Below are 57,671 nucleotides of genomic sequence, written 5' to 3' on the forward strand. Positions count from 1 at the left end.
GGCCGCGGCACCGGCCGCTCGACCGTCACCAGCACCTCGGGCCCGCCCGCTCCCGCGGGATCGATCGCACGCATCGTTTCAGGCACCCCGCCCGCCGCGGTCGTCGTCGCCATCGCACCCCCTCCGCCCGCGCTGGGCAGCCATGAGCGTTATTGACACGGGCCGGCCACGGGTCAACGTTGCCGGCCATGGACATGGACGATCATCCGCCGGTCCGGCCGGACGTCGCGAGCCAACTCGCGCGGGAGGACCTTGATCCCCTGTCGGTCGAGGAGCTCGACGCGCGGATCGCGGTGCTGGAGGCGGAGATCGCGCGCACCCGCCGTCGTGCCGAACAGGCCGTTAACCACAGGGCAAGCGCCGACGCGCTATTCCGGCCATGAAGGCCTGGGCGTCCGCGCCGCCGGTCCGCCGGCAGTCGGTTCGCCCGATCCCTTCGGCGGTGCTTGATGCGGGGCTTGCCCCTTCCGACATAGTGAGAAACGGGTCGCATCGCGCCGGCCCGGATGGAGAAATCTGACATGCCATCCTTCGCTTCCGCGCTCGAGACCACGCTGCACCGCGCGCTCGAGGCCGCGTCGTCCAGGCGCCATGAATATGCGACGCTCGAGCATCTGCTGCTCGCGCTGGTCGACGACGAGCACGCGTCCAAGGTCATGGCCTCATGCGGGGTGGACCTGGGCGAGCTCAAGACCACCGTCGGCCATTATCTCGATACCGAGCTCGATGCGCTCAAGGTCGCGTCCGCCACCGATCCCTCGCCCACCAGCGGTTTCCAGCGTGTGGTCCAGCGCGCGATCCTCCACGTCCAGTCGTCGGGCCGCGAGGAGGTGACGGGCGCCAACGTGCTCGTCGCGTTGTTCTCCGAGCGCGAAAGCTACGCCGTGTACTTCCTCCAGCAGCAGGACATGAGCCGCCTGGATGCGGTCAGCTTCATCAGCCACGGCGTCGGCAAGGGCAGCTCGGGACCCGAAGCATCCAGCCCCAAGGGCGCGGACGAGGAGAAGCCTGTGAAGCCCGACGTCAAGGGCAAGGGCGAGAGCGCGCTCAAGCAGTTCTGCGTCGACCTCAACGAGAAGGCGCGGAACGGCAAGGTCGATCCGCTGATCGGCCGCTCCGCGGAGGTCGACCGCACGGTGCAGATCCTCTGCCGCCGGTCCAAGAACAACCCGCTCTATGTCGGTGATCCGGGCGTCGGCAAGACGGCGATCGCCGAGGGCCTCGCGCGCAAGATCATTGAGGGCAACGTGCCCGAGGTGCTGCTGCCCGCCGTCATCTACTCGCTCGACATGGGCGCGCTCCTCGCCGGCACGCGCTACCGTGGCGATTTCGAGGAGCGGCTGAAGGCGGTCGTCAACGAGCTCGAGAAGCTGCCGCACGCGGTGCTGTTCATCGACGAGATCCACACGGTGATCGGCGCGGGCGCCACGAGCGGCGGCGCGATGGATGCGTCCAACCTCCTCAAGCCCGCGCTGTCGGGCGGCACGATCCGCTGCATCGGCTCGACCACCTACAAGGAGTTCCGCAACCATTTCGAGAAGGATCGCGCGCTGCTGCGCCGGTTCCAGAAGATCGACGTCAACGAGCCGACGATCGAGGACACGATCAAGATCCTCGCCGGCCTGCGTTCCGCGTTCGAGGACCATCACAACGTCAAGTACACGCCCGAGGCGATCAAGTCGGCGGTCGAGCTGTCCGCGCGCTACATCAACGACCGCAAGCTGCCCGACAAGGCGATCGACGTGATCGACGAGGTGGGCGCGATGCAGATGCTGGTGGTGCCGTCCAAGCGGAAGAAGACGATCACCGCCAAGGAGATCGAGCAGGTGATCGCCACCATGGCGCGCATCCCGCCAAAATCCGTCTCGACCGACGACAAGCTCGCGCTCGCGACGCTGGAGACGGACCTGAAGCGCGTCGTGTTCGGCCAGAACGCGGCGATCGAGAAGCTGGCGTCGGCGATCAAGCTGTCGCGGGCGGGGCTTCGCGATCCCGAGAAGCCGATCGGCAACTATCTGTTCACCGGCCCCACCGGCGTCGGCAAGACGGAGGTCGCCAAGCAGCTCTCGTCGATCCTGGGCATTCCGCTCCAGCGGTTCGACATGTCGGAATATATGGAGCGCCATTCGGTCTCGCGGCTGATCGGCGCGCCGCCGGGCTATGTCGGCTTCGACCAGGGCGGACTGCTGACCGATGCGGTCGACCAGAACCCGCATTGCGTCCTGCTGCTCGACGAGATCGAGAAGGCGCATCCCGACCTGTTCAACATCCTGTTGCAGGTGATGGACAACGGCCGGCTGACCGACCAGCACGGCAAGAGCGTCGACTTCCGCAACGTCATCCTCATCATGACGACCAATGCGGGCGCCGCCGACATGGCGCGCGAGACAGTCGGCTTCGGCAACCTCACCCGCGAGGGCGAGGACGAGCAGGCGGTGCAGAAGATGTTCACGCCCGAGTTCCGCAACCGGTTGGATGCGGTGGTGCCGTTCGGTTACTTGCCCCCGGAGGTCGTGGCGCGGGTGGTGGAGAAGTTCATCCTCCAGCTCGAACTGCAGCTCGCGGATCGTCAGGTCCATATCGGCATCGACGATGCGGCCAAGAGCTGGCTGACCGAGAAAGGCTATGACAAGGCCTATGGTGCTCGCCCGATGGGCCGGCTGATCCAGGAGAAGATCAAGCAGCCGCTCGCCGAGGAGTTGCTGTTCGGCAAGCTCGTCCACGGCGGCGAGGTGACGGTGAAGATGAAGGACGGCGCGCTGTCGTTCGAGATTGCCGCCGCCGCGCCCAAGAAGCCCAAGCGCAAGGGCAAGGCGGAGCCGGTCAAGGCGGAGTGACCGCCGCGCGGTAACGGATTGAAAGGGCGTGGCGAGCGATCGTCGCGCCCTTCTCTCGTCACCCCGGCCTTGAGCCGGGGCCCCGCTTCTTCTTGCGATTGGGAGAAAGCGGGATCCCGGATCAAGTCCGGGGTTACGGATGATGGCACCCCTCCCACCCCTCGCCATCGCCTCCTATATTCAACCTATGACCAGCCATCCCGACCGCCGCCGCTTCCTCGCGCTTTCCGCCACCGGCATTGCCGGCCTGGCGCTATGGGGCTGCACCGGCGAGCCCGCCCGCGCTGCTGAGCATTTCCCCGTCACGCTGACCGACGCGCAGTGGCGCAAGAAGCTGTCGCCCGCCGCCTACGACATCCTGCGCAAGGAAGGGACGGAGACGCCATTCTCCAGCCCGCTCAACGACGAGCATCGCGCGGGCGTGTTCGCCTGCGGTGGCTGCGCACAACCGGCTTATACCTCGCATACCAAGTTCGACAGCGGCACCGGCTGGCCGAGCTTCTGGGCGCCGTTGCCGCACGCGGTGGTGACCCGCGAGGACTCGACGCTGGGGATGAGCCGGACGGAGGTGCATTGCACCCGCTGCGGCGGGCATCTGGGCCATGTGTTCGACGACGGGCCCAAGCCCACGGGCAAGCGCTATTGCATGAACGGCGCGGGGATGACGTTCACTGCGCGGAAAATCTGATCTCAACTGTTCTCGTCATCCCAGCGAACGCTGGGATCTCTCGGCGAAGGTCCATCAGTCGCGGCGATCCCAGCGTTCGCTGGGATGACGGACCGGTTCAGTAGCCAGGCGTAGCGCTGGTCGCGATCACCGCGTTGGTGTCGCTCGCGAAGGTCGGCATCGGGCCTGACGTGTCGTTGGTGGCCGTTTCGGCATGGGCAAGCTGCATCCGCGGCGCACCGTCGCCATAGATGAAGCCGTGCGCGGGGTAAGCAGTGGTGCCGAGCCCGCCCTGCGGTGCGTACCATACCTTGACCATGCTCCAGTCGCCGGCCTCCGAGACGTCCACCGCGCGCACGTCCGTCTCGATCTGGCCGGGACGCGACCAGTTGGCGTGGGTGAGCAGCACTTCGCGGTCGCTGACGACCTTCGACACGGTGGCGACATGGCCGACGCGCATGCGATGGGTCGCCTCGAACGCCAGCACCGCGCCGATCTTGGGGGCATGGCCGCGATCGTAATGGCCGGCGGCCTGACCCCACCAGGTGTCGGCGTTGCCGCGGATCTGGATGCCGGAAACCTCGCGGGCATAGGGAGCGCATTGCCAGAATTGCGCGGTCGCCGGAGCGGCAAGCGAGAAGACGCACGTCAACACCAGCGCGAAACGCGCTGCCAAGCCCTTGAACTTCATGGAACCCCCAAAGGCTCTGATCGCCGTATGAGCATCGGCTACGGGAGAGGGTTAAAGAAAAACACCCCTTCGCCCGGTCGCGGGGAACCAATCGGGACGAAGCGTGTGTGGCTGCCGACGACCTGATCTCGCCGCGATAAAGTGCGACACTGTAACTGACGCGTCTGCGCGTGGTCTTAGTTCTATGCGTCCGGTGCGCTGATCCGTTGGGGTCCCGAGTGCAACTGCTCCGTTCGCCCTAAGTCCTTGTCGCCGCGCAGAAGAAGGCCAGTGCTTCGACAAGCTCGGCATGGGCGGTTTGTATCGTGCCCGCGTGGTACCGATTTGCCATTTCGAACCTTCGGTCCGGTCGCTCTTGCCGCTCTGCGCCCTACGCGGTAGCGCACCGCGACCCTTCAATTGGAACCGGCAGCATGGCGCTCGACCCCGAAACCTTCGATGCCTTGATCGACACCGTCCGGCGCTTCGTCGCCGAGCGGTTGCGCCCGCTCGAGGCGCAGGTCGAGGCGGATGACGCGATCCCGCCCGCCGTCGTCGCCGAGATGAAGGACATGGGGCTGTTCGGCCTGTCGATCGCGGAGGAATATGGCGGCCTGGCGCTCGACATGGTCGAGGAATGCCGCGTCGCCATCGAGATGGGGCGCACCACGCCCGCGTTCCGCTCGACGTTCGGCACCAATGTTGGGATCGGCAGTCAGGGCCTCGTCATGGCCGGCACGCCCGAACAGAAGGCCGAGTGGCTGCCCCGGATCGCGTCGGGCGAGATCGTCACCAGCTTCGCGCTGACCGAGCCCGACGTCGGGTCCGACAGCGGATCGGTGAAGACGCGCGCGGTCAAAGATGGCGACATGTACCGCCTGTCCGGCACCAAGCGGTACATCACCAATGCCGACAAGGCGCAGCTGTTCACCGTCATGGCGCGGACCGGCGAGGAAGCGGGCGCGCGCGGCGTCGCGGCGTTCCTGGTGCCCAGGGACCTGCCCGGCATCACGCTCGGCGAGCCCGAGAAGAAGATGGGGCAGAAGGGCGCGAAAGTGTCCGACGTCCATTTCGACGACGTCCGCGTGCCCGCCGCCAACCGGCTGGGCGCGGAGGGTGAAGGCTTCAAGATTGCGATGCGCGTGCTCGACAAGGGCCGACTGCATATCAGCGCGGTGTGCGTCGGCGTCGCCGAGCGGCTGATCGCCGACTGCGTCGCCTATGCCAGCGAGCGCAAGCAGTTCGGCCACCCGATCGCGCAGCATCAGCTGATCCAGGGCATGCTCGCCGACATGAAGACCGAGGCGCTCGCCGCGCGCGCGCTGACGCTGGAGACTGCGGCGGCCAAGGATGCGAACAAGGACGTCGTGCTCGAAAGCGCGGCGGCGAAATATTACGCGAGCGAGATGGTGGGCCGCGTCGCCGACAAGGCGGTGCAGATCTATGGCGGCGCGGGCTATATCGCCGATTACGGGATCGAGCGGCTGTACCGCGACGTGCGCCTGTTCCGCATCTATGAAGGCACGAGCCAGATCCAGCAGATCATCATCGCCCGAGAGACGCTGAAGCGCGGCGGGTAGCACTGTCGAACACGGCCCATCCCTTCTCGTCACCCCAGCGAAGGCTGGGGTCGCTCGGTTGAGCGGGCACCCGCAAACCACGCGATCCCAGCTTTCGCTGGGATGACCGATGGAAAGGATAGATCATGGACACGACCACCCTGTTCCGGCTCGACGGCCGGGTTGCGCTCGTCACCGGCGGCTCGCGCGGGATCGGGCGGATGATCGCTGCGGGCTTCGTCGCGCAAGGCGCCAAGGTGTACGTCTCGTCGCGCAAGGCGGCGGCATGCGCGGAGACGGCGGAGGCGCTGGGCCCCGAGTGCATCGCGCTGCCGCAGGACATCTCGACCGTCGCCGGGTGCAAGGCGCTGGCGGCGCAGCTTGCCGAGCGGGAACCGGCGCTCGACATCCTCGTCAACAACGCGGGTGCCGCCTGGGGCGTGCCGTTCGAGGAGTTCCCCGAGGCGGGCTGGGACAAGGTGATGGACCTGAACGTCAAGTCGCCGTTCTTCCTGACGCAGGCGATCTACCCGGCGCTGAAGGCGGCGGGCTCGGCGACACGGCCGGCGAAGGTCATCAACATCACCTCGATCGACGGCCAACGGCTCAACCCGTGGGAGACGTACAGCTATCACGCATCCAAGTCGGCGCTGATCTATCTGACGAAGCGGATGGCGGCACGGTTGGTGCGCGACCATGTCAACGTCACGTCGATCGCGCCCGGCGCCTTCCCGAGCGACATGAACAAAGCCGCCCGGGACCATGGGGCCATCGTCGCTGGCCGCATTCCGTCGGGCCGGATCGGTGTGGACGAGGACATGGCGGGCGCCGCGATCTATCTCGCCAGCCGCGCGGGCGACTATGTGGTCGGCGAGACGATCACGGTTGACGGCGGCCTGGTCCATGCGTCGCTGGGGAGCTCGATCGACGGCTGATCGGCTCCCCAGCGTGCTCCGTGTCTAGCGACGACCGCGATAGCCGTACCCGCCCCGGCCACCATAGCCCCCGCGGCCGCCATAGTAGCGCGCGCTGTAGTAGAAGCCGTGATACGGATAGGGGTGGTAGTTCCAGCGGCCGCCGATGAAGATCCACGGCTGGTACCAACCCGGCGCGGCGTAGTAATATGGGCCATAGCCGTCGAACACGAAGGCGGGGGCGCCGCCGCGAACGACGAAGCCCGGAGGACAGCCGGGGCTGGTCTGGTTGGCGGACGTGCTGCCGACGACCGCACCACCGGACGCGCCCGCGATCCCGCCCACCAGCGCGCCCGCGCCACGATCGCGCCGCCCGGAGACGCTGGAGCCGAGCAATGCGCCGAACAGGCCGCCGATCACCGCACCCGTCCCCGCATTGCTGTGCGCGCGGGTGCAATACCGCTGCGACCAATCCTCGGCATAGGCCTCATAGCGGCGATCCTGCTCGACCGTCGCGGTGTAGGACGGGTCGGCACGATAGCCCGGCGGCGGCGGCGGACGCGAAGGATCATAGTCGCCGGGCGCGGCACGATCATAATCGTCCAAGCCGGCATACTCCTGCGGATTGCCGTTCTGCTGCGGATACCCCTGCTGCGGATAGCCCTGCTGTTGCGGATCGCCGTTCTGCTGGGGGTAGCCCTGCTGCTGAGGGTAGCCGTTCTGCTGGGGATAGGCGGGTGCCTGTTGATACTGGCCGCCGTAGCCGCCGGACTGCTGCGGATAATCCTGCGACCCGCCGGACGGATAGGCCTGCGCCCCGGCCGCAGTGGCGGCGAGCGAAGCGGGGATGATGGACAGGCCGGCGGCCATGACGGCGACGCGGCTAACGGTGGAAAAACGCATGGCGTCGAACTCCTGACGGGAACACGCGCCGCTTGTGCCGCGCTCGTCAATAACCGGCGATGAACGCGAAAGTTCGCTTCCGTTCAGGCGATCGGTCATGCTCGTCGGCTCTAGACTTGCATCGTTCCGCCGCGCCGCTAGCGTTCCAGCAAGGAGGGTTGGTCATGGTTCGATTGAGCGTCATGCTCGCCGCATCGGCCTTGGTCGCGGCGGCGCCCGCGGCGGACCGGATGACCCCCGATGAAGCCGCCGCCGTGCAGCGCGCCCTCGATCGCGGCGCGCTTCTGTACGCCTACGATCAGGCCGCATGGCACGGTACGGACGATTTCCTCGCCAAGGCTCCCGACACGATCCGGCGCTCGGGCGGCTGGATCGTGGACGGCCCCGCCGACGCGCCGACACTCGTCTTCTTCGACAAGGACGATCCGCCCAAGACGATCTACGTCGCCCGGTTCTCGGGCGGGAAGCTGGTGCAGGCCCACCTGCCGTCGGCGACCGAGGATCGCACCCTGTCGCCGCTGCGGCTGCGGATGGTGGCGGCGCTCCGGTCCGCACGCGCGGCATTCGGCCATGCGCCGGGCGTGTTCGCCTGCGCCAACAAGCCGTTCAACACCGTCGTCCTGCCGCCCGAACGCCCGGACGGACCGATCCTCGTCTACTTCCTGACGCCGCAGACACGGGCGGGCGAGTATCCGCTCGGTGGCCATTATCTGATCGAGGTCGACGCGTCGGGCGCCGTCGGCGTGCCGCGCGCCTTCACCAAGTCGTGCCTGCCGATCGCGCCGGACGCGACCAAGGGCCGGCCCAGCGCAATGCTGGTCAGCCACCTGCTCGATCCGACGCCGACCGAGATCCACGTCTTTTCGTCGCTCGTCGCGCGGCTGCCGGTCTATGTCGCCACGCAGGGCGGCAAGCGCCTCTGGTCGGTAGCGGGCAGCACGATCCGGCTTGTCGATGCGAAACCCAAGGCGGCAACCCCGCCGGCCAGCTAGGCCGCCTACCGCGCGATGCCGCCCGCCGCCAACACCGCGAGCGTCACGAGCTCGCTTGCGGTCGAGGTCATCGGCGCGATCTGCACCGGCTTCTCCATGCCGACCAGCACCGGCCCGGTCACCACCTCGCCCGCCAGCTCGCGCAGCAGCTTGGCGGAGATGTGCGCCGACTGGAGCCCGGGCATGATGAGCACGTTGGCGGGGCCGGACAGGCGCGCGAACGGATAGTTGGCGAGCTGCTTGGGGTTGAGCGCGACGTCGGGCGGCATCTCACCCTCATATTCGAACCCGACCTGTCGTCCGTCGAGCACCTGGATCGCCTCGCGCACGTTGCCGAGGAACACGCCCTTGGGATTTCCGAACGTCGAATAGCTCAGGAACGCGACGCGCGGCTCGTGCCCCATGCGGCGCGCGACCTGCGCGGTGCGCTCGGCGATGTCGGCCAGCTCCTCCGCGGTGGGCCGCTCGTTGACGGCGGTGTCGGCCATGAAGACGGTGTGACTGCGACCGACGAGGATGTGCATCCCGAACGGCGTGCCACCGGCGTCGGGGTCGATCACCCGCTTCACCTCGCGCATCGTCTGCGCCCAGGTGCGGGTGATGCCGGTGATCATCGCATCCGCCTCGCCGAGCTGGAGCATCAGGCTGCCGAAGATGTTGCGGTCCTGGTTCACCATCCGCTCGCACTCGCGGCGCAGATAGCCGCGCCGCTGCAGCCGGCCATAGAGGAAATCGACCATCCGCGGCACGAGTGGCGAGACGCGGCTGTTGTGGACCTCGTATGCTTGCGGATCGTCGACGCCCAGATCGCGCAAATTGTCGTACACCTCCTCGCGGCCGACGAGCACCGGCGTGCCATAACCGCCCTCCTTGAAGGCTATGGCGGCGCGCAGCACCACTTCCTCCTCGCCTTCCGCGAACAGCACCCGCTTGGGATGCGCGCGCGCGCCTTCGTAGGCGAGCGACAGGACCGAGGTGGTCGGGTTCATCCGCGCGCGCAGGCTGTGGCGATACGCGTCCATGTCGATGATCGGGCGGGTCGCGACCCCTGAGTCCATCGCCGCGCGCGCGACGGCGGCGGGGATGATCTCCATCAGCCGCGGGTCGAACGGCGCCGGGATGATATAGTCCGGCCCGAAATGGTGACGCACGCCATAGGCGACCGCGACCTCCTCGGGAACCTGCTGGCGCGCGAGCGCGGCGAGCGCCTGGGCCGCGGCGATCTTCATCTCCTCGTTGATCGCGCTCGCCCGCACGTCCAGCGCGCCGCGGAAGATGAAGGGGAAGCCCAGGACGTTGTTGACCTGGTTGGGATAGTCGGACCGGCCGGTGGCGACGATCGCATCGGGACGCGCCGCCTTCGCCTCGGGCGGGGTGATCTCGGGATCGGGATTGGCCATCGCGAAGATGATCGGCCGAGGCGCCATGCCGCGCACCATGTCCTGCGTCACCGCGCCCGCCGCCGACAGGCCCATGAACACGTCCGCACCCACCAGCGCCTCGGTCAGCGTGCGGCGGTCGGTCTCGACCGCGAAGGTCGACTGCCACTGGTTCACTCCCTCGCGCCCGCGATGAATGACGCCGGTGCGGTCGCACATCAACAGGTTCTCGGGCAGCATCCCCATCGACCGGATCAGCCCCGCGCACGCGATCGCCGCCGCGCCCGCGCCGTTCATCACCAGCTTGGTCGTTCTGATGTCGCGCCCGGTCAGGTACAGCGCGTTGATGAGGCCGGCGGCGGCGATGATCGCGGTGCCGTGCTGGTCGTCGTGGAAGACGGGGATCTTCATCCGTTCGCGCAGCGTCTGCTCGATGATGAAGCATTCGGGGGACTTGATGTCCTCGAGGTTGATGCCGCCGAAGCTCGGCTCCATCAGCTCGACCGCGTCGATGAACCGATCGACGTCCTCGGTCGCGAGTTCGATGTCGATCGAGTCGACGTCGGCGAAGCGCTTGAACAGCACCGCCTTGCCCTCCATCACCGGCTTGGACGCCAGCGCGCCGAGATTGCCCAGCCCCAGGATCGCGGTGCCGTTGGAAATCACCGCGACGAGGTTGCCCTTGGCGGTATAGTCGTAGGCGGTCGCCGGATCGGCCGCGATCGCGCGCACCGGCACCGCGACACCGGGCGAATAGGCGAGCGCCAAGTCGCGCTGCGTCGCCATCGGCTTGGAGGCGATGATCTCGATCTTGCCGGGCCGCCCCTCCGAATGGAACAGCAGCGCCTCGCGCTCGGAGAACTGGACGTTGGGTTCGTCGGACATGGGATCGCCTCGCGTACGCTCGCCCTCTCCCTAGCCAGCGAAGGCGGGCGGGGCTATACCGGTGACATGGAACGCGAACCGATCATCGGGCGAGAGCACGACGCCGGCATCGACTCGGATCGTGACACTTGGCCGCTGGGGAGCGCCATCCTTCCTATGACCGACGAGGAGATTGAAGCGGAAGCCGCAGAGGCGGAGGCTGATATCGCGGCAGGGCGTGTCTATCCTCACAGCCTCGTTTCAGCTTGGTTGGAGACGTGGGGCAGCCCCGACTACAAGCCGTTCGATGAATGGCTGAAGTCGTCTGGCTAAGGCGCGCGGTCACGAACCTTTCCGAGATCGCCGCCTATATCGCCCTCGACAACCAGTCCGCCGCGCTCGCCACGCGCAGACGCTTGCAGCAGCTCGGCGACAGCCTCGCCTCTTTACCGCACCGCGGCCGCCCGGCGGTAGGTGGCGCGCGGGAGCTGGTGGGCACGCAGCCTTACGTGATCCGCTATCGGGTGAGCGACGACGGGCAGACAGTCACGATCCTCGCTGTCCGTCACACGCGTCGCCGACCGCTCTGACTTTCATGCGCCCGCCTTCCTCCCCCGCCACCACCCCGATGATGGCGCAATATCTCGCGCTCAAGGCTGAGGCCCCCGACGCGCTGCTGTTCTATCGCATGGGTGATTTCTTCGAGCTGTTCTTCGACGACGCGCGGATCGCGGCCGCCTGCCTCGACATCGCGCTTACCGCGCGCGGGGAGCATGAGGGCGCGAAGATCCCGATGTGCGGCGTGCCCGTCCACTCGGCGGAGGCGTATCTCGCGCGGCTCATCAAGGCGGGGCACCGGGTGGCGGTCGCCGAGCAGACCGAGACACCGACGGCGGCCAGGGCGCGGGGCGGGTCCAAGGCGCTGGTCGGGCGCGGGATCGTTCGGCTGGTCACCGCCGGCACGCTGACCGAAGAGGCGCTGCTCGACACGCGCGCGGCCAATTGGTGCGTCGCGATCGGCGAGGCGGGTGGCGCGGTCGCGGTCGCGGCGGCGGACGTCTCCACCGGCCGGTTCGAGCTGGTCGAGACCACGCCCGACGCGCTCGGCGCCGAGCTTGCGCGGCTGGCGGCGGCGGAAGTGGTCGCCGCAGAGGGGAGCGCCCACGCGGGCGCGGCCACCACGCTCCGGCCGCGCGCGGACTTCGACAGCACGTCGGGCGAGGCGCGGTTGCGGCGCGTCTGGAACGTGGCGACGCTCGACGGGTTCGGCGAGATCGGCCGCGCGGGGCTGGCCGCCGCCGGCGGGCTGGTCGCCTATCTGGAACATGCCGCGCGCGGCGCGCTGCCCTTCCTCCAGCCGCCGCGCGTGCGACGCCCGGCCGAGGCGATGGCGATCGACGCGGCGACGCGCGAGAGCCTCGAGATCACGCGCACCGCCACCGGCGAGCGCAAGGGCAGCCTGCTAGACGCGGTCGATCGGACCATGACGGGGGCCGGCGCCCGCACGCTCGCGGCCGACCTGGGCGCGCCGCTCACCGACCGCGCGGCGATCGAGCGGCGGCTGGCGCTGGTCGGCCGGCTGGTCGACGACGGCGGCCTGCGCGAGGAGCTGCGCACCGCCTTGCGCGCGCTGCCCGATCTCGGCCGCGCGCTCGGCCGGCTGGCGGCGGGGCGCGGCGGCCCGCGCGACCTGGCGTGCCTGCGCGACGGACTCGACGGTGCGTGGAGCCTTGCCGAGCGGCTGGGCGCCCTGCCGGACCGGCCGGAGCTGCTCGACCGGCTGTTGCCCGATCTGGCCGGCCACGGCGCATTGATCGATCTGCTCAAGCGCGCGCTGGTCCCTTCACCGCCGGTCGACGCGGGCGACGGCGGCGTGATCGCGGCCGGCTACGACGCCGCGCTTGACGCGTTGCGGGACACGGGCGCCGGTGGCCGACGCGCGATCGCCGCGCTCGAGGGCCGCTATCGCGAGACGACCGGCGTCTCTCAGTTGCGCATCCGTCACAACGGCGTGCTCGGCTATCACGTCGAGGTCCCGGCCCGGCATGCCGACCCGCTGATGGCGGCGGACAGCGGCTTCACGCATCGCCAGACGATGGCCGGCACCGTCCGCTTCAACGCGCCCGAGCTCCATGAACTGGCGAGCCGCGTGACGCAGGCGGGCGGCCATGCGCTCGCGGCGGAGGCGGCGCATCTGGAGGAGCTGACGGCGGCGGCGCTGGACGGGCGCGTGGGCATCGCGCGCACCGCGGACGCGCTCGCCCGGCTCGACGTCGCCGCCGGTAACGCCGAGCGCGCGAGCGAGGGCGGGTGGAGCCGGCCGGCGTTGGTGGACGAGCCGTGTTTCGACGTCGAGGGCGGCCGGCACCCGGTCGTCGAGGCGGCCGTCGCGCGCGGCGGAGCGCGGTTCGTCGCCAACGACTGCTCGCTGGGAGAAGGGTCGCGGCTGTGGCTCGTCACCGGGCCCAACATGGGCGGCAAGTCGACCTTCCTGCGCCAGAACGCGCTGATCGCGGTGCTCGCGCAGGCCGGCAGCTACGTGCCCGCGACGCGCGCGCGGATCGGCATCGTCGACCGGTTGTTCAGCCGCGTCGGCGCGTCGGACAATCTCGCGCGCGGGCGCTCGACGTTCATGGTCGAGATGGTGGAGACCGCCGCGATCCTGGCGCAGGCGACGGCCAACAGCTTCGTGATCCTTGACGAGGTCGGCCGCGGCACCTCCACCTACGACGGGCTCGCGATCGCCTGGGCGGTGGCGGAGGCGATCCACGAGGACAATCGCTGCCGCTGCCTGTTCGCCGCCCATTATCACGAGCTGACCCGGCTCGCCGAACGCTGCGATGCATTGAGCCTCCACCACGTCCGCGCGCGCGAGTGGAAGGGCGATCTGGTGCTGCTGCACGAAGTGGCGGACGGGCCGGCGGACCGCAGCTATGGCCTCGCCGTCGCCCGGCTGGCCGGCATTCCGCCCGCGACGGTGGCACGCGCGAAGGCCGTGCTGGCGAAGCTGGAGGCCGGACGCGCCAGGACGGGCGGGATCGCCGCCGGCCTCGACGATCTGCCGCTGTTCGCCGCCGCGCAGCAGACGCAGGCGACGTCGGCGGAGAAATGCGACGCGATCCGCGCCGAAGTCGAGGCGCTGGACGTCGACCGCTTGAGCCCGCGTGAGGCATTGGAGACACTATACCGGCTGAAAACGCTCGCCCGAGAGGGTTAGACGGCGAAGCACCCACGCGGCGTCCGTCACCGCGGTTTCATTGAACTGTCACAGACGCTACCGTAGCACCCTTCCATTGTGCGACGGGCAGCCGCCGCGCCGCAGCAAGGTGCCGCCGTGTATATCGCCTCCGTTTCGGCCGCACAGCGTTCGGCACTTCAGTCAAGCGTCGATCGGCGGAACGCGTTTCCCCTCACCTGGATCTTCGTCGCCATGGCCGGCAGCGCGGCGGTGACGCTGGGGCTGCTCGTCGATGCCCGAATCGCCGTCCACCTCCTCACGCCCGCGGCGGCCCCGATCCTGGTGTGGCTCGCGGTCGCTTTCGGTGCGGCCTGGTTCGGGCGCAACGCCGTCGGCCGGGGACAGGCGATCGCGGAGGGCGCGCTGCACTGCGGCCTGATAACCGTCATGTCGCTGCTGGGCGCCGTCGCGACCTATCCGGTCGCCGGCCTGTCGCGCGGGTTCGTCGACGAGACGTTGCAGCGCATCGACGTCGAGCTGCATTTCGACTGGCTCGCCTGGTACGAGGCGGTGGCGGCGCATCCGACGCTGCAGATCGTCGGTCACCTCGCCTATCAGAGCATCTATCTCAGCCCTGCGGTCCTGTTCGCCTGGTACGCGTGGCACGGCCGCCGTGCGGATGCGCGCGCGTTCCTGGGCGCCTATTGGCTGGCCGCGTTCCTGACGATCGCGCTGTCCGGCGCGATGCCGGCGGAGGGGCCGTTCGCGCTCCTGTGGCACCGCGCGATCCCGTACATGCCCGACAGCGGCCTGTGGCAGCCCGAGCTGATCCCTGCACTGCGCCACCATGCGGTCCATGCGGTCGACCTCGGCGAGTTGCGGGGGCTCGTGTCGGCGCCGAGCTTCCACACCGCCGCGGCGGTGCTGTACATCGCCGCCGCCTGGCCGATCCGCCGGCTGCGCTGGCCGTTGCTCGCGCTGAACGTTGCCATGCTCCTCTCGACGCCTGTGGAGGGGACGCACTACTTTGTCGACATGCTGCTCGGCGCGCTCGTCGCGGCGGTGGCGCTGACCGCTACGGCGGCGCTGCGCGCCTTTCGTGAGGCGGCGGTGGCCCGTTCGATCGTGGGACGGCCGGCGCGGTTGGCCCGATAGCTGACGGGGACCGGCGGGCGCCCTACATGGGGTTGATGACCCGCCTCCGCTCGTCGCCTGCTCGATCGCAGGTCGTCCATCCGGCGCCCGCTGATCCGGCGGCACCCTCCGACCGGACGCACACCCGCTGCTTCGACGATCTCACGGACCGCGCGACGATCGTCGATCCCGTCGCGCTCGCGGCCCGGCTAGCGGCGCTGCCCGACGGCGATCCGGTCACGCTCCGCCGCGCCGCTACTGCCGTCCTCAAGGAGGCACTCGCGAGCGGCCGCGCGGAGGTGGAGCGTCGCCTGCTCGCCCATCCCTCGCGCGGGCTCGATGCCGCCGCGGCGCAGGCCTGGCTGATCGACCAGCTGCTGGACCAGCTCGCGACGCTCGTCACCACCCGCCTGTACCCCCGCCCCAACCCCACCGCGGGCGAGCGCATCGTGCTGATCGCGGTCGGCGGCTATGGTCGCGGCGAGATGGCGCCGTTCTCCGACGTCGACATCGGCTTCCTGACCCCCGGCAAGCCCACCGCGCAGACCGAGCAGATCATCGAGTCGATGCTGTACGCGCTCTGGGACCTAGGGCTGAAGGTCGGCCATTCCAGCCGCTCGCTGCCCGAGATGATCCGCGAGGCGAAGGGCGACGTGACGGTGCGCACCGCGTTGCTGGAGGCGCGCTACGTCTGGGGCGACCGCGCGCTCTACGCAGAGGCGGCGACGCGCTTCCGCGACGAGGTGCAGGCCGGCACCGCACGCCAGTTCATCGCCGACAAACTGGCCGAGCGCAACGCGCGCCACGTCAAGATGGGCGACACCCGCTACGTCGTCGAGCCCAACGTCAAGGAGGGCAAGGGCGGCCTGCGCGACCTGCACGCGCTGTTCTGGATCGGCAAATACGTCCACGACGTGACGCGCGCCTCGCAGCTCGTCGACGTCGGGCTGTTCACGCGCGCCGAATACCGCCGCTTCCACCGCGCCGACCAGTTCCTGTGGGCGGTCCGCTGCCACCTCCACGCCGTCGCGGGGCGGGCGGAGGACCGGCTGACCTTCGATCTCCAGCCCGAGATCGCGCGCCGGATGCGCTTCGCCGACCGACCGGGTAAGTCGAGCGTCGAACGGTTCATGCACCTCTATTTCCTGCAGGCGAAGACGGTCGGCGACCTGACCGGCGTTTTCCTCACCCATCTGGACGAGGAGAGCGAGAGCCGCAGCGCGCGGTGGCGGCTCGGCCTGCCGTTGCCCCGCCGGCAGCGCAGGATCGACGGCTTCGTGGTCGATCGTGGGCGCCTCGCCTTGCCGGACGACCGGTTCTTTCGCGACGATCCGGTGCGGCTGGTCGCGATCTTCGCGCTTGCCGACCGACACGGCCTGGGCATCCACCCGCTTGCGATGCGGGCCGCGGACCGCGACGCCAAGCTGATCGACGAGCATCGTGCCGATCCTGCCGCCAACGCGCTGTTCCTCGATCTGCTCGCCTCTCCCCGCGATCCCGCCGGAGGGTTGCGGCGGATGAACGAGGCGGGCGTGCTCGGCCGGTTCGTGCCCGATTTCGGCCGCGTCGTCGCGCAGATGCAGTTCGACATGTACCATCACTATACCGTCGACGAGCACACGATCCGCGCGATCGGGCTGTTGTCGCGGATCGAGAAGGGCGATCTCGCCGACGATCACCCGCTCGCGACCGAGGTGCTGCCCAAGGTCGTCTCGCGGCGCGCGCTGTATGTCGCGGTGCTGTTTCACGACATCGCCAAGGGCCGCAATGGCGACCATTCGGTGCTCGGCGAGGGGGTCGCATGGCGGCTGGGGCCGCGGTTCGGCCTGTCCGCCGCCGAGACGGAGACGGTCGCCTGGCTGGTGCGCCACCATTTGCTGATGAGCGACACCGCGTTCAAGCGCGACCTGTCGGACTTCAAGACGATCCTCGACTTCCGCGACGTGGTGCAGAGCATCGAGCGGTTGCGGCTGCTGCTGGTGCTGACCACCGTCGACATCCGCGCGGTCGGCCCGAGCACCTGGAACTCGTGGAAGGGGCAGTTATTGGGCGAGCTGTTCCGGCGCGCGGAGGAGGTGCTGCGCCTCGGGCACCAGCAGCGCGGGCGCGCCGAGCGGATCGCCGCCAAGCAGGAGGCGCTGCGCGCCGCGCTCGCGCCCGACGACGAGGCGTTCGTCGCTCTCGCGAGGCGCCTGCCCGACAGCTATTGGATCGCGGAAGCCCCCGACGTGCTGGCGCGCAACGCTCGATTGATCGCGGGCGCCGGCGACGCGCCATTGTCGATCGCCGCCGAGCCGTATCCCGGCCGCGGCGCGGCGCTGGTGACGATCTATGCCGCCGATCACCCGGGGCTGTTCTACCGCATAGCCGGCGCGATCCATCTGGCGGGCGGGTCGATCATCGATGCGCGCATCCACACCACGCGCGATGGCATGGCGCTCGACAATTTCCTGGTCCAGGACCCCTGGGGACGCCCGTTCGAGGAGGCGAGGCAGCTAGAGCGGGTGCGCGTCGCGATCGCCGACGCGCTCGCCAACCGCGGCCAGCTGGCGGACCGGCTGCTCGCCAAGCCGCTTCCCCGCCGCCGCGCCGCCGCGTTCCCGATCGCCGCCAACGTGCTGATCGACAATCGCGCATCGAACCGCTTCACGGTGCTGGAGGTCAACGCACGCGACCGGCCGGCGCTGCTCAACCAGCTCGCCCACGCGCTGTTCCAGGCGAAGGTGACGATCCATTCCGCACATATCGCGACCTATGGCGAGCGGGCGGTGGACACGTTCTACCTGACCGACCTGACGGGCGACAAGGTGGTGGCGCCGGCGCGGCTGGCGGCGCTGGAGGCCAGCATCCTGGCCACTGCGACGGGAGAGGGCTGAGCCTTCTTCCGTCACCCCGGGCTTGACCCGGGGTCCCGCTACCCCGCGCCGCCGAAGAAGCGGGACCCCGGCTCTAGGCCGGGGTGACGAGAAACAGAGCGTGGTGAACCAATTGCGGAGGCACCACGCCCACCCCTCATTTCGGCGACAGGACCATCAGCATCTGGCGACCTTCCATGCGCGGATAGGCCTCGACCTTCGCGACCTCCGCGCTGTCGTCCTGCACCCGCTTCAGCAGGTTCATGCCGAGCTGGCCATGCGAAAGCTCGCGACCGCGGAAGCGCAGCGTGATCTTGACCTTGTCGCCCTCCTCGATGAAGTCGTGGACCTTCTTCATCTTCGTGTCGTAATCATGGTCGTCGATGTTCGGACGCATCTTGATCTCCTTGATCTCCTGCGTCTTCTGCGACTTGCGGGCGAGGTTCGCCTTCTTCTGCGCCTCGTACTTGAACTTGCCGACGTCGAGGAACTTGGCGACCGGCGGATCGGCGTTGGGCGACACCTCGACCAGGTCGAGGCCGACCTCGCGCGCCTGCTCCATCGCCTCGCGCGTGTACATCACGCCGAGGTTCTCGCCGTCTCCATCGATCACGCGGACCTTGGGAGACACGATGAACTCGTTGAACCGGGGGCCGTTCATCGCCGGCGCCTGCAACGGTCGGCGCATCATGGGAGGTGGGATAGGTGGGACTCCTGGAGTGGTTTCCCCTCCGATATAGACGATCGCAGCGATTTATTGAAGCCGTTCAGTCCAGATCGTCGAGCCTTATCGCGATTTCCGGCAACAGGAGCGCCGTCACCGTCTGATCCGACGTGAACTCGCTGACCTCTCCGTAGCCGCGATCGCCCGGCTGGCGATGGACGCGCACGGTCTGGCGGACGGCGTCGACCACCCAATAGTCTCTGACGCCATGGCTTGCATAAAGCGGCGCCTTGACGCGAAGATCATAGCCGATCGACGAGTCGGCGACCTCGACGACCAGCAACAGGTCCGGCCCCCGCATCTGCCGCGGCATCCCGCCCTTGCGCCAGATCGCCAGGTCAGGCTCCAGCAGCAAGGTCGGCGAGAAGGTGACGGACGCCTCGACGAACAGCCGCGCATCGTCCGACAGGACGCGCGTGATGGCGCGGATGAGCCGCGACTTCATGATCTCGTGCCAATCCGCCTTTGCCGCCGCCATCGGCACGATCTCCCCGTCGATCAGCTCGAAGTTCGCGTTTTCCTCGAAGATGCCGGCCGCGGTCAGCTGATAGACCTGCTCGACGGTCAGCGTCGCCGGGATCGTTCCCGCCTGGATGTCCTGGAAGATCGTCATGTGCGCCGGGCCTCATCGAAGGTCGGGTGGAGTCGCCTCGCCCCGAAGCATAGCCGAAACGGCATCCAGCGTCAGCATCTCCTGCCCCTGGCTGCCGAGCCGGCGGAGCGCGACCGTCCCCTCCTCCGCCTCGCGCTTGCCGACCACCAGCAGGTTGGGGACCTTGGCCAGGCTGTGCTCGCGCACCTTGTAGTTGATCTTCTCGTTGCGAAGATCGGTCTCGACGCGAATGCCTGCCCGGCGCAACTCCGCGGCGACCTGGTGCGCGTATTCGTCGGCATCTGACACGATCGTCGCCACCACCGCCTGCACGGGCGCCAGCCACAGCGGGAAGCGGCCGGCGTGATGCTCGATCAGGATGCCGATGAACCGCTCGAACGTGCCGAGGATCGCGCGGTGGAGCATCACCGGGCGGTGCCGCTCGCCGTCGGCGCCGACATAGCTCGCGTCCAGCCGCTCAGGCAGGACGCGGTCCGACTGGATCGTGCCGACCTGCCACGTCCGCCCGATCGCGTCGGTCAGGTGGAACTCGAGCTTGGGCGCATAGAAGGCGCCTTCGCCCGGCAGCTCCTCGAACTTTCCCTTGATCGTGTCGCTCAACTTGGAGAGCATGACCGCCTCGCGCAGCTCGCCCTCCGCCTTGTCCCACATCGCGTCGTCGCCGAACCGCTTCTCGGGGCGCAGCGCGAGCTTCACCGCATAGTCGTCGAAGCCCAGATCGCGGTACACGCCGTCGAGCAGCTCGCAGAACGCCTGCACCTCCTCGATCAGCCGGTCCTCGTCCGTGAAGATGTGCGCGTCGTCCTGCGTGAACTGGCGCACGCGCATGATGCCATGGAGCGCGCCATGCGGCTCGTTGCGGTGGCAGCAGCCGAACTCGGCGAGCCGCAGCGGCAGGTCGCGGTACGACTTGATGCCCTGACGGAAGATCAGCACATGCGCCGGGCAGTTCATCGGCTTCAGCGCCATCAGATCGGCGGTGCCGGTGAAGATCTCGCCTTCGTCCTCGGCGTTCGGGATCTCGTCGGGAACGACGAACATGTTTTCGCGATACTTGCCCCAATGGCCCGACTGCTCCCACTGACGCGCGTCCATCAGCTGCGGGGTCTTGACCTCCTCATAGCCCGCCGCGTCGAGCCGGCGGCGCATGTACGCCTCCAGCGCGCGCCACAGGATGAAGCCCTTGGGGTGCCAGAACACCGACCCCTGCGCCTCGGGCTGGAGGTGGAACAGGTCCATGTCCTGGCCGATCCGGCGATGGTCGCGCTTGGCGGCCTCCTCCAGCATCGTCAGATGCGCGTCGAGCTGTTTCTTGTTGAGCCAGCCGGTGCCGTAGATGCGCGACAGCATCGCGTTGTTCTGGTCGCCGCGCCAGTATGCGCCCGAAACGCGCGTCAGCTTGAACGCCTGCGGGTCGAGCTTGCCCGTGGAGGCCATGTGCGGCCCGCGGCACATGTCGAGCCACTCGCCCTGGCGATAGATCGTCAGTTCCTCGCCCTCGGGAAGCGTCGCTGCCCATTCGGCCTTGAAGCGCTCGCCCTGGCTGTTCCACCGGTCGATCAGCTGCTGCCGGCTCCACACCTCGCGAACGAACGGCTCGTTGCGCGCGATGATGCGGCGCATCTCCGCCTCGATGCCGGGCAGGTCCTCCTCGGTGAATGGGCCATGAGCGGCAGGCGGGGCGAAGTCGTAATAGAAGCCGTCGGCGGTCGCGGGGCCGAAGGTGATCTCCGTGCGCGGGAACAGGTGCTGCACCGCCTCGGCCATGACGTGCGCGAGGTCGTGGCGCACGAGCTCCAGCGCGTCGGCCTCGTCCTTCGCCGTCACCAGGCTGAGGTGCGTGTCGCCGTCGAACGGCCGCGTGATGTCGCGCACCTGCCAACCATCGTCGGTGGCGATCCGCGCCGCCAGCGCCGCCTTCGCGAGCCCCGGCCCGATCGCTGCCGCCACGTCCGCCGGCGTGGTACCGGGCGCGACCTCGCGGACGGAACCGTCGGGCAGCGTGATGCGGAACATGGCGGACATGGAAATCACCGACAGGAAATGGTGTTACGCGCGTAGGATATCGCCTTGCCTATAGGCAAGCCGAAGGAGACCGCCATGCCCGCTTCGCCCGAACCGCACCGGCTCGTCACCATCCTGCCGTGCAACGACCTCGACGCGGCGGAGGCGTTCTTCGGCCGGCTCGGCTTCGTGCCGCCGCCGCACCCGGCGGGCGGATACGACGCGTATCGGATGCTGTCCGACGGCAAGGGCGGCGAGATCCACCTCCAGCCCGCCGTCGAGGGCTGGCTGGTGCCGGGCCGCAACCGTTCGGCGTGTATCTCTACACCGACGAGGTCGACCGCCTCGCCGCGGCATTCGCCGGCGAGATCATCGAGCGCGAGAAGCGGCCGACGCACAAGCCGTGGGGCATGTACGAGTTCGCGCTCAACGGCCCGGACGAGCTGCTGGTGCGCATCGGCTGGCCAAGCCGGCTGGTGACGTCGGATATGCCTTCTGCGTCACCCCGGCCTTGAGCCGGGGCCCCGCTTCTTCAACGGCGGCGAGAAGCAGCGGGCCTTCGGCTCAAGGCCGAGGTGACGAGGGACTTACCCAAGCCCGCCCTCCAGGAACCGTTCCGCCATCGCGCAATGGAGCGCGATGCCGCGCGCCATCACGCGCTCGTCGATCGTCATGCGGGTGTTGTGGAGCGGCGGGTTGGTCGCAGGATCGCTCCCCTCGGGCGCGACGCCGATGAACGACATGGCGCCCGGGGTCTGTTGGAGAACATAGGAGAAGTCTTCCGCCCCCATCATCGGCGGCATGATCCGCCACGCGTCCTCGCCGCCCAGCGCGACGGCGCAGCCCTGCACCAGATCGACGGCGCCCGGATCGTTGACCGTCACCGGATAGCCCGGCTCGATATCCGCCACCCCGGTCGCGCCATGCGCGGCGGCGATGCCCTCGACGATCCGCGTGAACGCGGCCCGCAAGCCGATGCGGGTAGCTTCCGACAGCGTCCGCATCGTGCCGAGCAGCTCGACCTGACCAGGGATGATGTTGTGCGCGCTGCCGGCGTTGAACTTGGTGATCGTCAGCACGGCGGGATCCGTGACGGGCACAACGCGCGCGACGTGCGTCTGCAGTGCGATCACGATCGCGCAGGCGACCGGGATGGGATCGATGCAGTCGTGCGGCATCGCGGCATGGCCGCCGCGGCCGATGATGGTCGCGCGCAGCGTGTCGGTGGAGGCCATCAGCGTTCCCGCCCGGCTGACCACCACGCCGGCCGGCTGGTTGGGCGTGATGTGGAGCGCGAAGGCGGCGTCGGGCGCGGGATCGGCGAGCAGGCCGTCGGCGATCATGTGACGCGCACCATGATAGCCTTCCTCGCCCGGCTGGAACATGAAGACGACGGTGCCGGGCAACGATTCAGCGCGTGCGCACAGCGCCTTGGCCGCGCCGACGAGCATCGCGGTATGCGAATCATGCCCGCACGCGTGCATCGCGCCGGGGATGCGGCTGGCGAACGGCAGTCCCGTCTCCTCCGTCATCGGCAGCGCGTCCATGTCGCCGCGCAACAAGACCGTGCGACCATTGCCCCCGCCGCGCAGGATCGCGACCGCACCGCTGGTCGAAGGTCCTTCGCGCCACTCGAGCGGCAGGCCGGCGAGCGCCGCCTTGATCTTGGCGGTCGTGCGGTGACAGGCGAGCCCGATCTCCGGATCGGCGTGGATCGCGCGGCGCAGATCGATCGCGTCGGCCAGCTGCGTCTCGCCGACCGCGTTCCAGTCGGCGGAACCGTCGCGGCCCGTGTCGAGATCGAGGGTCATGCGTCGCGCCTTTCGTTCCAGCATGCCAGCATAGGCACTGCCGGGCGGGACATAGCCCTGCGATCACATCCGGGACAGGCCCGAAATGAAAGAGGGCCGCCGCGATTCCTCGCGACAGCCCCCTTGCGCGCTCGACCGACCGCCGATCAGCTCTTGAGCTTCACCGGGACGTAATGGCCGGGGGTCCGCCCACGCGTGATGAACAGCAGCACCTGCGATCGCCCCGCTGCCTTGGCCGCCGCGACGCCGCGCGCGATGTCCGCAGGCGTGCGGACGGGCGCCGAGTTGATCGCGCTGATGACGTCACCGCGCTTCAGCTTCGCGCCCGCGTCGCTCGACTGCTCGACCGCCGAGACGACCACGCCCGCTGTCCCGTCGGCAACGCCGATCGAGCGCGCGATCGCCGGCGTCAGCGTCTGCACGGTCAGGCCGAGGGGAGCTGATGCGGACGGCTGCGCCTGGCCGCCGGTGTCGTCCGGAATGCCGTCGCCATCGTCGTCCCCACCCTGCTGCGCCAGAAGCGCCTCCTCGGACGGACGCGTGCCGACCGTGGCGGTGACGCTGGCCGGCTTGCCGTCGCGGATCACGTCCAGGCGCGCGGTGCCGCCCGGCATGACCGACGCGACGAGATACGACAGCGACGTGTCGGGCGTGACCGCCGTGCCGTTGACGCGCGTCACCACATCGCCCTGGCGCAGGCCGGCCTTGGCGGCGGGGCCGCTCGGCTCGACGCTCTCGATCAGTTCGCCCGAGTTCTTGGAGACACCCAGCGCACCGGCGGTGTCGTCGTCCACCGGCCCGATCTGGACGCCCAGGTAACCGCGGCTGATCGTGCCGCCCGCCCGCAGCTTCTCGACGATCGGCTTCGCCTCTTCCGCTGGAATCGCGAAGCCGATGCCGATGTTGCCGCCGCCCTGGCTGCCCAGGATCTGCGAGTTGATGCCGATCACGTCGCCGTTCATGTTGAACATCGGGCCACCCGAATTGCCCTGGTTGATCGCCGCGTCTGTCTGGATGAAGCGATCGTAGACGCCGAGCCCGGTCGACCGGTGCAGCGCCGAGACGATGCCCGCGGTGACGGTGCCGTCGAGCCCGAACGGGTTGCCGATCGCGATCACCCAGTCGCCGACGCGCGCGCGCGAGGAGTCGCCGAACTTGACGAACGGCAGCGGCGCGGGCGCGGTGATCTTCAGCACCGCCAGGTCGCTCGCCTGGTCACGCGCCACCAGCCGCGCGACATATTCCTTGCGGTCCGTCATCGTGACCTTAATCGATTCGACCGTCGCGCCCTTCATACCGGCGGCGATGACGTGGTTATTGGTGACGATGTAGCCGTCGGGCGAGATGACGAACCCCGATCCCAGCGACTGCGCTTCGCGCGTCACCGGGGTGCCGCCGCTGCCGCTGCCGCCGCCCGGCTCGCCGAACTGCTGCCCGAACAGCTCGCCCAGCGGCGTGCCCGCGAACGGGTTCTGCTGCTGCTGAACGGTGACCTTCTGCGTGGTCGAGATGTTGACGACCGCCGGCTGCAGCCGCGCGACCATGTCGGCGAAGCTCATCGGCGCGCCGGCGCGGGGCGCGCTCGCCTGGATCGCGCCCGGCTCGTTCTGCGCGGCCTGCGCGTCGGCGGGGTGCTGGATGGCAAGCGTCGCGGCGGTACCGCCGAGCAACAGGGCTCCGGTGAGGGCGTAGGCGTAACGCACGGTGGTCAATTCCTCTCGGGTCGCAAGGGACGCGACATCAGGCGATCGTTGGGCGATCCATGCCCGTCCCTGCCTGAACGCGGATTGAATATGAACGGGCCCGAAAGGCGGGCGCCGGCACGGATTTGGCCGGCCGCGTCACCGGCCGCCGTTCTCGAAGTTCCTGAGATAGCTGTTGTTCGGCGACAGCACCCAGCTCGTCGAGCCCTTGGGCCCGGTGCCCGCGCGGCCCGGGATGAACGTCTGCCGATACGACTGCATCGACCGGTAGAAGTCATAGAAGGACGCGTCCTTGTTGAACGCCTGGGCATAGATCTGCGCGGCCTGCGCGTCGGCGTTCGCCTGGATGATCTGCGCGTCCTTGTTGCCCTGCGCGCGGGTGAACGCCGCCTGCTGCTGGCGCGCGGTCCGCATCCGCTCCAGCGTACGGTCGAGCGGGCTGCCCGACGGCAGGTCGGCATGCTTGATCCGGACGTCGACGATCTGGACGCCATATTGCGACGCGGTGCGCTGCAACCGTGCGGTGATCGCCTCCATCACCTTGTCGCGATCGGGGCTGAGCAGCACCTGGAAGCGGATCTTGCCGATCTGGCTGCGGATCGCCGAAGCGAGCAGCGGCGTCAGTGCCTGACGCGCGCCTTCGACGCTGCGCGCGGTGTTGACCATCCGCATCGGATTGATGACGCGGAATCGGGCATAGGCGTCGACCTCCAATCGCTGCTGGTCGGACGAGAGCACCTGCTGGTTCTCCGCGTCGACGTCGAGCACGCGCTTGTCCACCCACACGAGCCGATCGACGAACGGGATGCGCGCGATCAGACCTGCGCCCGTGTCGCCGAACGTCTCGCTCGCGCGATACGGATTAACCACCGCGACCGGCCGTTCGAGCCGCAGGATCACCGCCTGCTCGGTTTCGGGCACGATCGCGAAAGTCGCCGCCGCGACGATCACGAGCAGCAGCGCCAGGATGCCGATCACCACCGGGTTGCGCAGCAGGACAGGGTTCACTGGCCACCCCCCGAAGCGGGCGCGGTCGCCGCGGCGTCGGGCGCCGCCGCGTCCGGCAGCTTGTGCGCACGGTCAAGCGGCAGGTACGGCATCACGCCGCCCGGCTCCACAATCGTCTTGTCGGTATCGGCCAGCACGGCCTCCATCGTCTCGTAATACATCCGCCGGCGCGTCACCTCTGGGGCGAGCTTGTACTGGGTGTAATAGACGTCGAACGACGCCGCCTCGGCCTGTGCTTTCGCGATCCGCTGCTGCGCGTAGGACGTCGCCTGGTTGTGCGCGCTCGCCGCGTCTGACTGCGCGGCGGTCACGTCCTTGAACGCGTCGTTGACGGTCGCGGGCGGATCGGCCTGCTTGATCGCGACGCCCTCCATCCGCACACCCGAGCGATAGCCGTCGAGGATGCGCTGCATCCGCTCCTGCACCAGCCCCTCGATCGCGGTACGGCCCGGCCCCAGCGCCTCGTCGAGCGTGACGTTGGCCACCTCCTCGCGCATCGCGCTCTCGGCGACGGCGCGCACCGTCTCGCGCGGGTCCTTGATCTGGAAGACGTAATCTTCGGGATTGTTGATGTTCCAGCGCACCGACCAGGCGAGATCGATCAGATTGCCGTCGCGCGTCAGCATCGGCCGCTCGCCGTTGCTGCCCTCGCCGTCCGCCGGCAGATCATCGGTGCGGATGTTCTGCACGTCGACCTTGGTCACATCCGCGATCGGTGCCGGCAGGGTGAAGCTGATCCCCGGCTCCAGCGTCTTCTCATAGGCGCCGAAATAGGTGACGACGCCGCGCTGCTGCGGCCCGATCGGATGGATCGAGGTGTAGAGGATCCACACCGCGACGATCAGCGCCGCGCCGATGCCCCATAGCGCACGCGCGTTGGCCGTGTGCGGCAACAGGGGCCCGCCGCCACCGCCGCCACCGCGCGCCCGGCGCAGGAAGTCGTCGAGCGCGGTCTGCTTGGCGGCCTTGGGCGGCACCGACCAGGGATTGCGCGGACCGCCCCGCGCGCCGGGAACGCCGCCGTCGCCGCCACTGCCAGCGCCGCCCGAACCGTTCTGGCCCGGACCCCATGGCCCCTTGGGCTGGTCTGCATGAAGCGTGGGCGCGCGCTGGAACCACCCCATCGAGATCGTCATGCCCTTCTTTATAGGTTGAGCAGACGGGAAAAACAGTGGCAAGCCGGGCGCGCGCTCCTAAGTCGACCGGCGATGACACAGGACACCCTCATTCACGCACTTTCCACCGTCGCGGGCGGTCGCGCGTCCGCGCGGCTGACGGGCGCGCGCGCCGACGTGATCCTCGACGTGACCGGCCTTCATGCGCCCGCGCGCGATGTGCTGGAGGCCGCGGTTCGCGCCGCGGCTGTCGGCGTGGCGGGTGTGGCGGAGGTCCGCGTCGCGCTCACGAGCGAACGCACTCACCGCCGGCTGATCGCGGTCGCCAGCGGCAAGGGCGGGGTCGGCAAGTCGACGCTGTCGGCGAACCTGGCGGTCGCGATGGCGCGCGCCGGGCGCCGCGTCGGGCTGGTCGACGCCGACATCTACGGCCCCTCCCAGCCCCGCCTCATGCAGGCGGAGGGCGAGCGGCCCGAGGCGCGGGACAAGGTGATGATCCCGGTCCGCACCCGCTGGGGTGTGCCGATGCTGTCGATGGGGCAATTGGTGGAGCCCGGCCGCGCGGTCGCCTGGCGCGGGCCGATGGCGGCGGGCGCGCTGGGCCAGATGGTCGACGCCGACTGGGGCGCGGTCGACACGCTGCTGCTCGACCTGCCGCCGGGCACGGGCGACATCCAGCTGACGATGATCCAGAAGTATCGCCCCACGGGTGCCGTCATCGTCTCGACGCCGCAGGACCTGGCGCTGATCGATGCGCGCCGCGCGATCGACCTGTTCCAGAAGGCGGGCGTGTCGATCGTCGGCCTGGTCGAGAACATGGCAGGCTATGTCTGCCCGGCGTGCGGCGAGACGTCCGACCCGTTCGGCAACGGCGGCGCGGAAGCGGCGGCGGGCGAGCTCGCCATCCCGTTCCTCGGCCGCGTGCCGCTCGACATCGCGATCCGCCGCGCCTCCGACGCGGGCGAGCCGCCGGCGGCGGTGGAGGGCGATCGGGTGTTCTCGGCGCTGGCAGCGAAGGTCGGCGCTTGGCTGGATGCGCACTGAACCCTCGCCGTCCCGCCGCGTTACGCCCATCGGAGACAGATCATGCCGCTGACCCGTGACGAGGATATCAAGGCGCTGCTGGAGGAGACCCGTACGATCGCGCTGGTCGGCGCCTCCGATCGGCCGAACCGGCCGTCCTGGGGCGTGATGCGCACGTTGCAGGCGCACGGATACCGCGTCATTCCAGTCAATCCTCAGATCACCGGCGAGCACCTCCACGGCGAGTTCGTGTTCCGCGACCTGTCGCAGTTGGGCGACCCCATCGACCTGGTCGACATCTTCCGCCGCTCGGACGCGGCCGGCGACGCGGTGGACGAGGCGATCGCGATCGGCGCCAAGGCGATATGGATGCAGTTGGGCGTGGTGAACGAGGCCGCCGCCGCCCGCGCCGAAGCCGCCGGGCTGAAGGTGGTGATGGACCGCTGCCCCGCGATCGAGATCCCCCGGCTGGGCGTGGCGCGGGTCGGGTGAGGCATCCATCCATCCTGTCATCCCAGCGAGCGCTGGCATCTGCCTGCCGCGCGCGTACCCTGACACGCAGCGACCCCAGCGTTCGCTGGGGTGACGGTGGACAGCGGAGGGCCTGACATGATCGCCCCCCTGCTCTTCCTCCTCCAGGCCGCGACGGCTTCCGCCGCTGCGCCGCCTACGCCGCCGGCGGCGGGAGGCGAGAAGATCGACATCCTCGCCAAACCCTGCGCCAACGCGAGCAACGACGGCGGCGACGTGGTGGTGTGCGGGCGGCCCGAGACGCTGGCACCCCGCCTGCCGCTGCCGCAGTTCCGCGGCGTGCCCGACCATGCGGTGCCGTCAAACCCGGACATGAGCGCCGCCGTCGCGCTGGACGGGCCGGGCATCGGCACCGAATGCGGCGCCTATGGCGAGGGCTGCCCGATCGGCGGCGGTGGCTATGCGATCCCGGCGCTGCTCGGCGGCGCCTCGAACCTCGTCAAGAAGGCGTTCGCGAAGCACCCGGACAAGACAGGCCGCGTCGCCATCCCGCTGGAAGACGACCCGCCGGTCGACGTGTCACAGAAGGTGCATCCATAAGGGCTGGCCTGCGAGACTTGGGGAGCCACGAAGCCGCTCCAGCGCCGCCGCCACGCAGCGCTCCGGGCCCTCGTGGGTGACGATCGCCACCAGCACATGCCCGTCGGAGCCCGGCACCGCGCTGGGTCCGCGCTGGATCAGGCTCTCGATCGAGACGCCTGCGTCGCGCATCGCCGCCGCGATCTCCGCGAGCACGCCCACCTTGTCCGCGACGGTGAAGCGCAGGTACGCGCGCCCGCGCCGCTCACCCGCGTCCGCCGCCGGTGCCTCGGCCAGCGACTCGGCCGGCATCGCGAAGGGCGGCCCGAACTCGCCGCGCGCGATGTCGATCAGGTCCGCCACCACCGCGCTCGCCGTCGGGCCGTCGCCTGCGCCGCGCCCCTGGAACAGCAACTGCCCGACGAAATTGCCCTCCACCACCACCGCGTTGAGCGGCCCCGCGACATGCGCCAGCGGGTTGGTTAGCGGAACCAGATGCGGATGGACGCGCTGGAAGAGGCCCCCGCCTCCATTGGGCGGCCCAGCTTCCGCGATCCCCACCAGCCGCACGCGATAGCCGAGCGCCGCCGCCTCCGCGATGTCGGCGGCCAGCACGTGGCGGATGCCGGTCGCGGCGACCTGGTCGAACGCCGGCCGCGTGCCGAACGCGAGGCTCGCGAGGATGGCCAGCTTGTGCGCGGCATCCACGCCGTCGATGTCGAAACTCGGGTCGGCTTCGGCGAAGCCCAGCCGCTGCGCCTCCGCCAGCACGTCCGCGAAGTCGCGCCCCTCCGCCTCCATCTTGGTCAGGATGAAGTTGCACGTGCCGTTGAGGATGCCCGCGACGCGGACGATCTCGTTCGCCGCCGCGCCTTCGCGCAGCCCCTTCACCACCGGCACGCCGCCCGCGACCGCCGCCTCGAACTTGAGCGCGACGCCAACGCCGCCCTTGGCGCCTTCCGCCGCGCGCGCGAGCTCCAGGCCATGGTGAGCGATCATCGCCTTGTTCGCTGTGACGAGGTGGCGCCCCGCCGCCAGCGTGGCGCGCGCCAGCACCAGCGCCGGGCCGTCCGCGCCGCCGACCAGCTCCACCACCACGTCGACGTCTTCGCGTTGCGCGAGCGCGGCGGCATCGTCGACCCATTCGGCGCCCGACAGGTCGATCCCGCGATCGCGGTGCCGGTCGCGCGCGGACACCGCCGTCACGGTGATCGCGCGGCCGGCGCGTCGCGCGACCAGTTCGCCGTTCGCCGCCAGCAACCGCATCACCCCGCCGCCGACCGTCCCCAGCCCCGCCAGCCCCACGCGCAACGCTTCCGCCATGTCGGTATCTCCCGGTCGTTCGTGGCGCGGGTAGCCAGCGGGGCCAGGGGTGTCGACCCACCCTCCTACGTCATGCCGGACTTGTTCCGGCATCCAGCGTCGTCCGCGTCCCACACGCCGCTTGGAGCGGACCGCGCTGGACCCCGGAACAAGTCCGGGGTGACGAGCAAAGTGACCGCGACAACTTACGCAGGATATCGCGAGGATGTCCTGAACTCGCCCCTGTCCTACATCGGCGCCTTCTGTCATCCTTTGGAGGATGATCGACCACACGCTCAAAGCCGCCGCCCGCCTCGCAACCCGCAGATGCCCAAGGTCCGGCTATCGGACACGGCGCGCACAGAGTGTTTTTGGTGTTACCTACTGTTACCTACTTCGCCGATCGCCCCGCCACAGTACCGCGACCGGAGCCGCCCGTGGCTGAGCCGACGACCCTCGATCCCCGCCCCGCGGGCGCCGCCGAGCTTACGCTGCGCGGCATCCTGCTCGGCGGGTTCATCACGCTGCTGTTCACCGCAGCCAACGTCTATCTGGGGCTGAAGGTAGGGCTCACCTTCGCGACCTCGATCCCCGCCGCCGTCATCTCGATGGCGATCCTGCGCTATCTGCCCGGCGCGACGATCTGGGAGAACAACATCGTCCAGACGGTCGCGTCGGCGGCCGGCACGCTGGCGGCGATCATCTTCGTGTTGCCCGGCCTCGTCATGATCGGCTGGTGGCACGGCTTCCCCTATTGGCAGACGGCGGGGATCACCGCGACCGGCGGCGTGCTGGGTGTCATGTTCTCCGTGCCGCTCCGCCGCGCGCTGGTGGTGGATACGGACCTGCCGTATCCCGAGGGCCATGCCGCCGCCGAGGTGCTGCGCATCGGCGCCGGCGACCGCGAAGGAGCGGAGGAGAGCGCGGCGGGGCTGCGCGTCATCGTGCTGAACTCCGCGGTGTCGGCCGGCTTCGCGATCCTGACGCAGACCCGGCTCGCGGTGGCGGAGGCGACGAAGGTGTTCCGCGTGGGGCCGGGCGCTAGCGAGGTGTCGGGCAGCCTGTCGTTCGCGCTGCTGGGCGTCGGCCATCTCGTCGGCCTGTCGGTCGGCCTGGCCATGCTGGCGGGGATCGCGACCGGCTTCTGGATCGCGCTGCCGATCCTGACCGCGCACGCTCCCGCAGCGGCCGGCGTCGGGCTGGAGGCCTGGGCCGGCGGCGTCTTCCGCACCGACGTGCGCTTCCTGGGCGCGGGCGTGATCGGCGTCGCGGCGGTGTGGACGCTGGCGAAGATCGCCGGGCCGGTGCTGGGCGGCATCCGCTCGTCGCTCGCAGCATCGCGCGCGCGCGGCCGCGACGAGATCGTTGCGCTGGAGGAGCGCGACCTGCCGTTCGGCTGGGTGGTCGGCGGCAGCGTGGCGGTGCTGGTGCCGATCGCGGGATTGCTCTGGTCGGTGATAGCGGGTGGGCCGCTGGCGGGATCGGCGTTCGTGCTGATCGCGGGCGCGCTGGTTTTCGTGCTCGTCATCGGCCTCGTGATCGCGGCGGTGTGCGGGTACATGGCCGGGCTGATCGGCGCGTCCAACTCGCCGGTGTCGGGGATCGGCGTGCTGTCGGTGCTCGCCGCCTCGCTGATGCTCGTCGGGCTGTTCGGGCGCGGGCAACCGGTGGGCACGACGCAGGCGCTGGTTGCCTATGCGCTGATCGTGACCGGCATCGTCTTCGGCGTCGCGACCATCTCCAACGACAATCTCCAGGACCTGAAGACCGGGCAGTTAGTGGGGGCGACGCCGTGGAAGCAGCAGGTCGCGCTGCTGATCGGCGTCGGCTTCGGCAGCCTGGTGGTTCCGCCGGTGCTGGAGCTGATGATGCGCTCGTTCGGCTTCGCCGGGATGCCGGGCGCGGGGCCGAACGCGCTGGCAGCGCCGCAGGCGGCGCTGATCTCGGCGCTGGCGAAGGGCGTGCTGGGCGGGGACCTCAACTGGGCCATGCTGGGCTGGGGCGTGGTGGTGGGCGTGGCCGCGGTAGCGGTGGACGAGGGGCTGGGCCGCGCGAAGCTGCTCCGCCTGCCGCCGCTGGGCGTCGGGCTCGGCATCTACCTGCCGATGAGCGTGACGCTGCCCGTGGTGCTGGGCTCGGTGCTCGGCCATCTGTACGACCGCTGGGCGGACGGGACGCGAGACCCGGAAGGCGCGCGGCGGACGGGCATCCTGATGGCGACGGGCATGATCGTGGGCGAAAGCCTGTGGGGCGTGGCGTTCGCGGGCATCGTCGCGGCGGCGGGAACGGACGCGCCGCTGGCGGTGGTGGGGGACGGGTTTGGGTCGTGGGCGCTGGGTGGGGGGACGGCGCTGTTCCTGGCGCTGACGTGGTGGTTGTACCGGCGAGCGCGGGGGGTGGTTACCCAAGGACGCCTGCCCTCCGCTCCATCGTCACCCCGGGCTTGACCCGGGGCCCCGCTGTTTTTCTAGCCTTGTATGGACGATCGGCTCGGCGGTTGGGTCTACATCATGGCGAACCGCTATCGCGGCACGATGTACGTCGGCGTCACCGCGGATCTCGCGAGGCGTGTTGAGCAGCATCGATGCGGTGCGGGATCGACATTCTGTCGAAAATACGGGCTCATTCGGCTCGTGTGGGCAGAACGATGCGACACTCTGGAAAACGGCATCGCGCACGAGAAGCGTTTGAAACGCTGGCGGCGCGAGTGGAAGTTCGAGCTGATCGAAAAGGACAATCGCGACTGGCGAGACCTCGGATCGGCGTTGGTCTGAAGAAGCGGGGCCCCGGCTCAAGGCCGGGGTGACGATGGAAAGAAGCAACGATGAAAGATGAAGCATAGAAGGCAGAGCCACTGGCGTGACGTTGAACAGCCGACCATCGCGGTGCCGCTTTCCCGGCATCGGCGCGGGCGTAGCCGCGCCTACGCCATGGCGTTCAACATCTCCTTCACCGGCACGAACGCGAACCCCACTGAGCTGTCCGCAATTCCATAAGGCATGAACAACGTATCGCCATGCTTGATCGCGCCGCATGTATAGACGACGTTCGGCACATACCCCTCTCGATCCTGGTCCGCCGCCGCCAGTATAGGCAGCTTCGTCCGCCCGATCACCTTGGACGGATCGCGCTTGTCGAGCAGCACCGCGCCGATCGAATATTTCCGCATCGCGCCGACGCCATGCGTCAGCAGCAGCCAGCCCTCGTCCAGCTCCAGCGGCGCGCCGCAATTGCCGATCTGGACCAGTTCCCAGGGATATTCGGGCTTCAGGATCATCGCGCCCTCGTCCCAATGCGTCAGGCTGTCCGACTGGAGCAGGAACAGGTTCTCCCCGTCCTGCCGCCCGATCATCATGTACTTGTCGCCCACCTTGCGCGGGAACAGCGCCATGCCCTTGTTGCGCGACGCGCTGCCCGTCATCGGCACCAGATCGAACGAGCGGAAGTCGCGGGTGCGCATCAGCTCGGACTGGATGATCGATCCGTTGTAGGCGGTATAGGTGCCCAGCCACTCCGTGCTGCCGTCCCCATGCTCGAACTGGACGAGGCGCAGGTCCTCCAGCCCCTTCGACTGCGCGCGCGTGATCGGGAAGATGACCGTCCCCGATAACGTCGAATCGCGGTGGCGATAGACCGTCACCGGCCCCTCGGGCAGTTCCTCCTCGCCATGGCCGGGGCTGTCGGTCGCGGTCGCGAACGGCGGCTCGGGCGCCAGCGTCATCTCGTGGCTCTCGGTGATGATCCCCTCGCGGAAGGCGACGGACGAGATATGCCCCTCCCCCACCGCGCGCAGCGACATCAGGATGCGCATCGACCCCGCCGGCATGCCCGACTGGTCGAAATGCGGCACCGCGCTCGGGTTCATCAGCGCGGCGGCGGCATAGCTATACTCGTGGCAGAAATAGGCGCCGATCAGCTGTCGCTTCTCGTCGCCGATCTCCGCGCCGTCGAGGCGCATCACGTCCTCGATCTCGTCGTAGCGGGTCATGAACACGCGCCGAGTCTGCCAGTGGCGCGCCTCGAAATCGCGCAGCACCAACTCAAGCTGATCGCGCGCCTCGCCCGGCGACATCTCCAGCACCTCGCGCACCAGCCGTTCGGCACGGCTCGGTCCGTTGGCGGTCGGCGCCCAGGCGAGGTGAAAGGGACGCACCACGACCCGCGACGGGTCGGCATGCAGCCGCAACTGGTGATTGAAGAGATTCACGCCTGCGCTGCGCCCCGATTACCCTGTCGGCGCCGGGCGATCAGGCGACGGCGCGCTCCGTCCCTGCCACGCCCGCGGACGCTTGCGAAAGCCCCGAAATCGCACAGGATGCCATTTGCAGCGCCAAAATCGACTCGGCACCCTGATTGCGGTTGAGGCCGGTCGGCATCAGCCCGTCGAAACAGCCGCCATCGCTCTGGCTGGCGAGCGGCAGGTCGAGATCGTTGGAGCCGAGATACCAGCGGTACGCCTTGGTCGCTTCCTCGATCCACCGCGGATCGCCGGTCGCGTCATGCGCGGCGGCGCACGCGTCGATCGTCGCCTGCGCTTCGAGCGGCTGCTGATCGAACGCGAGCGGCTCCTCATACGGACGGCCGAAGCTCTCGGTGCCGATCGCGCGGAACCGGCCCTCGGGGCTCGTCTGCATGCCGACGATCCAGTCGAGCGTGTCGAGGCCGCAACGGACCAGATCGTCGCGCCCGAGCGCCTGCCCGGCGCGGATCAGGGCCTGCGGCAGGCGGGCGTTGTCATAAGCGAGCACGATCTCGAACCAGCGCCACTCGGGCCGGCGCGCCTCGGCCAGGAGCGCCAGATGTTCGTCGGGGAAGCGGGCGAGGATGGTGCGCGACAGTTCGTGCCCTGGCAGCGCCTCCAGCATCGCCGCCGCGCCGAGCATCGCGAACGCCTGAGCACGCGGGCTCTGCAGTTCGAGCGCCAGGCTGCCGGCCTGATCGAACATCGCGATCGCCCAGTCCCGGTGCTTGCGGACCTTCGCATCGCGCGCGGTGATGCCGAGCGCCCAAAGCGCACGGCCATTGGAGTCCTCCGACCCCACGTCCTCGCACCACGTCCGGTCGAAGTTCATGAAGTTGCGGAACCGGCGGCGATCCGGGTTCCACGCATATTGCAGGAACGACGCGTAGATCGTCGTCCAGCGATCGCGCTGATCCTCCGGCATGTCGGCGATCATGTGGGTCAGCATCAGCGCGCGGGCGTTGTCGTCGATGCAGTACCCGTGACGCCGATCGGGGACCGAATAGATCGAGTGCTGGAGCATGCCGGTCGAGTCAGTCATCCGCTCCACCGCCGCGAAGTCGGGCGACAGCGCGCGTGCCGGCGCGTTGCCCGCAGAGACGATACGCCGTGGCTTCGTCGCCAGTGCCGCTTCCATCTCGACCATCGCACGCTCCGCCAGCCGAGACCAGATCATCGTGCGACCGCGCTGATACGCCCGCTGCGACAAGCGGCTGCGGTTGCGATCGGAGCCGAGCAGATCGTTGATCTCACGCGCGAACCCCTCGCTGTCGCCGAAGTCGACAAGCACGCCGTGACCGTCAGCCAGTATCTCGGTCGCATGGACGTACGGCGTGGAGACCACCGCCTTGCCGGCGCCGACCGCATAGGACAATGTCCCACTCGTGATCTGCGCGGGATTGACGTAGGGCGTCGCGTAGATGTCCGCCGCCTGAAGATAGTCGATCAACGCGTCATGCTCGACGAAAGCGTCGAAGAACTGGATGTTCCCGCCGACACCCAGCTCGGCCGCGAGCGCCACCAGCCGGTCGCGATAGGCCTCGCCCTCATACGCGACCAGGTTTGGATGCGTCGCGCCGAGTACCACGTACAGCACCGCAGGATGCGCCGCTGCTACCGTCGGAAGCGCACGGATGATCGTTTCGATGCCCTTGCTAGGAGCGAGCAGCCCGAAGGTCAGCACGACCTGACGGCCCGCCCAGCCGAAACGCTCCTTGAACTCGTCTGCCTCGTGGAACGGACGATCCGGCACGCCATGGGGGATCATCGCTAGCGAGCGCGGATTGGCGCCGTACACGCGCTGGAGGATCTCGCGACCCTTCTCGGCCATCACGATCACCTTGGCGGCCCGCCGCAACAGCCCCTCCATCACCCGACGCTCGTCGGCGCTTGGCCGCTCGAGGACCGTGTGGAGCGTCACGATCAGCGGCAGGGACGTCCGATCGAGCAGCGTCAGGATATGCTCGCCCGCCGCGCCTCCGAAGATGCCGTATTCATGCTGGAGCCAGATCGCCTGGGCGCCGCTCTCCTCGATCGCTCGCGCCGTCGAGAGATACGCCATTAGGTCGTTCTGCGGGATGCTCCGCGTTACCTCGGGCGGATAGGCGTAGGGCGCGTGGTGATCGTCCATCACGTATACGTCGATCGCCAGATCCGGGAAGCTGGCGCGCAGGGCCTTGTACGTGTCGGTGGTGTACGTCGCGATCCCGCACTTGCGGGGAAGAAAGTTGCCGATCAGGGCAATGTGATCGACCGTCGCGACATGCTGGCTCACCGAAATCGATCCTCCTGAGCGACCGACAGTCGCTGGCTGTACCGGCGATGAACGATCTTCTCCCAAGATGGTTGCGATGATGCCGCGTTGCAACAGAGCTCAGGTCATGGCTCAGCCGCGACCGCGATAGGGAGCGACGCCCTGATCGGGCAGCCATATGTCCGCAGGCGGCGCTGCGCTCTGCCAGAAGACGTCGATGGGGATGCCGCCGCGCGGATACCAATAGCCGCCGATCCGCAGCCAATGCGGCCTCATCTCCCCGAACAGCCGCTCGCCGATACCGACGGTGCAATCCTCGTGAAACGCATTGTGATTGCGGAAACTGCCGAGGAATAGCTTGAGCGATTTCGATTCGACGATCGTCGCGTCGGGCACATAGTCGATCACGAGATGCGCGAAATCCGGCTGGCCGGTAACCGGGCACAGCGACGTGAACTCGGGCACCGCGAACCGCACGAGATAGCGCGAGCCGGCGCGCGGGTTGGGCACATAGTCGAGCGCAGCCTCGTCGGGGCTGGCGGGAAGGCGGCTGGGCTGGCCTAGGTAAACGGGCGTCATCGCCCCTATCTAGGCGTCGACCGCGAGGATACCACCGGCGCCATGACGATCCTGATCCCGGTGCTGGGCGACCAGCTTTCACCCTCGCTGTCGTCGCTCGACGGGGTCGACCAGGCGGACGCGGTGGTGCTGATGATGGAGGTGGCGGAGGAGACGACATACGTCCGCCACCACCAGCGCAAGATCGCGTTCATCCTGTCAGCGATGCGCCACCATTCCGAGGCCCTGCGGGCTGCGGGATGGCAGGTACGCTACGTCGCGCTCGACGACCCGGACAATTCCGGCAGCTTCACCGGCGAGGTCGCGCGCATTGTCTCCGAGATCGCGCCGGAGCGGATCGTCACGACGGAAGGCGCCGAATGGCGCGTGCTGGCGATGCAGCAGGCGTGGGAGACGCTGTTCGGCATCCCCGTCGACATCCGGCCCGACACGCGGTTCATCGCGACCCATGCCGAGTTCGAGAAATGGGCGGAAGGCCGCGTGGAGCTGACCATGGAGTGGTTCTACCGCGACATGCGCAAGAAGACCGGCCTGCTGATGGACGGCGCGAAGCCGACTGGTGACCGGTGGAACTTCGACAAGGAGAACCGCAAGCCTGCAAAGGCCGATCTGCTGATGCCGCGCCCGCTCGCCTTTCCGCCTGACGCGATCACGGCCGAGGTGCTGGCGCTGGTCGCGACGCGCTTCCCCGATCATCCGGGCAGTCTCGACGACTTCGACTATGCGGTGACGGCGGCGGATGCGGAGCGGCAGACGGCGTATTTCATGGAGCACGCGCTCCCGCAGTTCGGCGATTACGAAGATGCGATGCTCGTCGGCGAGCGGTTCCTGTGGCACTCGATCCTGTCGCCCTACATCAACGCCGGACTGCTCGATCCGCTCGACCTCGCCCATCGGGCAGAGGCCGAATATCGCGCCGGCCGCTCGCCACTAAACTCGGTCGAAGGCTATGTCCGCCAGCTGATCGGCTGGCGCGAGTACATGCGCGGCATCTATTGGCGCGAGGGGCCGGACTACATCAAGCGCAACTTCCTCAACGCCCACCGCCCGCTGCCCCGCTGGTACTGGACGGGCGAGACCGACATGCGCTGCCTCGCCGAAGCGCTGGGACAGACGATGGCGACCGCGCACGCGCACCATATCCAGCGGTTGATGATCACGGGCAATTTCGCGCTGCTGATCGGCGCCGACCCGGCGCAGGTGCATCGCTGGTATCTGGAGATCTACATCGACGGCTATGAATGGGTGGCGTTGCCCAATACGCTGGGGATGAGCCAGTTCGGCGATGGCGGCCTGCTCGGGTCCAAGCCGTACGCGGGCTCCGGCGCGTACATCAACCGGATGAGCGATTACTGCCGCAACTGCCGCTACGACGTGACCAAGCGCGTCGGCGAGGATGCCTGCCCGTTCAACGCGCTCTATTGGGACTTCATGGCGCGCAACGAGGAGAAACTCGCCGGCAACCGGCGGATGCGCAACCCCTATGCCACTTGGCGCCGGTTCGCGCCGGAGACGCAGGCGGAGGTGCGCGCGCAGGCCGCGACGTTCCTCGCCAAGCTGGACGCGGAACCCTCCGGCTACTGACCCGGCCGGGGTGGCGGCACCGCGCCGAAGCCTTTAGGCACGGCGGACATGGACGCGCTCGTCACCCCCGCATGGCTCGCCGAGCATCTGGACGAGGCCGATCTGGTGGTGCTCGATGCGAGCTATACGTCCACCATCCCCGGTTCCGCACCCCGCGACCCGCTTGCTGCCTACCGCGCTGGGCACATCCAGGGCGCGCGCTTCCTCGACCTCGATACGCTGGTCGATCGGGACGCGGCCCTTCCCTCGACGATCCCGGCCGCCGCGCTGGTAACGGAGCGGCTGCGGGCGCTGGGCATCGCCGCCCACAGCCGGATTGTGCTGTACGACGACGTGCAGCATCACACATCGGCGCGCGCCTGGTGGCTGCTCGTGGCATTCGGCATCACCCGCGTCGCACTGCTCGACGGCGGCATCGCCAGGTGGCGAGCCGAGGGCCGTCCGCTCGCGGCCGGGGACGAGGCCGAGCCGGCGCGCGGCACCGTCAGCGCCCTGCCCGACGCGTCTCGGCTGCGGACGCTCGACCAGATGCGCGCCCTCGTCTCCGATGGTGGCGCGCGGATCGTCGACGCCCGCTCGGCGGCGCGCTTCACCGGCGAGGAGGCCGACCCGCGTCCCGGCACCGCCGCCGGCCATATCCCGGGCTCGGCCAACCTGCCGTACACGCAATTATTCGCGTCCAACGGCATCTGGAAGCGCGGCGCGGAGCTGGAAACCGCCTTCGCGGACGCCGGGGTCGACTGGCACCGACCGTTGGTGACGACGTGCGGGTCCGGCGTCACGGCCGCCGTCCTCGCGTTCGGCGCGCACCTGCTCGGTCACCAGGCATCGCTGTACGACGGCAGTTGGTCCGAATGGGGCGCCGACCCCTCCACCCCGAAAGCGATCGGCCCGGCATGAACGATCCCGAGACCCCGCACGGCTCCTCGACCCGCGTCGTCGAGGCAGGGCGCCGACCCGAGTGGACGCAAGGGATCGTCAACACGCCCGTCTGGCGCGCGTCCACCATCCTGTACGACAGCGTCGCGGACCTGCGCGCGGCGGGGGCGGCGAACACGCACCACCGGCTGTTCTACGGCCGCCGCGGCACGCCGACGCAGTGGAGCCTCGCCGACGCGCTGACGGAGCTGGAGCCGGGAGCGGAGGGGACGTTCCTCTACCCGTCCGGCGTCGCCGCGATCGCGGCCGCGCTGCTCGCCGTGCTGTCACCGGGCGACGAGCTGCTGCTGGTCGACAACGCCTATGATCCGACGCGCAATCTGGCGGAGGGCCTGCTCAGGCGGATGGGGATCACGACGCGCTACTTCGACCCGCTGATCGGCGCAGGGATCGCCGAGCTGATCGGCCCGGCGACAAAGGCGATCTTCCTCGAAAGCCCCGGCAGCCTGACGTTCGAGGTGGGCGACGTCCCAGCCATCTGCGCGGTCGCGAAGGCGCGCGGGATCGTGACGCTGCTCGACAACACCTGGGCGACGCCGCTGCTGTTCCCGGCGATCGCGGCTGGCGTCGATTATGCGATCCTGGCCTGCACCAAATATGTCGTCGGCCATTCGGACGTCATGCTCGGCTCGGTCACCGCCGCCCCCGGCCGGTTCGCGCGCCTTCGCGACGCGAGCTTCCAGCTCGGCCAGCACGTCGCGCCCGACGACGCCTGGCTCGCGAGCCGGGGCCTCCGCACGATGGCGGTACGGCTGCGCCAGCACGGGACAAGCGCACTGCGGATCGCCCGCTGGCTCGCCGAACGGCCGGAGGTGGGCGAGGTGTTGCATCCCGCCCTGCCCGGCTGCCCCGGACACGAGACGTTCCTGCGCGACTTCACGGGCGCATCGGGCCTGTTCGCCTTTGCGCTGCGCGATGGCGACGAGGCGTCACGGGCGGCGTTCATCGACGGCCTGAAGCATTTCGGCATCGGTTATAGCTGGGGCGGGTTCGAGAGCCTGGCGCTGCCGATTGATCCGGAACGATACCGGACCGTCGCCAAGCGCCGCTACGCCGGGCCGCTGGTGCGGTTGCAGATCGGACTGGAGGACGCGGACGATCTGATCGCGGACCTGGAAGCCGGGCTGGCGCGGTTCCGGACGGCGCGGGGTTGAGGTTCCAAGCCGACCCTCATTCGTCACCCCGGGCTTGACCCGGGGTCCCGCTTCTTGAGCCGCCGGCTTCGAAAGGCAGCGGGGCCCCGGCTCAGGGCCGGGGTGACGAAGGAAAAGGATCGCGGCCGGCGGCATCCGCCCGCTCCACCCGCACCAGCAGCGTCCCCTCCGTCACCTGCCCGCCCACGCTCGCATTGACCGCCGCGACCGTCCCGTCGAACGGCGCGATGAGCTCATGCTCCATCTTCATCGCCTCCAGCACGACGAGCCGCTGCCCCTTGGCGACCGCGTCGCCCGCGGCGACCTCCACCGCGATGACGCGGCCCGGCATCGGCGAGAGGATCGCGCCGTCGGCGGCAGTGCCCGTGGCGATCCCGTCGTGCCGCTCGGGCTTGAAAAGGAAGTTCTGCGCATCGTCCCAGATCACGAAGCCGTCCGACACAGGTTCGGCAAACACCGGAAAGCGGTTCTGCCAAGTCGCAGTTAGATCACGTTCGTGCACCTGGCCGGCATGCATCACGCGGATGGTTAGGTTCGAAAGACCGTTCAATCGGAAACCCGTGATATCACGCCAAGGTTTGCCCGAAGGATCGGCAAGCGGCTCGGCGCCGTTGCTGGAGAATGCTCTTCCCTCCTGTTCATAGGCCGCCAAGGTGGTGACAGCGTCATGGAAGACAGTCTCACGAGGAGCGTCCGGCGGTATCAGCGTGGATGCATTTCGCTCGATAAAGCCGGTGTCGACATGCCCAGCTCGGAAACCATCGTCGTCCAGAGCTCTACGCAGAAAGGCAGCATTGGTCCTGACGGGATAGATGTCGGTTGCGTGGCAAGCCGCGCTTAGCTGTTCGATCGCGTCGAGGCGGTTGCCGGCATGTGCAATCAACTTAGCGATCATCGGATCGTAGAACGGCGAGATCACATCGCCTTCGGACACGCCGGTGTCTTCCCGGACTGTATCCTGACGTCGATATATCTCTAGCCGCCCGACGCTCGGCAAGAACCCCTTCGCCGGGTCTTCCGCATACAGCCGCGCCTCGATAGCCCAGCCGTCGATGCTCAACTCCTCCTGCCGCCTAGGTAACGGCTCGCCCGACGCCACGCGTAATTGCCATTCGACCAGATCGACGCCGGTGATCTCCTCCGTCACCGGATGCTCCACCTGGAGCCGCGTGTTCATCTCCATGAACCAGATGCGGTCCGCTCTCAGCCCCTCGCTCGCGTCGGCGATGAACTCGATCGTGCCCGCGCCGACATAGTCGACCGCCTCCGCGGCCCGGACGGCCGACGCGCAGACCAGCTCTCGCGTGTGCGGGTCCATGCCCGGCGCGGGCGCCTCCTCGATCACCTTCTGGTGGCGACGCTGGAGCGAGCAGTCGCGTTCGAACAGGTGGACGACCTGACCGTACGTGTCGCCGAACACCTGCACCTCGATGTGCCGCGGCGAGAGGATGTATTTCTCGATCAGTACCCGGTCGTCGCCGAACGAGGATGCCGCTTCGCGTCGACACGACTGCAATGCTGCACCGAATTGCTGCGCAGCATCGACTTGCCGCATGCCCTTGCCGCCGCCGCCCGCGACCGCCTTGATGAGCACCGGATAGCCGATCGCGTCGGCCTCCGCCTGCAGCCGTTCCGGCGACTGGTCATCCCCCAGATAGCCCGGCGTCACCGGCACGCCCGCGGCGATCATCCGCGCCTTGGCCGCGTCCTTCAGCCCCATCGCCCGGATCGAATCAGGGCGTGGGCCGACCCACACCAGCCCAGCGTCGATCACGCCTTGCGCGAACTCGGCGTTCTCCGACAGGAAGCCATAGCCCGGATGGATCGCCTCCGCCCGTCTCGACAACGCCGCGGCGATGATCCGCTCGCCGACCAAATAGCTTTCGCGCGCCGGCGACGCGCCGATATGCACCGCCTCGTCGGCCTGGCGGACGTGCAGCGCCTGCGCGTCGGCATCCGAATAGACGGCGACCGTACGGATGCCCAACGCCCGCGCGGTGCGGATAACGCGGCAGGCGATCTCGCCGCGGTTGGCGATGAGGAGCGACCGGATCATACCGTGATCCGACTCCAGATCAGCCAATGAGGATTATCCTGTCCCGACATATAGGCGATCATGGCGTCTTCGACATCGTTTCGGTCTAACTTTGATATCAAAGCCTCGCCTCGATCGGCGATCTTAGCCAGGAAAGCGAGTCTCTGTTCAGTCAACACGTCTTTGTCGTGCCTACTGGCGACATAGTGATTGGACTTATCGCCCTCTCTCTTCTCAAGGCGCCATCCGCTAGTCACGAGACATTGCATGTAGGTCTCGTCTGCTCGCTCGATGATAACGAAGCGATCGCTGATGCCGTTCTCGGCTGCGTCCAGAGCCGCTTTCAGCGTCGCGGCCGTTGCCACATCCGGATGACCGGAGCCGGCGATGATAACCGTGTTAGTCACATCCTGAACACGCCGAAGCGTGTCTCCGCGATCGGCGCCTCCAACGTCGCGGCCAAGGCCAGGCCCAGCACGTCGCGCGTCTGTACGGGATCGATCACGCCATCGTCCCAAAGGCGGGCGGTGGCGTAATAGGGATTGCCCTCGTCCTCGTATTTCTGCCGAATCGGGGCCTTGAACGCCTCCGCCTCCTCGGGCGTCCAGATTCCTGCGTCGCGGTGGACGGTCGCGAGCACGCTCGCCGCCTGTTCGCCGCCCATCACGCTGATCCGCGCATTGGGCCAGCTGAACAGGAAGCGTGGGCCATAGGCGCGGCCGGCCATTCCGTAATTGCCCGCGCCGAAGCTGCCGCCGATCAGGATCGTGATCTTGGGCACCGTCGCCGTCGCGACCGCCGTCACGAGCTTCGCGCCATGCTTGGCGATCCCTTCCGCCTCGTATCGGCCGCCGACCATGAAGCCCGATATGTTCTGGAGGAACAGCAACGGCACGCGGCGCTGCTGCGCCAGTTCGATGAAGTGCGCGCCCTTCTGCGCGGATTCGGAGAACAGCACGCCGTTGTTGGCGAGGATCGCCACCGGCAGGCCCCAGACGTGCGCGAACCCGCAGACGAGCGACGCGCCGTACAGCGGCTTGAACGCGTGGAACTCCGATCCGTCGACCAGCCGCGCGATTACCTCGCGCACGTCGTAGGGCGCGCGCACATCATCGGGGATGACGCCGTACAGCTCCTCGGCGGCGTGACGCGGCGGGCGCGGTTCGCGGCGGTTGACGCAGGCCTGCTCGGCCGGCGGCAGCGTCGAGACGATGTCGCGCACGATCGTCAGCGCATGGAGATCGTTCTCGGCGACGTGGTCCACCACGCCCGAGCGGCGCCCGTGCGTGTCCGCGCCGCCCAGTTCCTCCGCGGAGATGACCTCGCCGGTCGCGGCCTTCACCAACGGCGGGCCGGCGAGGAAGATGGTGCCCTGCCCACGCACGATCACGCTCTCATCGCTCATGGCGGGGACATAGGCGCCGCCGGCGGTGCAGCTGCCCATCACACAGGCGATCTGCGCGATGCCGGCGGCCGACATGGTCGCCTGATTGTAGAAGATGCGTCCGAAATGGTCACGATCCGGGAACACCTCGGCCTGGTGTGGCAGGTTGGCGCCGCCCGAATCGACCAGATAGAGGCACGGCAGTCGGTTCTCGGCCGCGATCTCCTGCGCGCGCAGGTGCTTCTTGACGGTCAGCGGGTAATAGGTGCCGCCCTTCACGGTCGCGTCGTTGCAGACGATCATGCACTGGCGCCCCGACACGCGGCCGATGCCCGCGATCACCCCTGCGCCCGGCACCTCGCCGCCATAGAGGCCATGAGCGGCAAGCTGGCCGATCTCCAGGAACGGCGATCCGGGATCGAGCAGACGTTCGACGCGCTCGCGGGGCAGCAGCTTGCCACGCGCCGCGTGCCGCTCGCGGGCGGCGGCGGATCCGCCGAGCGCGGCCCCCGCGACCTTGGCGCGAAGCTCCGCGACCAGCGCGCGATTGTGCGCAGCATTGGCGCGGAAGGCGTCGCCGTCGGGCGCCAGTTTGGTATCGAGTACGGGGGCGGTCACGAGCCCATCCTCCCCGAGCTTGCTCGGGGAGGGGGACCAGCCGGAGGCTGGTGGAGGGGCCGCCGCGTCAGCGGCGGGAAAGCGCCCTGCCCCTCCACCATGCTGCGCATGGTCCCCCTCCCCGAGACAAGCTCGGGGAGGATGATGGAGCAGCCCCTCACTGCGCCACCGGCGGGTTGTGGCCGATCAGTTCCCGGCCGATCAGCATCCGCCTGATCTCGTTGGTGCCCGCGCCGATGTCGAGCAGCTTGGCATCGCGCAGATACCGTTCCACCGGCCAGTCCTTGGTATAGCCCGCGCCGCCGAGCGCCTGGATCGCCTCCAGCGCGACGCGCACCGCGTTCTCGCTCGCCAGCAGGATCGCGCCCGCCGCGTCGAACCGCGTGGTGCGGCCGAGGTCGCAGCTTCGCGCCACCGCATAGACATAGGCGCGCGCCGAGTTGAGCGCGACGTACATGTCCGCGACCTTGGCCTGCATCAACTGGAAGCCGCCGATCGCCTGCCCGAACTGCCGGCGCTCGCGGACATAGGGCACGACGACGTCGAGACACGCCTGCATGATGCCGAGCTGGATGCCCGCGAGGACCGCGCGCTCGTAATCCAGCCCGCTCATTAGCACGCCAACGCCGCCGTTCAGCGGCCCCATGACGTTCGCGGCCGGCACCTCGCAGTCCTGGAACACCAATTCGGCGGTCGGCGATCCGCGCATGCCCATCTTGTCGATCTTCTGGCCGATCGAGAAACCGGCCATGCCCTTCTCGATCAGGAAGGCCGTGATGCCGCGGCTGCCCTCCCCCGTCCTGGCATAGACGACCAGCGTATCGGCGTAAGTCGCGTTGGTGATCCAGAACTTGGTGCCGTCCAACACATAGCCGGCGTCCGTCGCGCGGGCCTTGAGCTTCATCGAGACGACGTCGGATCCCGCGCTCACCTCCGACATCGCGAGGCTGCCGACATGCTCGCCGCTCACCAGTCTGGGCAGATACTTCGCCCTCTGCTCGTCGCTTCCCCAGCGGCGGATCTGGTTGACGCACAGGTTGGAATGCGCGCCGTAGCTGAGCCCGATCGAGGCGGACGCACGGCTCACCTCCTCCACCGCGACGACATGCTCGAGATAGCCGAGGCCGAGGCCGCCCCATTGTTCCTCAACGGTGATGCCGTGCAGCCCCAATTCGCCCATCGCGCGCCACAACTCGTCGCGGGGGAACCAGTCCTCCGCATCGATCCGTATGGCAAGCGGGGCGATCCGGTTGGTCGCAAACCGACGGGTGCTGTCGCGGATCATCTCCGCGGTCTCGCCCAAGGCGAAGTCGAAATCGGGGGTCACTGCCGGGTCCTCTGCCAGGTCTATCGTCTTGGAGCCGCTAGCACGCCCGCCTGCCAGACGAAAAGCGATGCCACCGTTCCCGACTCTACCCCACTTCGGTTTTGATAAGGATTGCTGACCCTATTTCGTAGATTGCGTCACGACCCCGTTCGCTTAACATTCATCTCGGTTAACATGCCGTGGGTGCGATGACGACATCAGTGGAACATCGAATCAAGGACATCATGCTGCGTTTACGCGACGTGACGAGCGATCTTAGCCGGATTGCGGATGCAACCGAAGGGGCGCCGACGATCGTCGCGGCCTCGCCGCAACAGGCGATGGCCCAACAAGCGGCCGGGCTGCTGCGCCATCGTCAGTTGCGCAAGCGGTTCCTGCCGGCCGATCTGTTCCGGGAACCGGGTTGGGACATGCTGATCGCGATCTACATCGCCGATCGCAATGGGCATCCGATGAACGTCAAGTCGCTGGTGGCGATGGTGGACGCGCCGGCGACCACATCGCAGCGCTGGATCGACCATCTGGACCGGCTCGGCCTCGTCACGCGCGCGACGGACCCGCTCGATCGGCGCCGGATCGAGGTGTCGCTGACGTACGCGGGACAATCCGCGCTGGAGGCCTATCTCAGCGCAACCGCACCCAAGTGAGTCGTCCGGGCGCGGCCGGCGAGAGACGATAGGCCTCAATTTGAGTTTATCGGAGGATGGCGGCGCGATCTGCTGCTCCGCGTCCAGTAAGCGATAGGAGACCTAGAGTGTCTTCACCAGAACTAAAGTGTCTCACTTTGGTTTTGTAAGAATCCGTTTAGCCAGCTGCATGAAAACACCTCCGATCGAGGGGGTCACTTGCGCATCCATTCTGTATCCGAAGCGACAACTTACCGGCTTCCACCTGTGCTCATGGTGGTCGTCGCGTTGTTGTCGCTGCTGGCGGCCGAACGGGCGCAGGCGCAGACGCGCGCGGGAACCGCGATCACCAACGTCGCAGCGGCGTCCGCAAACGTCGCCGGCAATCCGATCGCGGCCCCGTCGAACGCGGTGACCTTCCTTGTCGTCGAACGGCTGGACCTGTCGTTGACGGTGGGCGATCGGCGAGCACCGGCGACGTTCCCCGCGATGCTCACCAATCGTGGCAACGGCAGCGAAGCGTTCTCGCTCTCGGCGACCGGGCCCGACGGCGTTACCATTCGCGGCATCGCGATCGATGTCGACGGCAACGGCCTGTACGATCCCGCGCACGACACGATGCTGACGCAGGGCGTCACACCGGTGCTCGATCCCGGCGCCGCGCTATCGCTGCTCGTGCTGGTCGATGGCGTCGCCAGCGCCGGCGACGGTGGCACCGTGACGCTGGCCGCCCGAGCGGTCACCGGCTCCGGTGCGCCCGGCACGACGTTCGCGGGCGCGGGCGACGGCGGCTCGGATGCGGTGGTGGGGCCGACAGGAGCCACGGCCCACGTCGCCTTCCCGCTCGCGCTCACTGCCGCGGCAGCGCCGACCCTCCTCAAGACCCAGTCGGTGCAGGCGCCCGACGGAAGCGCGCAGGCCGTGAGCGGCGCAACCGTCACCTACACGCTGCTGGCGACGTTCGCCGACCGGCGCCTGGCGGCACGGATCGACGATCCGATACCCGCGGGCACCCGCTACGTGCCGGGCAGCCTGACCCTCGACGGCGCGGCGCTGACCGACGCGGCCGACGCCGATGCCGGCACCGCCAGCAGCACGGGCATCGGCGTGTCGCTCGGCGACGTCGCCGCGCCGCCAAGTCCCGGTGGCAGCATCACCCACACCGTCCGGTTCCAGGTCGTCCTTCAGTGAGGAGAATCCCAATGAAATCCCGCCGCCATCCCATCGCCGCGAGCCTTGCGCTCGCTGCGTCGACTCTTGCCTACCCCGCCCTCGCGGCGCCGGCCGGCCCGCTCGTCATCACGACCCGCGTGATGGTGGAGCAGCGCCATGCCGCGCCTGACGGCACCACCCGCATCGTGCTCGCCAAGCCTGATCGCGTCGGTCCCGGCGACCGCGTCGTGATCCTGCTCGGCTATCGCAACGCCGGTACGCAGCCGCTCGGCAACGTCGCGCTCGCCGACCCGCTGCCGTCGTCCATCGCCTTTCGCGGGCCTCACGCCGGATCCCCGGACCCTGAAGTCTCCGCCGACGGAAGCCACTACGGGCTCTTGTCCACGCTGATCGTGCCCGCCGCCGGCGGCGGGACACGGCCCGTCCGCGCTGCGGACGTGACGGCGGTCCGCTGGCCGCTGTCCGCGCCGCTCGCGCCCGGCGGCCAGGGCGAGCTCGCCTTCGAAGGCACCATCAAGTGACCGCGTATCACCCGACCAAAACAGGAGGAAAAACCATGTACACGAACCGACTAAGCCATATGCTCCTCGCTGGAACCGCGATCGTCGCGGGTGCCGGCGTCGCCCAGGCGCAGACCACCACGTCCGGCACCGCCGCCGGCACCGTCGTCAGCAATACCGCGCAGGCGAGCTTCACCGTCAACGGCTCGGTGCAGAATGCGACGTCCAACACCGCGACGTTCGTCGTCGATCGCAAGGTCAACCTGACGCTCGTCCCCACGCCGGCCACCAACACCCAGGTCAATCTGGGCCAGGCGGGCGCGGTGCTGACGTTCAAGCTGACCAACAACACCAACGGCACGCAGGACTTCATCCTGAACGCCGACCAGGTCGTTTCCGCCGGCCTCCTGCCCGGCACCGACAATTTCGACGCCGCGAACCTGAAGGTGTTCGTCGATTCGAACGGCAACGGCGTCTACGATCCGGGCGTGGACACCGCGACGTTCGTCGACGAGCTGCCCGAGGATGCCAGCGCAACCGTGTTCGTAGTCGGCGACATCCCGACTACCCCGGGCGCCAACCTGGCCTTCGTCGACCTGAAGGCGACGGTGGCAGCCGGCGGCACGGCAGGCACGCAGGGCGCCGCGCTGATGGCGACCGACCTCGGCGTCGCGAACCAGGACAATGTCGTCGACGTGGTGTTCGCGGACAACGATTCGGACGGTGCGTTGGGCGTGGACACGGCGCGCAACGGCCAGGCGCGAGCGTACCTTGCCTATGAAGTCGGTACGCACACCGTCGCCCTGTCGGTCGTCAAGACGTCCCAAGTCCTCTCCGATGGCGTGGATGCGACCAATCCCAAGGCACTGCCCGGCGCGGTCGTGCAATATTGCCTGACCGTCACCAACAGCACGTTGACCGTCCCGGCGAGCGGCGTCTCGTTGACGGACATGATCCCGGCCAACACCACCTACGTCCCCGGATCGATCAGCGTCGGCGGCATCGGCGCGGCCGGCGTCTGCGTGCTGAACGGCGTACCGGTCGCGGACGACGGTTCGACCACCGGACTTTACGGCGGATCGTTCAACGGCAGCACCAAGACGGTGACCGCCACGATACCGACGCTGGCCGGCGGCGCGTCCGTGGCGGCGGCCTTCCGCGTGACCGTCAACTAGACCCACCACCCCCGAAAGGAATCGTGATCCCGGCGCGCACCCCACGCGTCGGGAACTGACCCCGCATGCCCACCGCCCGGCATCTCGCACGCGCTGTAGCGCTCGTCCTCGCGCTGTCGGGCGTCGGCCTGGCCGCGCAGACGACGGTGTCCCATGTCGCCAATACCGCGACGCTCAGCTTCGCCGGCGATACCGGGCGAAACAGCGTCGCGTCCAACACCGTGTCGCTCGACGTCGCGCCCGCCAAGCGGCCGACCTCGTTCACCTTCCACCTGCTGCCCCCCGGCTATGAGCTCACCGGGCTGAAGTGCGAGACGCAGCCGGTGATGAAGTTTACGCCGGCCGTGATCGACGCGGACGTGCTCGCCAAGGCGCCGCTCCTGAACGCGATCGACGTCCATACCCCCTATATCATCGCGCTCGACGACCAGGGCGACAATCGCGACCCCACCGTGCGCGAGCGCATCGCGATCGCTGTCCAATTCGACGGCAAGACGACCATGTCGTCGCTCACCGAGACCGCGCCCGACAGCGGCGTCTTCGCCAGCGGCATCCCGGCCGGCGAAACGCACCCCGAACTCGCAGCCTGCGACCCGACCGTACAGCGCGGCCAGTCGGTGAGCGTCAGTTTCGCCGAGGATCAGTACAGCTACGCCTCGTCGCTCTCGTTGTTGATCGATCCCGCCGGCTTCGTCTTCGACTCGACCACCGCCGCGCTCGTTGACGGCGCCAAGGTGACGCTGCTCGACGCGAGCGGCCAGCCGGCGACGGTGTTCGGCGATGACGGCGTCAGCCGCTATCCGTCGAGCGTGGTGTCGGGCGAGGCGGTCACCGACGCCAGCGGCCGCACCTATCCCGCGATCACGGGCCGCTATCGCTTCCCGCTCGCGCCGCCTGGAACCTACACGCTCAAGGTCGAGCCGCCGAGCCCCTATGTCGCGCCGTCGACGCACGATCCGGCGCAGGTCGCCACGCTGAAGGACGCGACGGGCGCTCCGTACGTGCTGAACGCCGCGAGCTACGGCGGGACGCTGACGCTCGCCGATCAGCGGCCGTTCTACGCCGACATCCCCGTCGATACGGTCGCCGGCGCGATGGCCGCCGCGCCCTCGCTGATCCTCGCCAAGACGGCATCGGTCCGCCAGGCGTCGCCCGGCGATTTCGTCCAATATCATCTGACGCTCACCAACCGCGGGACCGGCGCGGCGAGCGGCATCCACATCGCCGACACGCTGCCCGTCGGCCTTCGCTACCAGCGCGGATCGACCCGCGGTGCGTCCGAACCGACGGTGGCGGCGGACGGGCGAACGCTCGACTTCCCGACAGCCACGCTGGCCGCAGCGGGAACGGTCGACGTCAGCTACGTCGTCTCGATCGCGCCGGGCGCGCCGGTTGGCGAGGCACTCAACCAGGCGCAGGCGACCGGCGGCGGGGGCGCGGCGAGCAACCAGGCGTCCGCGTCGGTCCGCATCCAGCCGCTGTTGTTCACCGATGCGCTGACGATCCTCGGCCGGGTGACGGCGGGTCCGTGCGGGCTTCCCGAGCGCCGGCGCGCGGGCGTGCCGGGCATCCGGCTGTTGATGGAGGACGGTACGTTCGTCGTCACCGACCGCGACGGCCTCTATCACTTCGAGGGCGTCCGCGCGGGCCGGCATGTCGTCGCGCTCGACGTCGCCAACATCCCGGGGAACCTGCGCCCGATCGCCTGCGAGCGCGACACCCGCCACGCCGGCAGCGCCACCGACCGCTTCGTCGAGAGTGCGGGCGGGCTGATCCAGCGCGCCGACTTCCAGCTGATCGCGACCGGCCGCACCGCCACCGCGACGGCCGCGCTGCCGATACCGACCGCCGACGATGCGGCCGCCGCCGGCAACCGCGACTGGCTCGCCGGTCAGACGCCGGGCGTCGACTGGCTGTTCCCCGCGATCGACCACAACCCGCGCGCGCCCGTTCTGCGCGTCGTCATCAAGCACCTGCCCAGCCAGCGCGTGGCGTTGACGGTCAATGACGAGCGGACCGATCCGCTGGCGTTCGACGGCACCGACGGCGACGCCCGGTCGGGCGTGGCGGTGTCCCGCTGGACCGGCATTCCGCTGGTGACCGGCGACAACAGGCTGGTGGCGCGCGTGCTGGCGGCGGACGGGAGCGTGGCCAAGCTGCTGGAGCGCGTCGTCCACGTCTCGGGCGAACCGCGGCGCGCCGACTTCGTCCCCGCCGTCAGCCGGCTGGTCGCGGACGGGATCACGCGGCCGCTCGTCGCGGTGCGCGTCACCGACAAGACCGGGCGGCCGGTGCGCGCGGGCACGCTGGTGCCGTTCAAGGTGGACCAGCCCTATGTCGCCGCGATCGAGGTCGAGCTGGAGCAGCGCCGCCAGCTTGCCGGCCACGACCGGTCCGCGACCGTGGCGCGCGTCGTCGGCGACGACGGCCTCGCGTTCATCGCGCTGCAGCCCACGACCCAAGCGGGCGCCGTCCACCTCGTCACCAGCTTCACCGAAGACAAGACGGTGCGCACCAGCGAGGTGCGCGCCTGGCTCGCCGCGTCGCAGAAGAGCTGGACGATCGTCGGTTTCGGCTCGGGCTCGCTCGGCTACGACACGCTCAGCCACCATGGCCAGGCACTTGGCGCGGACACGCGCCGCACGGTGACCGACGGCCAGCTCGCGCTCTATGCGAAAGGCCGCATCAAGGGATCGTGGCTGCTGACGATCGCCTATGACAGCAAGCACGCCTATGACCCCGATCGCGGCCTGCTCGGCACGATCGATCCCGACCGCTACTACACCGTCTATGGCGACGGTTCCGCGCAGGCCTATGACGCGCCCACACGCCGCAAGCTGTACCTCCGGCTGGAGCGGCGCCAGGCCTATGCGCTATTCGGCGACTTCGAAAGCGGCATGACCGAGGCGCAGTTCACCCGTTATTCGCGCACGCTGAACGGCGTGAAGGCGGCGTATGAGGGCGAGCACATCCGCGCGACCGGCTTCGCCGCGCAGAGCAGCTCGCGCTACGCCCGCGACGAAATCCAGGGGAATGGCCTGACCGGCCCCTACCGCCTGTCGGTCCGCGGCATCGTCCCCAACAGCGACAAGATCAGCATCGAGGTGCGCGACCGGTTCCGCTCCGAGCTGATCGTCTCCAGCCAGTTGCTGACCCGGCACATCGATTACGACATCGACACGGACCTTGGCACGGTGCGGTTCCGCTCACCCGTCCTTACCCGCGACCCGTCGCTCAACCCGATCTTCATCGTCGCGGAATATGAGGTCGAGAGCGGCCATACGGACCAGCTCGCCGCCGCGGGACGCGTCGCGGCCCGACTGGCGAACGGCGCGGTTCAGATCGGCGTGGGCGCGATCCGCGACCAGGCGGTCGGCAACGCCACCGTCATCGGCATCGACCTGAAGGCCAAGCTCGACCGCGCGACCGAAGTGCGCCTGGAAGTGGCTGCCGGTGGCCCCGGCGGTCTTAGCGCGGGCACCGCTGCGCTCGCTGAGATCGAACGCCGCAGCGGGCCACTCGACGTACTCGCCTATGCCCGGCGACAGGACAGCGGCTTCGGCGTCGGCCAGCAGAACGTCGTGGAGGCGGGCACGCGCAAGCTCGGCTTCGATGCCAGCCTGCGCATCGCGAACCAGCTGACGCTCGTCGCCACCGCCTGGCACCAGGACCAGCTCGACAGCCCCGGATCGCGCACCGCGGGCGAGCTTCGGCTCGATTGGCGGCGCGCGGCGGGCACGCTGTTCGTCGGCGCGCAATATGCCGCCGATCGCGGGCTCGACGGCGGCGACCGGACGTCGGCGTTGCTGACGCTGGGCGGCAGCCGCAGCTTCGACGGCGGCAAGCTGACGCTGTCGGGCCAGACGCAGGTCGCGCCCGGTGGCGCGGATTCGAGCGTCGACTTCCCTGTCCGCCACCAGATCGACCTTGCCTACCGGATCTCGCCGGGCATCCGCCTGATCGGCGGCTATGAGATCGCGAGCGGCAAGGACTTCGTCGCGCACACCGCGCAGGTCGGCTTCGACGTCTCGCCGTGGACGGGCGCGCGGCTGTCGTCAACGCTCGACCAGCAGGCGGTGGGCGAGGACGGGCGCCGGACGTTCGCGCAATACGGCCTCAACCAGTCGCTGCCGCTCGGCCGCCACTGGACGGTGGATGCGACGCTGGACGCCAGCACCACGATCAGCGGGCACATCAACTCCTCCGCGGCAGTCACGCCGTTCCAGCCGATCGCGTCGGGCGGCAGCCTGTCGACCGTCACCACCACCTCGTCCGGCACGCTGACGGGCATGGGCACGGACACGCAGACCAACGATCCCTATACGGCAGTGACGCTGGGCGCGACCTATCGGACCACGCTCTGGTCATGGAACGGCCGGATCGAGCATCGCGGCGGCGCGGGCGTCGAGCGCTGGGGCCTGACCAGCAACATGCTGCGCGCGCTGGGCCGCGGCAGCACGCTGGCGGGCAGCGTCAAGGCATATCGGATCGAGGATGCGACGGGCGCGGTCGCCTCCTCCGTCGCCGCCGACCTCGCGCTCACGCTGCGCCCGCTGGGCAGCCGCTGGTCGGTGCTGGAGCGGCTGCAGCTGCGCCACGAACATGCCGATGCGACCGTGACGGACGCCAACGTGCTCGGCGTCCCCGCCGTTGGCAACGACATGCAGACGACCGATCGGGTCATCAACAACGTGGCCGTCGATTATCAGGGCGGCGCGCGCGAGAACGGCCACGGCATCGAGGCGAGCCTGTATTACGGCGCCAAGTTCGTCCGCGGCCTGTTCGGCGACGACGTGTACGAAGGGTATGTGGACGTGATCGGCATCGACCTTCGCAAGGACGTCTCGACGCATGTCGACTTCGGGCTTCAGGGCTCGGTGCAGCACGCCTGGAGCGCGCATGCGCTGGCGTTCAGCGGCGGTCCGTCAGTGGGCTTCTCGCCGGGGGGCAATCTGTGGATCACCGCCGGCTACAACGTCAGCGGCTATCGCGACCGCGATTTCAGCGCCGACCGATATACCCGAGAGGGACCCTATCTGACCGCGCGGATCAAGTTCGATCGCATGGCGATCGCGGGCATCGGCGCAGCTGCGCGTTCGGTGTTGGGCATGGGCGCGAGGTGAAGCGCAAAGCCTTTGACGACCATACCCGCGTTCGGAACCGCGCAACTATTCGCTGCCCTATAGCGTACCGAAACCGGCCCACATCCGCTCGAGCATATCCTCAACGTCCGTCAACGCTATCGGTGCAAGAGTGATGACGTCATCCATATGCCCGCTACCGTCGCCGACGACCACACCGGTGTGACTCAGATGTGCGATCCTGCGCCTGGTGGCCTCTGGCTCACCTTCCGCCCTGGCGACCACCTCACCGACCGTGAACCGGCGTCCGTCCGCATCGGCGATGAACAGGATCAGGATGACGTCCCAGCCGTCAGAGGTGGATACACCCGACCCGAAGACCGATCGCTGCTCCGACCTCAACAGAAGCGCCAGTCTCGCCAGCTTGGCCGAACACCCCTGAGCGTTCATCGGACTCTCCCTGATGTGGACGACTAAACCACTATCGGCGAGATATGATCCCTCGGCTGGGTCAGGACCCTTGCGGCAGCGCGACGTAGCGACGGACGACATGCGCATGGGCGTCGCACAACAGCGCACCCAGCAGGAAATCGCCCTGCTCGTCGGCGATGGCGATCAGCGACATCAGCTTGTCGTCCATTTCCCGCAGTTGCGCTTTGAATTCCGCATCATCGGGCATCGCCATCGTCGTAACTCCAGTTGCAGCGCGGCGCAGTCTATCACATGACATTGCGGCGGCGCAGCACACAACGGTACGGATTTGGAAAATATCCCTGAACATTGTGGAGGTCGATGGCGCGGATGTTCGCCCGAGCCGCCGCCCCAAGAGACGTCATCCGGATGCGGGTCAACCGGGTTCGGTACGAGCTTCGGCAACGGGAAAGCTGGATGAGCCGAGCCCGATCGCTAATCACCTTCGACCGGGTGATGACATGGTCGCTCGCCCGCACGCCGCCGTTGCCCGCGCGGCTGGTGATCGCCACGCTGGTCGTCGTCGTCGTCGACATCATCCGCGCGCTGGTTGTGACCAGCCTGCTGCCGTGGCTCATGTTCATCCCCGCGGTCCTGCTCATCGCGCTCGCGATGGGGCGGCTGGCCGGCCTATACGCCGTGCTGCTGTCGGCGATCCTGGCGGGAGGGGTGATCGCCGCGCCGGGCCAGCGCTACTGGCTGACCGGCCAGCAATGGGTGGCGAGCATCATCTACGTCCTGGTCGTCAGCGGGGTGGCGGCGATCGCGGGCGAGTTGCGCGACGCGTTCCGCCGGTTGGCGACCGGTGCCACCGATCTCGCTGCGAGCAACGCGATGCTGGTCCAGCGCGAGGGACAGCTCGAACTCCTCAACCACGAACTCGGCCATCGGCTGAAGAACCAGCTTGCGATCGTCCAGGCGGTGGCCAGTCAGACGCTGCGTCAGTCGGGCGACCTGCACAGCGCCAACGAGGCGCTCGCCTCGCGTCTGGCGGCGCTCGGCCGCGCGACCGACGTGCTGACGCGCAGCGACTGGACCGCGGCGGACCTCCATACCCTGGCGCGCACCGCGCTCGCCTCGCATCAGAGCGTCGCCGGGCGGTTTCATTTCGCCGGCCCGACGATCCGCTTCGATCCCCAGATGTCGCTGGCGCTGACGCTCGCCTTCCACGAGCTGATGACCAACGCGATCAAATATGGCGCGTTGTCCAACGACAGCGGCCATGTCGAGCTCAGTTGGTCGGTCGGGGCGGGAGCGAATGCCGACGAGCCTCGTTTTGCCCTGCGATGGCAGGAGGTTGGCGGTCCCGAAGTCCGGCCGCCGACGCGCCGAGGGTTCGGTTCGGTGATGATCGAGCGGTCCCTCCGGTCCTATTTCCGGGGCGACACCGCGATCGCCTACGAACCGGCAGGGCTGATCTTCAGGATCGATGCGCCGCTCGGGAGCGCACAGGAAGGTTGATGGACGCGTGAAGACAATGGTTGAGAAAGCGGTGGCGAAGCGGTCGATCCTGGTGGTGGACGACGAGCCGCTTATCCGCATCAACCTCGCTGACTTCTTCGAGGACGAGGGTTTCGAAGTGTTCGAGGCGGACAGCGCGGATGCCGCCATACTGGTGCTCGAATCGCACCCCTCCATCCGCGTCGTGCTGACGGACGTGCAGATGCCGGGGTCGATGAACGGCGTGAAGCTCGCCCATTTCGTGCGCGAGCGCTTCCCGCCCACGCTGCTGGTCGTCGCTTCGGGCGCGGTGAAGCTCACGGCGGCGCAGCTTCCCGAGCACACGATGTTCGTCGCCAAGCCGTTCGATCCGCGATTCGTCCTCGACCAGATCGATCGGCTGAGCTGATCCGAGCCTAGCGGCGACTAATCCGCCGCTATCCCGCCATGCTCACCAGCAGCTTGTCGATCCGGCGTCCGTCGAGATCGACCACCTCGAACCGCCAGCCCTGTTCCTCGAAGCTCTCGCCTTCGGACGGCAGGTGCCGGAACGCCGCGAGCGCGAGGCCAGCGACTGTCGCATAATCGCGGTCCTCGGGCAGGTCGAGGCCCAGCCGCTCGGCCAGCGTGTCGGCGGCCGTCGTGCCCGCGACCAGCAGCGAACCGTCCGCGCGTTCGACGATCGACGGCTCCTCGTCCGGGTCCGTGTCCGACGCGAACTCGCCGGCGATGGCGGACAACAGGTCGGCGGGCGTCACCAGCCCCTCGAAATGACCGTACTCGTCA

The 57,671-nt window shown here is 68.7% G+C and carries 48 protein-coding genes and 1 pseudogene (2 of these 49 cut by a window edge); 27 read left to right on the forward strand and 22 right to left on the reverse strand.

What is annotated here, in order from left to right:
- Positions 1–113, reverse strand: a pseudogene (locus ACFE65_RS08360) (NAD(P)H-quinone oxidoreductase); it reaches 962 nt to the left of the window's first position.
- Positions 114–188: 75 nt separating this feature from the next.
- Here ACFE65_RS08360 and ACFE65_RS08365 point away from each other — a divergent pair.
- From ACFE65_RS08365 to msrB, 3 genes are all read left to right on the forward strand, one after another.
- Complete coding sequence (locus ACFE65_RS08365) at positions 189–383, forward strand: DUF1192 domain-containing protein (protein ID WP_375381900.1); 195 nt, start codon at positions 189–191, stop codon at positions 381–383.
- A gap of 138 nt (positions 384–521) precedes the next feature.
- Positions 522–2,837, forward strand: coding sequence for an ATP-dependent Clp protease ATP-binding subunit ClpA (gene clpA / locus ACFE65_RS08370; protein ID WP_375381901.1), 2,316 nt, complete (start codon positions 522–524; stop codon positions 2,835–2,837).
- Between the two features lie 187 nt (positions 2,838–3,024).
- Positions 3,025–3,525, forward strand: coding sequence for a peptide-methionine (R)-S-oxide reductase MsrB (gene msrB, locus ACFE65_RS08375; protein WP_375381902.1), 501 nt, complete (start codon positions 3,025–3,027; stop codon positions 3,523–3,525).
- A 97-nt stretch (positions 3,526–3,622) separates the two neighbouring features.
- Here the strand turns inward: msrB and ACFE65_RS08380 are convergent, their stop codons facing one another.
- Positions 3,623–4,195, reverse strand: coding sequence for a CHAP domain-containing protein (locus ACFE65_RS08380; RefSeq protein WP_375381903.1), 573 nt, complete (start codon positions 4,193–4,195; stop codon positions 3,623–3,625).
- Between the two features lie 413 nt (positions 4,196–4,608).
- Here ACFE65_RS08380 and ACFE65_RS08385 point away from each other — a divergent pair, with 413 nt between their 5' ends.
- On the forward strand, positions 4,609–5,754 hold the full coding sequence (locus tag ACFE65_RS08385; protein ID WP_375381904.1) for an acyl-CoA dehydrogenase family protein: 1,146 nt from the start codon (positions 4,609–4,611) through the stop codon (positions 5,752–5,754).
- A 125-nt stretch (positions 5,755–5,879) separates the two neighbouring features.
- Positions 5,880–6,668 (forward strand): SDR family oxidoreductase, encoded by a 789-nt coding sequence (locus ACFE65_RS08390; protein ID WP_375381905.1) that lies wholly within the window; start codon positions 5,880–5,882, stop codon positions 6,666–6,668.
- A gap of 24 nt (positions 6,669–6,692) precedes the next feature.
- Here ACFE65_RS08390 and ACFE65_RS08395 read toward each other — a convergent pair whose 3' ends face one another.
- On the reverse strand, positions 6,693–7,550 hold the full coding sequence (locus ACFE65_RS08395) for a glycine zipper domain-containing protein (protein WP_375381906.1): 858 nt from the start codon (positions 7,548–7,550) through the stop codon (positions 6,693–6,695).
- Positions 7,551–7,714: 164 nt separating this feature from the next.
- Here ACFE65_RS08395 and ACFE65_RS08400 point away from each other — a divergent pair, with 164 nt between their 5' ends.
- The gene (locus tag ACFE65_RS08400) at positions 7,715–8,542 is read left to right on the forward strand and encodes a hypothetical protein (RefSeq protein ID WP_375381907.1); all 828 of its coding nucleotides are present in this window, start codon (positions 7,715–7,717) and stop codon (positions 8,540–8,542) included.
- Positions 8,543–8,547: 5 nt separating this feature from the next.
- Here ACFE65_RS08400 and ACFE65_RS08405 read toward each other — a convergent pair whose 3' ends face one another.
- Positions 8,548–10,806 carry an NADP-dependent malic enzyme gene (locus ACFE65_RS08405; RefSeq protein ID WP_375381908.1) on the reverse strand — a complete coding sequence of 753 codons (2,259 nt, stop codon included), beginning with the start codon at positions 10,804–10,806 and terminating at the stop codon, positions 8,548–8,550.
- A 66-nt stretch (positions 10,807–10,872) separates the two neighbouring features.
- On the opposite strand from ACFE65_RS08405, the gene ACFE65_RS08410 reads away from it, so the two are divergent.
- From ACFE65_RS08410 to ACFE65_RS08430, 5 genes are all read left to right on the forward strand, one after another.
- Entirely contained in the window at positions 10,873–11,118 is a 246-nt protein-coding gene (locus ACFE65_RS08410; RefSeq protein ID WP_375381909.1) for a hypothetical protein, read from the forward strand.
- Positions 11,097–11,375: a type II toxin-antitoxin system RelE/ParE family toxin gene (locus ACFE65_RS08415; RefSeq protein ID WP_375381910.1), complete on the forward strand. Its 279-nt coding sequence runs from the start codon at positions 11,097–11,099 to the stop codon at positions 11,373–11,375. Before ACFE65_RS08410 ends, ACFE65_RS08415 begins: the two co-directional genes overlap by 22 nt.
- 38 nt (positions 11,376–11,413) lie before the next feature.
- Positions 11,414–14,002: a DNA mismatch repair protein MutS gene (gene mutS / locus ACFE65_RS08420; protein WP_375381961.1), complete on the forward strand. Its 2,589-nt coding sequence runs from the start codon at positions 11,414–11,416 to the stop codon at positions 14,000–14,002.
- A gap of 213 nt (positions 14,003–14,215) precedes the next feature.
- Positions 14,216–15,118, forward strand: a complete 903-nt coding sequence (locus ACFE65_RS08425) for a phosphatase PAP2 family protein (RefSeq protein ID WP_375381911.1) — start codon at positions 14,216–14,218, stop codon at positions 15,116–15,118.
- A 35-nt stretch (positions 15,119–15,153) separates the two neighbouring features.
- Positions 15,154–17,973, forward strand: a complete 2,820-nt coding sequence (locus tag ACFE65_RS08430; RefSeq protein ID WP_375381912.1) for a [protein-PII] uridylyltransferase — start codon at positions 15,154–15,156, stop codon at positions 17,971–17,973.
- A gap of 136 nt (positions 17,974–18,109) precedes the next feature.
- Here the strand turns inward: ACFE65_RS08430 and infC are convergent, their stop codons facing one another.
- From infC to thrS, 3 genes are all read right to left on the reverse strand, one after another.
- A complete protein-coding gene (gene infC / locus ACFE65_RS08435; RefSeq protein ID WP_375381913.1) occupies positions 18,110–18,643 on the reverse strand; it encodes a translation initiation factor IF-3 in 534 nt (177 codons plus the stop codon).
- A 76-nt stretch (positions 18,644–18,719) separates the two neighbouring features.
- A complete protein-coding gene (locus ACFE65_RS08440; protein ID WP_375381914.1) occupies positions 18,720–19,289 on the reverse strand; it encodes a Uma2 family endonuclease in 570 nt (189 codons plus the stop codon).
- 12 nt (positions 19,290–19,301) lie between these two features.
- Positions 19,302–21,314, reverse strand: coding sequence for a threonine--tRNA ligase (gene thrS, locus ACFE65_RS08445; protein WP_375381915.1), 2,013 nt, complete (start codon positions 21,312–21,314; stop codon positions 19,302–19,304).
- 293 nt (positions 21,315–21,607) lie between these two features.
- On the opposite strand from thrS, the gene ACFE65_RS08450 reads away from it, so the two are divergent.
- Positions 21,608–21,808, forward strand: a complete 201-nt coding sequence (locus ACFE65_RS08450) for a hypothetical protein (protein WP_375381916.1) — start codon at positions 21,608–21,610, stop codon at positions 21,806–21,808.
- 72 nt (positions 21,809–21,880) lie between these two features.
- Here ACFE65_RS08450 and ACFE65_RS08455 read toward each other — a convergent pair whose 3' ends face one another.
- The 4 genes from ACFE65_RS08455 to hflK all read right to left on the reverse strand — a co-directional run bounded on the left by ACFE65_RS08455 (position 21,881) and on the right by hflK (position 26,951).
- The gene (locus tag ACFE65_RS08455) at positions 21,881–23,104 is read right to left on the reverse strand and encodes a M20 family metallopeptidase (protein ID WP_375381917.1); all 1,224 of its coding nucleotides are present in this window, start codon (positions 23,102–23,104) and stop codon (positions 21,881–21,883) included.
- Positions 23,105–23,250: 146 nt separating this feature from the next.
- Entirely contained in the window at positions 23,251–24,807 is a 1,557-nt protein-coding gene (locus tag ACFE65_RS08460; RefSeq protein WP_375381918.1) for a Do family serine endopeptidase, read from the reverse strand.
- Positions 24,808–24,945: 138 nt separating this feature from the next.
- A complete protein-coding gene (gene hflC / locus ACFE65_RS08465; protein WP_375381919.1) occupies positions 24,946–25,815 on the reverse strand; it encodes a protease modulator HflC in 870 nt (289 codons plus the stop codon).
- Positions 25,812–26,951, reverse strand: coding sequence for a protease modulator HflK (hflK, locus tag ACFE65_RS08470; protein WP_375381920.1), 1,140 nt, complete (start codon positions 26,949–26,951; stop codon positions 25,812–25,814). The genes hflC and hflK overlap by 4 nt, the downstream gene beginning before the upstream one ends.
- 72 nt (positions 26,952–27,023) lie before the next feature.
- Between hflK and ACFE65_RS08475 the strand changes: the two genes are divergently transcribed.
- The 3 genes from ACFE65_RS08475 to ACFE65_RS08485 all read left to right on the forward strand — a co-directional run bounded on the left by ACFE65_RS08475 (position 27,024) and on the right by ACFE65_RS08485 (position 29,024).
- Positions 27,024–27,974, forward strand: a complete 951-nt coding sequence (locus ACFE65_RS08475) for an Mrp/NBP35 family ATP-binding protein (RefSeq protein ID WP_375381921.1) — start codon at positions 27,024–27,026, stop codon at positions 27,972–27,974.
- Between the two features lie 42 nt (positions 27,975–28,016).
- Positions 28,017–28,445: a CoA-binding protein gene (locus ACFE65_RS08480; RefSeq protein WP_375381922.1), complete on the forward strand. Its 429-nt coding sequence runs from the start codon at positions 28,017–28,019 to the stop codon at positions 28,443–28,445.
- Between the two features lie 117 nt (positions 28,446–28,562).
- A complete protein-coding gene (locus ACFE65_RS08485) occupies positions 28,563–29,024 on the forward strand; it encodes a hypothetical protein (protein WP_375381923.1) in 462 nt (153 codons plus the stop codon).
- Here the strand turns inward: ACFE65_RS08485 and ACFE65_RS08490 are convergent.
- On the reverse strand, positions 29,004–30,326 hold the full coding sequence (locus ACFE65_RS08490) for a homoserine dehydrogenase (RefSeq protein ID WP_375381924.1): 1,323 nt from the start codon (positions 30,324–30,326) through the stop codon (positions 29,004–29,006). The two genes, ACFE65_RS08485 and ACFE65_RS08490, sit on opposite strands and share 21 nt — an antisense overlap.
- A 416-nt stretch (positions 30,327–30,742) precedes the next feature.
- Here ACFE65_RS08490 and ACFE65_RS08495 point away from each other — a divergent pair, with 416 nt between their 5' ends.
- Together ACFE65_RS08495 and ACFE65_RS08500 are read left to right on the forward strand one after the other, a co-directional pair.
- Positions 30,743–32,752: an OPT family oligopeptide transporter gene (locus ACFE65_RS08495; protein ID WP_375381925.1), complete on the forward strand. Its 2,010-nt coding sequence runs from the start codon at positions 30,743–30,745 to the stop codon at positions 32,750–32,752.
- A 30-nt stretch (positions 32,753–32,782) separates the two neighbouring features.
- Positions 32,783–33,079, forward strand: coding sequence for a GIY-YIG nuclease family protein (locus tag ACFE65_RS08500; RefSeq protein ID WP_375381926.1), 297 nt, complete (start codon positions 32,783–32,785; stop codon positions 33,077–33,079).
- A 149-nt stretch (positions 33,080–33,228) separates the two neighbouring features.
- Here ACFE65_RS08500 and ACFE65_RS08505 read toward each other — a convergent pair whose 3' ends face one another.
- The 3 genes from ACFE65_RS08505 to queF all read right to left on the reverse strand — a co-directional run bounded on the left by ACFE65_RS08505 (position 33,229) and on the right by queF (position 37,378).
- A complete protein-coding gene (locus tag ACFE65_RS08505; protein ID WP_375381927.1) occupies positions 33,229–34,512 on the reverse strand; it encodes a glycoside hydrolase family 130 protein in 1,284 nt (427 codons plus the stop codon).
- A gap of 40 nt (positions 34,513–34,552) precedes the next feature.
- Positions 34,553–36,820: a glycosyltransferase gene (locus ACFE65_RS08510; protein WP_375381928.1), complete on the reverse strand. Its 2,268-nt coding sequence runs from the start codon at positions 36,818–36,820 to the stop codon at positions 34,553–34,555.
- A gap of 111 nt (positions 36,821–36,931) precedes the next feature.
- A complete protein-coding gene (gene queF / locus ACFE65_RS08515; RefSeq protein WP_375381929.1) occupies positions 36,932–37,378 on the reverse strand; it encodes a preQ(1) synthase in 447 nt (148 codons plus the stop codon).
- A gap of 42 nt (positions 37,379–37,420) precedes the next feature.
- Here queF and ACFE65_RS08520 point away from each other — a divergent pair, with 42 nt between their 5' ends.
- From ACFE65_RS08520 to metC, 3 genes are read left to right on the forward strand one after another with little or no spacing between them, the layout of a single operon-like run.
- A complete protein-coding gene (locus tag ACFE65_RS08520; protein WP_375381930.1) occupies positions 37,421–38,962 on the forward strand; it encodes a cryptochrome/photolyase family protein in 1,542 nt (513 codons plus the stop codon).
- A gap of 48 nt (positions 38,963–39,010) precedes the next feature.
- Entirely contained in the window at positions 39,011–39,862 is an 852-nt protein-coding gene (locus tag ACFE65_RS08525) for a sulfurtransferase (RefSeq protein WP_375381931.1), read from the forward strand.
- Positions 39,859–41,055, forward strand: coding sequence for a cystathionine beta-lyase (metC, locus tag ACFE65_RS08530; protein WP_375381932.1), 1,197 nt, complete (start codon positions 39,859–39,861; stop codon positions 41,053–41,055). Before ACFE65_RS08525 ends, metC begins: the two co-directional genes overlap by 4 nt.
- A 91-nt stretch (positions 41,056–41,146) precedes the next feature.
- Here the strand turns inward: metC and ACFE65_RS08535 are convergent, their stop codons facing one another.
- The 4 genes from ACFE65_RS08535 to ACFE65_RS08550 form a co-directional block, all read right to left on the reverse strand.
- Complete coding sequence (locus ACFE65_RS08535; protein WP_375381933.1) at positions 41,147–43,111, reverse strand: acetyl/propionyl/methylcrotonyl-CoA carboxylase subunit alpha; 1,965 nt, start codon at positions 43,109–43,111, stop codon at positions 41,147–41,149.
- On the reverse strand, positions 43,108–43,497 hold the full coding sequence (locus ACFE65_RS08540) for a hypothetical protein (protein ID WP_375381934.1): 390 nt from the start codon (positions 43,495–43,497) through the stop codon (positions 43,108–43,110). The genes ACFE65_RS08535 and ACFE65_RS08540 overlap by 4 nt, the downstream gene beginning before the upstream one ends.
- Positions 43,494–45,092 carry a carboxyl transferase domain-containing protein gene (locus tag ACFE65_RS08545; RefSeq protein WP_375381935.1) on the reverse strand — a complete coding sequence of 533 codons (1,599 nt, stop codon included), beginning with the start codon at positions 45,090–45,092 and terminating at the stop codon, positions 43,494–43,496. The genes ACFE65_RS08540 and ACFE65_RS08545 overlap by 4 nt, the downstream gene beginning before the upstream one ends.
- 157 nt (positions 45,093–45,249) lie before the next feature.
- Complete coding sequence (locus tag ACFE65_RS08550; RefSeq protein WP_375381936.1) at positions 45,250–46,419, reverse strand: acyl-CoA dehydrogenase family protein; 1,170 nt, start codon at positions 46,417–46,419, stop codon at positions 45,250–45,252.
- A gap of 224 nt (positions 46,420–46,643) precedes the next feature.
- Here ACFE65_RS08550 and ACFE65_RS08555 point away from each other — a divergent pair, with 224 nt between their 5' ends.
- The 5 genes from ACFE65_RS08555 (at position 46,644) to ACFE65_RS08575 (ending at position 55,016) form a co-directional block, all read left to right on the forward strand.
- A complete protein-coding gene (locus ACFE65_RS08555; RefSeq protein WP_375381937.1) occupies positions 46,644–47,066 on the forward strand; it encodes a hypothetical protein in 423 nt (140 codons plus the stop codon).
- A gap of 252 nt (positions 47,067–47,318) precedes the next feature.
- On the forward strand, positions 47,319–48,236 hold the full coding sequence (locus ACFE65_RS08560; protein ID WP_375381938.1) for a hypothetical protein: 918 nt from the start codon (positions 47,319–47,321) through the stop codon (positions 48,234–48,236).
- A gap of 11 nt (positions 48,237–48,247) precedes the next feature.
- On the forward strand, positions 48,248–48,739 hold the full coding sequence (locus ACFE65_RS08565; RefSeq protein WP_375381939.1) for a hypothetical protein: 492 nt from the start codon (positions 48,248–48,250) through the stop codon (positions 48,737–48,739).
- Positions 48,740–48,774: 35 nt separating this feature from the next.
- Complete coding sequence (locus ACFE65_RS08570) at positions 48,775–49,893, forward strand: DUF11 domain-containing protein (RefSeq protein WP_375381940.1); 1,119 nt, start codon at positions 48,775–48,777, stop codon at positions 49,891–49,893.
- A 65-nt stretch (positions 49,894–49,958) separates the two neighbouring features.
- Positions 49,959–55,016, forward strand: a complete 5,058-nt coding sequence (locus tag ACFE65_RS08575) for a hypothetical protein (RefSeq protein ID WP_375381941.1) — start codon at positions 49,959–49,961, stop codon at positions 55,014–55,016.
- A gap of 57 nt (positions 55,017–55,073) precedes the next feature.
- On the opposite strand, the gene ACFE65_RS08580 is transcribed toward ACFE65_RS08575, so the two are convergent.
- Together ACFE65_RS08580 and ACFE65_RS08585 are read right to left on the reverse strand one after the other, a co-directional pair.
- Positions 55,074–55,424, reverse strand: coding sequence for a hypothetical protein (locus ACFE65_RS08580; RefSeq protein WP_375381942.1), 351 nt, complete (start codon positions 55,422–55,424; stop codon positions 55,074–55,076).
- A gap of 61 nt (positions 55,425–55,485) precedes the next feature.
- Positions 55,486–55,659, reverse strand: coding sequence for a hypothetical protein (locus ACFE65_RS08585; protein WP_375381943.1), 174 nt, complete (start codon positions 55,657–55,659; stop codon positions 55,486–55,488).
- Between the two features lie 203 nt (positions 55,660–55,862).
- Between ACFE65_RS08585 and ACFE65_RS08590 the strand changes: the two genes are divergently transcribed.
- Both ACFE65_RS08590 and ACFE65_RS08595 read left to right on the forward strand, forming a co-directional pair.
- Positions 55,863–56,906 carry a sensor histidine kinase gene (locus ACFE65_RS08590; RefSeq protein WP_375381944.1) on the forward strand — a complete coding sequence of 348 codons (1,044 nt, stop codon included), beginning with the start codon at positions 55,863–55,865 and terminating at the stop codon, positions 56,904–56,906.
- 16 nt (positions 56,907–56,922) lie between these two features.
- Positions 56,923–57,294: a response regulator gene (locus ACFE65_RS08595; protein ID WP_375381962.1), complete on the forward strand. Its 372-nt coding sequence runs from the start codon at positions 56,923–56,925 to the stop codon at positions 57,292–57,294.
- Between the two features lie 28 nt (positions 57,295–57,322).
- On the opposite strand, the gene ACFE65_RS08600 is transcribed toward ACFE65_RS08595, so the two are convergent.
- Positions 57,323–57,671, reverse strand: partial view of a hemolysin family protein gene (locus tag ACFE65_RS08600; protein ID WP_375381945.1) — the 3' portion only. Its footprint extends 968 nt past the window's final position; the window shows 349 of its 1,317 coding nt (coding positions 969–1,317); the start codon falls outside the window, past its right edge — the gene reads right to left on this strand; the stop codon is at positions 57,323–57,325.

The organism is uncultured Sphingomonas sp. (assembly GCF_964237335.1).
Taxonomy (GTDB): domain Bacteria; phylum Pseudomonadota; class Alphaproteobacteria; order Sphingomonadales; family Sphingomonadaceae; genus Sphingomonas.

What these genes read in the sequence shown, in the direction of transcription:
- ACFE65_RS08365 (WP_375381900.1), top strand. Translation starts at nt 189, where the DNA reads ATGGACATGGACGATCATCCGCCGGTCCGGCCGGACGTCGCGAGCCAA.
- clpA (WP_375381901.1), top strand. Translation starts at nt 522, where the DNA reads ATGCCATCCTTCGCTTCCGCGCTCGAGACCACGCTGCACCGCGCGCTC.
- msrB (WP_375381902.1), top strand. Translation starts at nt 3,025, where the DNA reads ATGACCAGCCATCCCGACCGCCGCCGCTTCCTCGCGCTTTCCGCCACC.
- ACFE65_RS08380 (WP_375381903.1), bottom strand. Translation starts at nt 4,195, where the DNA reads ATGAAGTTCAAGGGCTTGGCAGCGCGTTTCGCGCTGGTGTTGACGTGC.
- ACFE65_RS08385 (WP_375381904.1), top strand. Translation starts at nt 4,609, where the DNA reads ATGGCGCTCGACCCCGAAACCTTCGATGCCTTGATCGACACCGTCCGG.
- ACFE65_RS08390 (WP_375381905.1), top strand. Translation starts at nt 5,880, where the DNA reads ATGGACACGACCACCCTGTTCCGGCTCGACGGCCGGGTTGCGCTCGTC.
- ACFE65_RS08395 (WP_375381906.1), bottom strand. Translation starts at nt 7,550, where the DNA reads ATGCGTTTTTCCACCGTTAGCCGCGTCGCCGTCATGGCCGCCGGCCTG.
- ACFE65_RS08400 (WP_375381907.1), top strand. Translation starts at nt 7,715, where the DNA reads ATGGTTCGATTGAGCGTCATGCTCGCCGCATCGGCCTTGGTCGCGGCG.
- ACFE65_RS08405 (WP_375381908.1), bottom strand. Translation starts at nt 10,806, where the DNA reads ATGTCCGACGAACCCAACGTCCAGTTCTCCGAGCGCGAGGCGCTGCTG.
- ACFE65_RS08410 (WP_375381909.1), top strand. Translation starts at nt 10,873, where the DNA reads ATGGAACGCGAACCGATCATCGGGCGAGAGCACGACGCCGGCATCGAC.
- ACFE65_RS08415 (WP_375381910.1), top strand. Translation starts at nt 11,097, where the DNA reads ATGGCTGAAGTCGTCTGGCTAAGGCGCGCGGTCACGAACCTTTCCGAG.
- mutS (WP_375381961.1), top strand. Translation starts at nt 11,414, where the DNA reads ATGATGGCGCAATATCTCGCGCTCAAGGCTGAGGCCCCCGACGCGCTG.
- ACFE65_RS08425 (WP_375381911.1), top strand. Translation starts at nt 14,216, where the DNA reads ATGGCCGGCAGCGCGGCGGTGACGCTGGGGCTGCTCGTCGATGCCCGA.
- ACFE65_RS08430 (WP_375381912.1), top strand. Translation starts at nt 15,154, where the DNA reads ATGACCCGCCTCCGCTCGTCGCCTGCTCGATCGCAGGTCGTCCATCCG.
- infC (WP_375381913.1), bottom strand. Translation starts at nt 18,643, where the DNA reads ATGATGCGCCGACCGTTGCAGGCGCCGGCGATGAACGGCCCCCGGTTC.
- ACFE65_RS08440 (WP_375381914.1), bottom strand. Translation starts at nt 19,289, where the DNA reads ATGACGATCTTCCAGGACATCCAGGCGGGAACGATCCCGGCGACGCTG.
- thrS (WP_375381915.1), bottom strand. Translation starts at nt 21,314, where the DNA reads ATGTCCGCCATGTTCCGCATCACGCTGCCCGACGGTTCCGTCCGCGAG.
- ACFE65_RS08455 (WP_375381917.1), bottom strand. Translation starts at nt 23,104, where the DNA reads ATGACCCTCGATCTCGACACGGGCCGCGACGGTTCCGCCGACTGGAAC.
- hflK (WP_375381920.1), bottom strand. Translation starts at nt 26,951, where the DNA reads ATGACGATCTCGATGGGGTGGTTCCAGCGCGCGCCCACGCTTCATGCA.
- ACFE65_RS08475 (WP_375381921.1), top strand. Translation starts at nt 27,024, where the DNA reads ATGACACAGGACACCCTCATTCACGCACTTTCCACCGTCGCGGGCGGT.
- ACFE65_RS08480 (WP_375381922.1), top strand. Translation starts at nt 28,017, where the DNA reads ATGCCGCTGACCCGTGACGAGGATATCAAGGCGCTGCTGGAGGAGACC.
- ACFE65_RS08485 (WP_375381923.1), top strand. Translation starts at nt 28,563, where the DNA reads ATGATCGCCCCCCTGCTCTTCCTCCTCCAGGCCGCGACGGCTTCCGCC.
- ACFE65_RS08490 (WP_375381924.1), bottom strand. Translation starts at nt 30,326, where the DNA reads ATGGCGGAAGCGTTGCGCGTGGGGCTGGCGGGGCTGGGGACGGTCGGC.
- ACFE65_RS08500 (WP_375381926.1), top strand. Translation starts at nt 32,783, where the DNA reads ATGGACGATCGGCTCGGCGGTTGGGTCTACATCATGGCGAACCGCTAT.
- queF (WP_375381929.1), bottom strand. Translation starts at nt 37,378, where the DNA reads ATGACGCCCGTTTACCTAGGCCAGCCCAGCCGCCTTCCCGCCAGCCCC.
- ACFE65_RS08520 (WP_375381930.1), top strand. Translation starts at nt 37,421, where the DNA reads ATGACGATCCTGATCCCGGTGCTGGGCGACCAGCTTTCACCCTCGCTG.
- ACFE65_RS08525 (WP_375381931.1), top strand. Translation starts at nt 39,011, where the DNA reads ATGGACGCGCTCGTCACCCCCGCATGGCTCGCCGAGCATCTGGACGAG.
- metC (WP_375381932.1), top strand. Translation starts at nt 39,859, where the DNA reads ATGAACGATCCCGAGACCCCGCACGGCTCCTCGACCCGCGTCGTCGAG.
- ACFE65_RS08535 (WP_375381933.1), bottom strand. Translation starts at nt 43,111, where the DNA reads ATGATCCGGTCGCTCCTCATCGCCAACCGCGGCGAGATCGCCTGCCGC.
- ACFE65_RS08555 (WP_375381937.1), top strand. Translation starts at nt 46,644, where the DNA reads ATGCTGCGTTTACGCGACGTGACGAGCGATCTTAGCCGGATTGCGGAT.
- ACFE65_RS08560 (WP_375381938.1), top strand. Translation starts at nt 47,319, where the DNA reads ATGGTGGTCGTCGCGTTGTTGTCGCTGCTGGCGGCCGAACGGGCGCAG.
- ACFE65_RS08565 (WP_375381939.1), top strand. Translation starts at nt 48,248, where the DNA reads ATGAAATCCCGCCGCCATCCCATCGCCGCGAGCCTTGCGCTCGCTGCG.
- ACFE65_RS08570 (WP_375381940.1), top strand. Translation starts at nt 48,775, where the DNA reads ATGTACACGAACCGACTAAGCCATATGCTCCTCGCTGGAACCGCGATC.
- ACFE65_RS08575 (WP_375381941.1), top strand. Translation starts at nt 49,959, where the DNA reads ATGCCCACCGCCCGGCATCTCGCACGCGCTGTAGCGCTCGTCCTCGCG.
- ACFE65_RS08580 (WP_375381942.1), bottom strand. Translation starts at nt 55,424, where the DNA reads ATGAACGCTCAGGGGTGTTCGGCCAAGCTGGCGAGACTGGCGCTTCTG.
- ACFE65_RS08585 (WP_375381943.1), bottom strand. Translation starts at nt 55,659, where the DNA reads ATGGCGATGCCCGATGATGCGGAATTCAAAGCGCAACTGCGGGAAATG.
- ACFE65_RS08590 (WP_375381944.1), top strand. Translation starts at nt 55,863, where the DNA reads ATGAGCCGAGCCCGATCGCTAATCACCTTCGACCGGGTGATGACATGG.
- ACFE65_RS08595 (WP_375381962.1), top strand. Translation starts at nt 56,923, where the DNA reads ATGGTTGAGAAAGCGGTGGCGAAGCGGTCGATCCTGGTGGTGGACGAC.